Origin of the sequence: Nocardiopsis sp. NPDC006198 (genome assembly GCF_040613895.1) — a bacterium.
In the GTDB taxonomy this organism is placed as follows: Bacteria; Actinomycetota; Actinomycetes; order Streptosporangiales; family Streptosporangiaceae; genus Nocardiopsis; species Nocardiopsis tropica.
On record NZ_JBEXSY010000016.1, the window covers coordinates 56,314 to 113,984 of the forward strand.

General features: G+C 74.2%; 47 protein-coding genes (2 of these 47 only partly in view). 31 read left to right on the forward strand and 16 right to left on the reverse strand.

Annotation, left to right across the window (positions count from 1 at the left end; genetic code table 11):
* Window positions 1–415 carry the final stretch of a hypothetical protein gene (locus ABZ234_RS13675; RefSeq protein ID WP_355012226.1) on the forward strand. Its footprint begins 662 nt before the window's first position, so 415 of the gene's 1,077 nt are visible here — the last part of the coding sequence; its start codon lies off the left edge, out of view; its stop codon occupies window positions 413–415.
* 126 nt (window positions 416–541) lie between these two features.
* Here ABZ234_RS13675 and ABZ234_RS13680 read toward each other — a convergent pair whose 3' ends face one another.
* Window positions 542–1,840 (reverse strand): D-arabinono-1,4-lactone oxidase, encoded by a 1,299-nt coding sequence (locus ABZ234_RS13680; protein ID WP_355012227.1) that lies wholly within the window; start codon window positions 1,838–1,840, stop codon window positions 542–544.
* 148 nt (window positions 1,841–1,988) lie between these two features.
* On the opposite strand from ABZ234_RS13680, the gene ABZ234_RS13685 reads away from it, so the two are divergent.
* Both ABZ234_RS13685 and ABZ234_RS13690 read left to right on the forward strand, forming a co-directional pair.
* The gene (locus tag ABZ234_RS13685) at window positions 1,989–3,002 is read left to right on the forward strand and encodes a ferrochelatase (RefSeq protein WP_267949125.1); all 1,014 of its coding nucleotides are present in this window, start codon (window positions 1,989–1,991) and stop codon (window positions 3,000–3,002) included.
* 339 nt (window positions 3,003–3,341) lie between these two features.
* A complete protein-coding gene (locus ABZ234_RS13690) occupies window positions 3,342–5,378 on the forward strand; it encodes a S9 family peptidase (RefSeq protein ID WP_355012228.1) in 2,037 nt (678 codons plus the stop codon).
* 84 nt (window positions 5,379–5,462) lie between these two features.
* On the opposite strand, the gene ABZ234_RS13695 is transcribed toward ABZ234_RS13690, so the two are convergent.
* On the reverse strand, window positions 5,463–5,645 hold the full coding sequence (locus ABZ234_RS13695; RefSeq protein WP_267949127.1) for a DUF397 domain-containing protein: 183 nt from the start codon (window positions 5,643–5,645) through the stop codon (window positions 5,463–5,465).
* 585 nt (window positions 5,646–6,230) lie between these two features.
* Here ABZ234_RS13695 and ABZ234_RS13700 point away from each other — a divergent pair.
* Window positions 6,231–7,043 (forward strand): inositol monophosphatase family protein, encoded by an 813-nt coding sequence (locus ABZ234_RS13700; protein ID WP_344184995.1) that lies wholly within the window; start codon window positions 6,231–6,233, stop codon window positions 7,041–7,043.
* Between the two features lie 75 nt (window positions 7,044–7,118).
* Here ABZ234_RS13700 and ABZ234_RS13705 read toward each other — a convergent pair whose 3' ends face one another.
* Complete coding sequence (locus tag ABZ234_RS13705; RefSeq protein ID WP_267949129.1) at window positions 7,119–7,283, reverse strand: hypothetical protein; 165 nt, start codon at window positions 7,281–7,283, stop codon at window positions 7,119–7,121.
* A gap of 687 nt (window positions 7,284–7,970) precedes the next feature.
* On the opposite strand from ABZ234_RS13705, the gene ABZ234_RS13710 reads away from it, so the two are divergent.
* The 3 genes from ABZ234_RS13710 to ABZ234_RS13720 all read left to right on the forward strand — a co-directional run bounded on the left by ABZ234_RS13710 (window position 7,971) and on the right by ABZ234_RS13720 (window position 10,723).
* Complete coding sequence (locus tag ABZ234_RS13710) at window positions 7,971–8,624, forward strand: response regulator transcription factor (RefSeq protein ID WP_267949130.1); 654 nt, start codon at window positions 7,971–7,973, stop codon at window positions 8,622–8,624.
* A complete protein-coding gene (locus ABZ234_RS13715; protein ID WP_344184994.1) occupies window positions 8,621–9,871 on the forward strand; it encodes an ATP-binding protein in 1,251 nt (416 codons plus the stop codon). The genes ABZ234_RS13710 and ABZ234_RS13715 overlap by 4 nt, the downstream gene beginning before the upstream one ends.
* A gap of 555 nt (window positions 9,872–10,426) precedes the next feature.
* Entirely contained in the window at window positions 10,427–10,723 is a 297-nt protein-coding gene (locus tag ABZ234_RS13720) for a DUF4193 domain-containing protein (RefSeq protein WP_087100666.1), read from the forward strand.
* Between the two features lie 234 nt (window positions 10,724–10,957).
* Here the strand turns inward: ABZ234_RS13720 and ABZ234_RS13725 are convergent, their stop codons facing one another.
* Window positions 10,958–11,236, reverse strand: a complete 279-nt coding sequence (locus tag ABZ234_RS13725) for a DUF4235 domain-containing protein (protein ID WP_355012229.1) — start codon at window positions 11,234–11,236, stop codon at window positions 10,958–10,960.
* Between the two features lie 188 nt (window positions 11,237–11,424).
* On the opposite strand from ABZ234_RS13725, the gene valS reads away from it, so the two are divergent.
* From valS to ABZ234_RS13750, 5 genes are all read left to right on the forward strand, one after another.
* Window positions 11,425–14,001 carry a valine--tRNA ligase gene (valS, locus tag ABZ234_RS13730; RefSeq protein ID WP_344184992.1) on the forward strand — a complete coding sequence of 859 codons (2,577 nt, stop codon included), beginning with the start codon at window positions 11,425–11,427 and terminating at the stop codon, window positions 13,999–14,001.
* A 167-nt stretch (window positions 14,002–14,168) separates the two neighbouring features.
* Window positions 14,169–14,645, forward strand: a complete 477-nt coding sequence (dut, locus tag ABZ234_RS13735; protein WP_267949134.1) for a dUTP diphosphatase — start codon at window positions 14,169–14,171, stop codon at window positions 14,643–14,645.
* A gap of 57 nt (window positions 14,646–14,702) precedes the next feature.
* Entirely contained in the window at window positions 14,703–15,560 is an 858-nt protein-coding gene (locus ABZ234_RS13740; protein ID WP_355012230.1) for a DUF3710 domain-containing protein, read from the forward strand.
* Window positions 15,561–15,614: 54 nt separating this feature from the next.
* Entirely contained in the window at window positions 15,615–16,355 is a 741-nt protein-coding gene (locus tag ABZ234_RS13745) for a PIG-L deacetylase family protein (protein WP_355012231.1), read from the forward strand.
* 403 nt (window positions 16,356–16,758) lie between these two features.
* Window positions 16,759–17,553 (forward strand): alpha/beta hydrolase, encoded by a 795-nt coding sequence (locus ABZ234_RS13750; RefSeq protein ID WP_355012232.1) that lies wholly within the window; start codon window positions 16,759–16,761, stop codon window positions 17,551–17,553.
* 144 nt (window positions 17,554–17,697) lie between these two features.
* Here the strand turns inward: ABZ234_RS13750 and ABZ234_RS13755 are convergent, their stop codons facing one another.
* A complete protein-coding gene (locus ABZ234_RS13755) occupies window positions 17,698–18,801 on the reverse strand; it encodes a serpin family protein (RefSeq protein WP_355012233.1) in 1,104 nt (367 codons plus the stop codon).
* Between the two features lie 332 nt (window positions 18,802–19,133).
* Here ABZ234_RS13755 and ABZ234_RS13760 point away from each other — a divergent pair, with 332 nt between their 5' ends.
* Window positions 19,134–19,973 carry a DUF3159 domain-containing protein gene (locus ABZ234_RS13760; protein WP_352985115.1) on the forward strand — a complete coding sequence of 280 codons (840 nt, stop codon included), beginning with the start codon at window positions 19,134–19,136 and terminating at the stop codon, window positions 19,971–19,973.
* A gap of 144 nt (window positions 19,974–20,117) precedes the next feature.
* On the opposite strand, the gene ABZ234_RS13765 is transcribed toward ABZ234_RS13760, so the two are convergent.
* Window positions 20,118–20,810 carry a TrkA family potassium uptake protein gene (locus ABZ234_RS13765; RefSeq protein WP_355012234.1) on the reverse strand — a complete coding sequence of 231 codons (693 nt, stop codon included), beginning with the start codon at window positions 20,808–20,810 and terminating at the stop codon, window positions 20,118–20,120.
* Window positions 20,803–21,498, reverse strand: coding sequence for a TrkA family potassium uptake protein (locus ABZ234_RS13770; RefSeq protein WP_355012235.1), 696 nt, complete (start codon window positions 21,496–21,498; stop codon window positions 20,803–20,805). Before ABZ234_RS13770 ends, ABZ234_RS13765 begins: the two co-directional genes overlap by 8 nt.
* A gap of 225 nt (window positions 21,499–21,723) precedes the next feature.
* Here ABZ234_RS13770 and ABZ234_RS13775 point away from each other — a divergent pair, with 225 nt between their 5' ends.
* Both ABZ234_RS13775 and ABZ234_RS13780 read left to right on the forward strand, forming a co-directional pair.
* A complete protein-coding gene (locus tag ABZ234_RS13775; RefSeq protein WP_267949142.1) occupies window positions 21,724–23,016 on the forward strand; it encodes a class I SAM-dependent RNA methyltransferase in 1,293 nt (430 codons plus the stop codon).
* Between the two features lie 122 nt (window positions 23,017–23,138).
* Window positions 23,139–23,519, forward strand: a complete 381-nt coding sequence (locus ABZ234_RS13780; RefSeq protein ID WP_267949143.1) for a DUF427 domain-containing protein — start codon at window positions 23,139–23,141, stop codon at window positions 23,517–23,519.
* Window positions 23,520–23,811: 292 nt separating this feature from the next.
* Here ABZ234_RS13780 and ABZ234_RS13785 read toward each other — a convergent pair whose 3' ends face one another.
* From ABZ234_RS13785 to ABZ234_RS13810, 6 genes are all read right to left on the reverse strand, one after another.
* The gene (locus ABZ234_RS13785; protein WP_355012236.1) at window positions 23,812–24,750 is read right to left on the reverse strand and encodes an EamA family transporter; all 939 of its coding nucleotides are present in this window, start codon (window positions 24,748–24,750) and stop codon (window positions 23,812–23,814) included.
* Window positions 24,751–25,092: 342 nt separating this feature from the next.
* Window positions 25,093–26,244 (reverse strand): hypothetical protein, encoded by a 1,152-nt coding sequence (locus ABZ234_RS13790; protein ID WP_355012237.1) that lies wholly within the window; start codon window positions 26,242–26,244, stop codon window positions 25,093–25,095.
* A gap of 200 nt (window positions 26,245–26,444) precedes the next feature.
* Window positions 26,445–28,073 (reverse strand): hypothetical protein, encoded by a 1,629-nt coding sequence (locus ABZ234_RS13795; RefSeq protein WP_355012238.1) that lies wholly within the window; start codon window positions 28,071–28,073, stop codon window positions 26,445–26,447.
* Entirely contained in the window at window positions 28,070–29,044 is a 975-nt protein-coding gene (locus tag ABZ234_RS13800; RefSeq protein WP_355012239.1) for an ATP-binding cassette domain-containing protein, read from the reverse strand. The genes ABZ234_RS13795 and ABZ234_RS13800 overlap by 4 nt, the downstream gene beginning before the upstream one ends.
* A complete protein-coding gene (locus ABZ234_RS13805) occupies window positions 29,041–29,841 on the reverse strand; it encodes a zf-HC2 domain-containing protein (protein WP_355012240.1) in 801 nt (266 codons plus the stop codon). The genes ABZ234_RS13800 and ABZ234_RS13805 overlap by 4 nt, the downstream gene beginning before the upstream one ends.
* A complete protein-coding gene (locus tag ABZ234_RS13810; RefSeq protein WP_267949149.1) occupies window positions 29,838–30,425 on the reverse strand; it encodes an RNA polymerase sigma factor in 588 nt (195 codons plus the stop codon). The genes ABZ234_RS13805 and ABZ234_RS13810 overlap by 4 nt, the downstream gene beginning before the upstream one ends.
* A gap of 125 nt (window positions 30,426–30,550) precedes the next feature.
* Here ABZ234_RS13810 and ABZ234_RS13815 point away from each other — a divergent pair, with 125 nt between their 5' ends.
* The 8 genes from ABZ234_RS13815 (at window position 30,551) to ABZ234_RS13850 (ending at window position 45,146) form a co-directional block, all read left to right on the forward strand.
* The gene (locus ABZ234_RS13815; RefSeq protein ID WP_355012241.1) at window positions 30,551–31,486 is read left to right on the forward strand and encodes an LLM class F420-dependent oxidoreductase; all 936 of its coding nucleotides are present in this window, start codon (window positions 30,551–30,553) and stop codon (window positions 31,484–31,486) included.
* 396 nt (window positions 31,487–31,882) lie between these two features.
* Entirely contained in the window at window positions 31,883–34,606 is a 2,724-nt protein-coding gene (acnA, locus tag ABZ234_RS13820) for an aconitate hydratase AcnA (protein WP_352985123.1), read from the forward strand.
* A 323-nt stretch (window positions 34,607–34,929) separates the two neighbouring features.
* The gene (locus ABZ234_RS13825) at window positions 34,930–35,355 is read left to right on the forward strand and encodes an SRPBCC family protein (protein ID WP_355012242.1); all 426 of its coding nucleotides are present in this window, start codon (window positions 34,930–34,932) and stop codon (window positions 35,353–35,355) included.
* 145 nt (window positions 35,356–35,500) lie between these two features.
* A complete protein-coding gene (locus ABZ234_RS13830) occupies window positions 35,501–37,492 on the forward strand; it encodes a hypothetical protein (RefSeq protein ID WP_355012243.1) in 1,992 nt (663 codons plus the stop codon).
* A gap of 35 nt (window positions 37,493–37,527) precedes the next feature.
* Window positions 37,528–39,546 carry a hypothetical protein gene (locus tag ABZ234_RS13835; RefSeq protein WP_355012244.1) on the forward strand — a complete coding sequence of 673 codons (2,019 nt, stop codon included), beginning with the start codon at window positions 37,528–37,530 and terminating at the stop codon, window positions 39,544–39,546.
* Window positions 39,536–40,894, forward strand: coding sequence for a hypothetical protein (locus ABZ234_RS13840; protein ID WP_355012245.1), 1,359 nt, complete (start codon window positions 39,536–39,538; stop codon window positions 40,892–40,894). Before ABZ234_RS13835 ends, ABZ234_RS13840 begins: the two co-directional genes overlap by 11 nt.
* A gap of 171 nt (window positions 40,895–41,065) precedes the next feature.
* Window positions 41,066–43,384: a serine/threonine-protein kinase gene (locus tag ABZ234_RS13845; protein WP_355012246.1), complete on the forward strand. Its 2,319-nt coding sequence runs from the start codon at window positions 41,066–41,068 to the stop codon at window positions 43,382–43,384.
* A gap of 40 nt (window positions 43,385–43,424) precedes the next feature.
* Window positions 43,425–45,146 carry a serine/threonine-protein kinase gene (locus tag ABZ234_RS13850; protein WP_355012247.1) on the forward strand — a complete coding sequence of 574 codons (1,722 nt, stop codon included), beginning with the start codon at window positions 43,425–43,427 and terminating at the stop codon, window positions 45,144–45,146.
* 144 nt (window positions 45,147–45,290) lie between these two features.
* On the opposite strand, the gene ABZ234_RS13855 is transcribed toward ABZ234_RS13850, so the two are convergent.
* Window positions 45,291–45,956: a TetR/AcrR family transcriptional regulator gene (locus ABZ234_RS13855; RefSeq protein WP_355012248.1), complete on the reverse strand. Its 666-nt coding sequence runs from the start codon at window positions 45,954–45,956 to the stop codon at window positions 45,291–45,293.
* Window positions 45,957–46,114: 158 nt separating this feature from the next.
* Between ABZ234_RS13855 and ABZ234_RS13860 the strand changes: the two genes are divergently transcribed.
* Window positions 46,115–46,987 carry an alpha/beta hydrolase gene (locus ABZ234_RS13860; RefSeq protein WP_355012249.1) on the forward strand — a complete coding sequence of 291 codons (873 nt, stop codon included), beginning with the start codon at window positions 46,115–46,117 and terminating at the stop codon, window positions 46,985–46,987.
* A 28-nt stretch (window positions 46,988–47,015) separates the two neighbouring features.
* Here the strand turns inward: ABZ234_RS13860 and ABZ234_RS13865 are convergent, their stop codons facing one another.
* Window positions 47,016–47,621: a phosphoribulokinase gene (locus ABZ234_RS13865; RefSeq protein WP_355012250.1), complete on the reverse strand. Its 606-nt coding sequence runs from the start codon at window positions 47,619–47,621 to the stop codon at window positions 47,016–47,018.
* Between the two features lie 112 nt (window positions 47,622–47,733).
* Here ABZ234_RS13865 and ABZ234_RS13870 point away from each other — a divergent pair, with 112 nt between their 5' ends.
* The 7 genes from ABZ234_RS13870 to ABZ234_RS13900 all read left to right on the forward strand — a co-directional run bounded on the left by ABZ234_RS13870 (window position 47,734) and on the right by ABZ234_RS13900 (window position 57,450).
* A complete protein-coding gene (locus ABZ234_RS13870) occupies window positions 47,734–48,909 on the forward strand; it encodes an ROK family transcriptional regulator (RefSeq protein ID WP_355012251.1) in 1,176 nt (391 codons plus the stop codon).
* Window positions 48,910–49,307: 398 nt separating this feature from the next.
* Window positions 49,308–50,447 (forward strand): substrate-binding domain-containing protein, encoded by a 1,140-nt coding sequence (locus ABZ234_RS13875; RefSeq protein ID WP_267949162.1) that lies wholly within the window; start codon window positions 49,308–49,310, stop codon window positions 50,445–50,447.
* Window positions 50,448–50,532: 85 nt separating this feature from the next.
* Window positions 50,533–51,333 carry an ATP-binding cassette domain-containing protein gene (locus tag ABZ234_RS13880; protein ID WP_267949163.1) on the forward strand — a complete coding sequence of 267 codons (801 nt, stop codon included), beginning with the start codon at window positions 50,533–50,535 and terminating at the stop codon, window positions 51,331–51,333.
* A complete protein-coding gene (locus ABZ234_RS13885) occupies window positions 51,330–52,610 on the forward strand; it encodes a sugar ABC transporter permease (protein WP_267949164.1) in 1,281 nt (426 codons plus the stop codon). The genes ABZ234_RS13880 and ABZ234_RS13885 overlap by 4 nt, the downstream gene beginning before the upstream one ends.
* Window positions 52,611–52,927: 317 nt before the next feature.
* On the forward strand, window positions 52,928–53,644 hold the full coding sequence (locus ABZ234_RS13890; RefSeq protein ID WP_355012263.1) for a sulfite exporter TauE/SafE family protein: 717 nt from the start codon (window positions 52,928–52,930) through the stop codon (window positions 53,642–53,644).
* 361 nt (window positions 53,645–54,005) lie between these two features.
* Window positions 54,006–55,934: a 1-deoxy-D-xylulose-5-phosphate synthase gene (dxs, locus tag ABZ234_RS13895; protein ID WP_267949165.1), complete on the forward strand. Its 1,929-nt coding sequence runs from the start codon at window positions 54,006–54,008 to the stop codon at window positions 55,932–55,934.
* Window positions 55,935–56,052: 118 nt separating this feature from the next.
* On the forward strand, window positions 56,053–57,450 hold the full coding sequence (locus ABZ234_RS13900) for an FAD-dependent oxidoreductase (RefSeq protein ID WP_355012252.1): 1,398 nt from the start codon (window positions 56,053–56,055) through the stop codon (window positions 57,448–57,450).
* On the opposite strand, the gene ABZ234_RS13905 is transcribed toward ABZ234_RS13900, so the two are convergent.
* On the reverse strand, window positions 57,451–57,671 hold the end of the coding sequence (locus tag ABZ234_RS13905; protein ID WP_355012253.1) for a neutral zinc metallopeptidase. Its footprint extends 1,267 nt past the window's final position; 221 of the gene's 1,488 nt are visible here — the last part of the coding sequence; its start codon lies off the right edge, out of view; it ends in the stop codon at window positions 57,451–57,453.

The window sequence follows — 57,671 nt, forward strand, 5'->3', positions numbered from 1 at the left end:
GTTCACGGGACGGTCGCTGACCGCCTGGACGCAAGGCGGCGAGGAGCCCACCTCGCCCACCCTGTTCGGCGGTTCCAGCTCGGGCGCCCCGGCGCAGGAGGACGACCCCGCGACCGGGGAGACCACCGAGGACGAGCCCTGGACCACCGACCGGGAGCCGGGGACGGGGACGACCGGGACGACGCCCGAGCCGGACGCCCCCGCGACCGAGGAGCCCGAGGACGGCACCGGTGGCGGCGGGACGGGCGGCGACGGCGGCACCGGTGGGACCATCGAGCCCACGGACCCGCCTGTCGAGGAGCAGGAACCCCAGGACCCGGGTACGCAGCAGCCCGGCCCCGGGACCGGCGACGGCGGGGGACAGGGGGGCGGGGCCCCCGCCCCGGCGCCCGCCCCCGCGCCCCCCGCGGGCTGACGGGCCCCGGCACAGGACGACGGCGGCGGCGGGACCCCGCACGGGGCCCCGCCGCCCGTGTGCGGCGACGCGTGCCCCGGGCGGGAGGGGGCCGGGCCCCCGGGCCCGCACCGCGTCCCCGGCGCCTCAGCCGAGGACCCGCTCCAGGTAGTCGTTGCCGAACCGGCGCCCCGGGTCCACGCGGTCGCGCACCGCCAGGGCCTCGCCCAGGCGCGGGTAGACCTTCTCCAGGTAGGACCGGTCGCGCGTGTGCATCTTGCCCCAGTGCGGGCGCCCGCCCACCGACGTGAACACGGCCTCCATGTCGGCGAAGTACGCCTCGTGGGGGGTGCCCTTGTACACGTGCACCGCGACGTACGCCGTGTCGCGCCCGTAGGCGGTCGACAGCCACACGTCGTCGGCCGGCGCGAACCGCACCTCCACCGGGAAGCTCACCCGGTGGTCGCCCCGGTCCACGATCCTGCGGGCCTCGCGCAGCACGTCCACCAGGTGCTCGGCGGGGATCGCGTACTCCATCTCGACGAACCGCACGTCGCGCACGGACGCGAACACCTTGTGCGACGTGTCGGTGTACCTGCGGGCCGACAGCGCCCGCGAGCTGATCCGGTTCACGGCGGGCACGAGCCGGGGGTGGCGCCGGCACACGCGGTTGACCCTCTCGAAGACCGTGTTGGACAGGAAGTCGTCGTCCAGCCACGTCCGGAAGCCGGACAGCGGCCGGGTCGGCCCGGCCGCGGTGTTGTTGCGCTTGGTGTTGGTGTTGCCGGTGTGCGGGAACCAGAAGAACTCGAAGTGCTCGTTGCCCGCACGCAGCTCGGGAAGCCTCTCCAGCACCTCGTCCAACGGCATCGGCTCCTCCCTCGCGTACAGCAGGAAGGCCGGGCGCACCGCCATCGTCAGCGCGGTGACCACGCCGAACGCGCCCAGCCCCACCCGGGCGGAGTGGAACAGCCCGGGGTCGCGGTCCGGGGAGCACTCGACCACGGAGCCGTCGGCGAGCACCATCTCCAGCCCGACCACCTGGGAGGCCAGGCCGCCCGAGTCCCGGCCGGTCCCGTGGGTGCCGGTCTGCACCGCTCCGGCCATGGTCTGCACGGCGATGTCGCCCATGTTGGCCAGGGCGACGCCGTGCTCGGCCAGCACGTCGTTGAAGTCGCACAGGGGAAGGCCCGCCTCGACCGTGGCGGTGCCCGCCTCCGGGTCGACCGAGCGCACCGCGGCCAACGAGGTGGGGGAGAGGAGGAGGCCGTCGGTGACCGCCACGTCGGTGAAGGAGTGGCCCGAACCGACCATGCGGACCCTCAGGCCCTCGTCGGCGGCCGAGAGGACCGCGGCGGCCACCGCCGCGGTATCCCCGGGAGCCGCCGTGCGCCTCGGGCGCGCCTGGTAGGTGTCCGCCCATGTGTGCCACGACACATCTGTCATGCGGCGACATTACCCACCGGTCACGTCTGCCGCCAGGGGGGTCCTCCGCCGGGTGCTCCACCCGCCGGGGGAGGGGAGGCCAAGACCACAGGGCGCTGATCCGGGGGGTCGCGCGAGGAGGTCCCGGAGAGCTGGTTTCATAAGGTCCATGAGGCCTTACGACGCGTTTCTGCTGATCTCCTTCGGTGGCCCGGAGGGCGAGGACGAGGTCATCCCCTTCCTGGAGAACGTCACCCGCGGACGCAACATCCCCCGCGAGCGGCTGGCCGAGGTCGGAGAGCACTACTTCCTGTTCGGGGGCGTGAGCCCGATCAACCAGCAGTGCCGGGACCTGATCGCCGCGATCACCGACGACTTCTCCGCCAACGGGATCGACCTGCCCGTCTACTGGGGCAACCGGTTCTGGGCGCCGATGCTCACCGACACCCTCGCCGCGATGCGCGACGACGGCGTGCGCCGGGTGCTGGCCCTGCCCACCTCCGCGTACTGCAACTGGTCGAGCCGCACGGCCTACGAGGAGGACATCGCCCGCGCCCGCGCCGCACTGGGGGAGGACGCCCCCGAGGTCGACCTGATCCGTCCCTTCTACGACCACCCCGGGTTCGTCGAGCCGCTGGTGGAGCACACCCTCGCGTCCCTGGACGCCCTCCCCGAGGACCAGCGCCGGGGCGCCCGCCTGCTCTTCTCCGCGCACTCCATCCCCATGGCGATGGCGCAGGAGAGCGGAGGTCCGGGGCAGGGGTTCGGCCCCGCGGGCGCCTACGGGGCGCAGCTCGCCGAGGTGGCCCGCCTGGTGGTGGACCGCCTCGACCGCGAGTACCCGTTCGAGGTCGTCTACCAGAGCCGCAGCGGCCCTCCGAGCCAGCCCTGGCTGGAGCCGGACGTCAACGACCGCATGGAGGAGCTCGCCGCCGAGGGCGTGCCCGCCGTGGTCGTCGTCCCGCACGGGTTCGTCTCCGACCACATGGAGGTCAAGTTCGACCTCGACGTCGAGGCGCGCGAGACCGCGCAGAAGCTGGGCATCGGCTACGAGCGCGCGCTCAGCCCGGGCACGCACCCCGCGTTCGTCTCCATGGTGACCGACCTGGTCCGCGAGTACACCGGCGGGAAGGAACCCCGGAAGCTGGGCGCCCTCCCGCGCTGCGCCGGCTGCGACTGCTGAACCGCTCCGCGCCGGGACGGGGCGGAGCGCCGGGCCTCCGCCCCCGGACGGCCCGCGGGGCCGGGGCCCCGGCCCGCCCCGCGACGGACCTCCCGGGCGTCGGCCGCGGGTCCCGGACGCGGCCGGGCGGTCCCCTCGCGGACCCGCCCCCGACGCGGTCCGGAGCGGGGTCCGCCGCGCGGTCGCGCCGGACGGGGGAGCGCGGCCGGGGGCGCGCCGGTAGGTTGGGTAAACGCTGCTGACACCGCCCCTCTCCCGAGTCGACGGCGCCAGTGGCCGCCCAGGACCCGCCCGATAGGGTCTCACCGGATCACGAGTCGACGTTCAGGAGTATGTGTCTTGGTTCGTTCCTGGTATGAGCTGCCGGAGTACGTCCGACTTCGCCGCGTCAACGGCCTGCGCCTCTCGCCGGACGGAACCCGTCTGGTCGCACCCGTCAGCGGCATCGCCCCCGACGCCAAGTCCTTCCGCAGCGCCCTGTGGGAGATCGACGTCAACCCCGAGGCCGAGGGCGGGAGCGCTCCCCGACGCCTCACCCGCTCCGCCGAGGGCGAGAGCGGCGTCGGCTTCCTGCCCGACGGCTCGGTGCTCTTCACCACCGGCAGACCCGACCCCGAGGCCGGGCCCGGGGACAAGGCGGCCTCCGCCCTGTGGCTCCTGCCCGCCGGGGGCGGCGAGGCCCGCCAGGTCGCCTCCCGGCCCGGCGGCGTCGGCTCCTTCACCGTCGCCCGCGACTCCGGCCTGGTCGCCTTCACCTCCGACGTCCTCCCGCGCAGCGAGGACGAGGAGGGGGACAGGGAGGCCCGCAAGGCCCGCGAGGAGGCCGGCGTCAGCGCCATCCTGCACGAGGCGCTCCCCGTCCGCCACTGGGACAGCGACGTCGGCCCCGACCACCCCCGCTACTTCGTCGCCGAGCCGCCGGCCGACGACGACGCCCGGCTCGGCGAGCCCCGCGACCTCACCCCGGACGCGGGTATGGCGCTCCTGGGCGCGGGCGGCTCCCTCACGCCCGACGGCGCGGTCCTCGTCACCGAGTGGCGGGTCCCCGCCGCCGGGGGCGCCCACCGCACCGAGGTCGTCGCCGTCGACACCGCCACCGGCGAGCGGCGCACGATCGCCACCGACCCCGAGTTCGACTTCGGCCGCCCGCAGGTCTCCCCGGACGGGCGCAGCGTCCTCCTCGTCCGCAGCCACGAGGGCGAGTACGACGGCGAGCCGCGCGACGAGACCGCGTGGCTGGTCGACCTGGCGACCGGCGAGGGCCGCGACCTGCTCCCCGGACACGAGATGTGGCCGCGCGAGCTCGCCTGGTCCGCCGACTCCGGCGCCGTGTTCGTCGTCGCCGACGAGAACGGCCGCCGCCCGGTCTTCCGCGTCGACACGGCCACCGGCGCGCTCACCCGGATCACCGGCGACCACGGCGCCTACAGCGGCCTCAACCCCTCCCCCGACGGCCGGTACGTGTACGCGCTGCGCGACGCCTGGGACGCCCCGCCGGCCCCCGTGCGCCTGTCCTCGGACACCGGGGACGGGGAGCCCGCGTACCTGCGCACGCCCGGCTCCGCGCTGACGATGCCCGGCACCCTGACCGAGGTCGAGGCCACGGCGGACGACGGCACCCGGATCCGGTCCTGGCTCGTCCTGCCGGAGGAGGCGTCCGCGGAGTCGCCCGCACCGCTCATGCTGTGGGTGCACGGCGGCCCGTACATGAGCTTCAACGGCTGGTCCTGGCGCTGGAACCCGTGGCTGTTCGCCGCCCGCGGCTACGCGGTCCTGCTGCCCGACCCGGCGCTGTCCACCGGCTACGGGCAGCACATGCTCCGCCGGGCCTGGGGCAAGTGGGGACCGCGCACGTACGCCGACGTCATGTCCGCCACGGACGCCGCGGTGGCCCGCGACGACATCGACGCCGAGCGCACCGCCATGATGGGCGGCTCCTTCGGCGGCTACATGGCCAACTGGATCGCCGGGCACACCGACAGGTTCAAGGCGATCGTCTCGCACGCCTCCCTCTGGGGCCTGGACGGCTTCAACGGCACCACCGACTACCCGCCGGTGTGGGAGCGGGAGTTCGGCACCCCGCTGGCGCGGCCGGAGCGCTACACCCTGAACTCGCCGCACCTGCACGCGGCGGACATCCGCACGCCGATGCTCGTCATCCACGGCGACAAGGACTACCGGGTGCCCATCTCCGAGGGGCTGCGCCTGTGGCGCGACCTGCTGCTGCACGAGGTGGACGCCAAGTTCCTGTACTTCCCGGACGAGAACCACTGGATCCTCACGCCGGGGAACGCCCAGATCTGGTACAAGACCGTCTTCGCCTTCCTCGACCACCACGTCCACGGCAAGGAGTGGGCCAGGCCCGACCTGCTGTAGGCGGGTCCTCCCCGCCCCTGCCGGTCCTCCTCCCACCGCACCGCTCCGCCCCCGGGAACCCTCCGGGGGCGGAGCGGGAGGCCGTCAGACGACCGTCGCGAGGAGCGCGGCCCACTCGCGGTTGGGGAACTCCAGGTACCCCCTGTCCCGGTTCCGTGTGTCGCGTACGGCCGCGGTCGCGCCCTCGGACACCTCGACGCAGTTCGTGGCGCCCTGGCTGTGACCGGCCTTGTGCCATGTCCGCGGGGTCTGCTGCTGGTGATGCATGAGGCTGCCTCTTTCTCCTCGGAGTGTCCAGAGGTCCGGAGGAAGGGCGCCCGCGGACTTCCGGAGGGTCGGTCCACGCCGCCGGACGGGTCCGGAGCGGTTCCGGACGCCCGCCGTGCGGCGAGGGGGCGCGGACCGGGCCCGCGCCGGCTTCGTCGCCGTGCGTCCGTGACCGTTCACGGCCCGCTCGCGGTGCGCCCGGGAGGGCGGTGCCGGGGCCGGGCACCGGGTGGGTTCCTCCCGCGTTCGCTCTCACGCCTCCCCGGAACGGACAGTGCCCGATCCGGGCGGGGTGATGCGCTCCGAGGACGGAACGCGGCCGGGCGCGCCGCACGGTACGCGGTACCGGGCGCTCCGCGCCGGCCGCCGGCCCCGGGGAAGGGCCGTCCCCCCGGGGCCCCGCCGCAGCGGTCCCGCCGATCCGAGCCGCCGCCCCGGCCGACGGGCATAGGGTGCGGTTGCGGGGCCTTCAGGGGCGTCGGTAGCGCTCCCGGCCCCGCGCACCAGCATGCGTACCGGGCACCCGGCGGCCCCGCGTCCGGGCGGGGCCGGCACGGGGCCATGCCACGACGGGGAGAACCACCAGTGAGTACCACCCACGCCGCACCCGACCGCGAGAGCCTGCGCGACCTCGCCGTGAGAGTGGCGGCGGAGGCGGGCGACCTCGCCGCCGGGGGCCAGGCGGGCATCACCGTGCTCGACACCAAGTCCAGCCCCACCGACGTCGTCACCAGGATGGACCGCGCCACCGAGGACCTCATCCGGGCGCGCCTGCTCGCCGCCCGCCCGGACGACGCCGTCCTGGGGGAGGAGGGCGGCGGCGAGGAGGGCACCAGCGGGGTGCGCTGGATCGTCGACCCCATCGACGGCACCGTCAACTACCTGTACGGAAGCCCCGACTGGGGCGTGGCCGTGGCCGCCGAGGTCGACGGCGTGGTGGTCGCCTCCGCGGTCAACGTGCCCGCGCGGGGGGAGATGTTCGAGGCGGTCCTGGGCGGCGGCTCCCGCCGCAACGGCGAGCCCCTCCAGGCCCCGCCCGCGGTCCCCCTGGAGCTCGCGCTGGTCGCCACCGGTTTCGGCTACTTCGCCGAGCGGCGTATCCAGCAGGCAAAGGTCCTCCTGGAGGTCGTCCCGCACATCCGCGACATCCGGCGCGGAGGCTCGGCCGCTGTGGACCTGACCGGCCTCGCCACCGGTCGCTGCAACGCCTACTACGAGCGAGGGCTCCACGCCTGGGACTGGTCCGCGCCGGGCCTGGTGGCCAGCGAGGCGGGGATCCGCGTGGGCGGCCCGGGGGGCGGGCCGCCCGGCAACGACCTCGTCATCGCCGGGCGCCCGGAGCTCTACGACGCCCTCGACGCGCTCCTGGCGCCGCTGGGCGCCGACACCGACGGCTGACCCCGGGCACGCGAAGGGCGCGGTGGGAGCTCCTCGTCCCACCGCGCCGCGACGCCGTCATCCGCCCCGGGCGTCCTAGGCGCGGGTGTCGAGGCCGTTGCGGGCCGCGATGCGGTGCAGGTCCTCCAGTTCCGACGCATGCGTGTCGGCGAGGAAGTCGTCTCCGGCGGCCTGCGCGGCCTTGAAGGAACTGTTGGTCTCGTTGATGCGAACCGTGATCTCCGCGAGGAACTCGCCCATTGCACCTCTTCCAGGGGTAGGCACCGGGGCACGCTGGTGCGCCGGTGCGGATCCGTTCGCGCACGCCGGGGGGCGTCCGCACGATCGAAGTGGTCACGACCCTGTGACACGCGTACGCGTCGCGGTCCGGCCCTCGGGCCGGTGTCCGCGCGCATCCCTTACGTGTACCGCACTGCGATCCAGGTCAAACCCCCGCCCCCCGCACGTGATCCTTCCGTGACCCGTCCCCGGGCGGGGGCGTGCTGCCGGGACGGGTGGGGGCCCGGCCGAGGGGGACGCGGAGCCGGCACTGCCCCGCGTCCGCCCGGCCCCCGGTCAAGTCCGGATCAAGGGTGTCCCACGACACATTTCCCTCCGGGGTCTTGTGCTTACTCGTTCCTTATTCTTCATCTGACACATTCGAGATGTGCGGGGTTGGGTCGCTGCCGACGGTTGGGGGATTCGTCGGCGGCGGCTCCCCGTGCGCCAAGGGGAGTTGTGAAGCTCCCGGCCCAGCGCCCGTGGTCACACGGGGGTGAGGTGGGCGGCCGGTTCGCGAAACCGCCGCGACGGGTTTACCGTCTCCTTACCCCGGCTGTGAAAGAACGGATGACGCGGCCGGGACCAAGAACGCCGCTGCCGGTGTGTTGGGGGATGCGCCGGCAGCGGCCCCTTTTCTTCCAGGTACCAACGCTTCAGAGGAACAACGTGCGCGTACTCGTGGTCGAAGACGAACGAGTCCTGGCCGACGCCGTCGCGGTCGGGCTGCGCCGCGAGGCCATGGCCGTCGACGTGGTCTACGACGGCGACACCGCCCTGGAGCACACGGCCGTCAACGACTACGACGTGGTCGTCCTGGACCGGGACCTCCCGGGCACCCACGGGGACGACGTCGCCCGCACCCTGGTCAACGAGAGCTACAACGGCCGCATCCTGATGCTCACCGCCTCCGGCGGCGTCCAGGACAAGGTCGAGGGCCTCACCATCGGGGCCGACGACTACCTGGCCAAGCCCTTCGCCTTCGCGGAGCTCATCGCCCGCGTGCGCGCGCTCAGCCGCCGCTCCGCGCCGCCGCTCCCGCCGGTCCTGGAGCGCCACGGCATCACCCTCGACCCGGCCAACCACCGCGTGTACCGCGACGACCGGGAGATCCCCCTCACGCCCAAGGAGTTCGCCGTCCTCCAGGTGCTCATGCGCGCCCAGGGGACCGTGGTCAGCGCCGAGGGGCTGCTGGAGAAGGCCTGGGACGAGAACGCCGACCCCTTCACGAACGTCGTCCGCGTCACCGTCATGACGCTGCGCAAGAAGCTCGGCGACCCGCCCGTCATCCAGACAGTGCCCGGTGCGGGGTACCGGTTGTGAGACCGGGGGAGCGTCCCGAGCCCGGGCAGGTGGAACCCACCGGCCCCGGCGACACCGGGACGTGGCGCCGACTGCACTCCACCTCTCCCCGGGGCGGGGCCGCTGAGCGCTCCACGGCCTCCGAGCGGGTCCACCACTTCACCGACAACATCAGCCTGCGCGCGCGGCTCACCCTCATCTACGGGATGCTGTTCTTCGCCGCGGGCTCCGTGCTCGTCCTGGTCAACTACCTGGTCGTGGCGGTCCTGCTCAACGCGCTCCTGGCGGAGGAGTCCGCCTCGGAGCTGCTCGCCCACAGCTACCTCATCGAGGAGGTCCTCACCCACGTCACGCGGTTCTCACTGCTGGCGCTGTTCCTGGTGGGGCTCCTCGCGGTGGCCCTGGGGTACGCGGTGGCGGGGCGGGCCCTGTCGCCGCTGCAGAAGATCACCCGCATCGCGCGCCGGCTGTCGGAGCGGTCCCTGCACGAGCGGATCGCCCTGTCCGGCCCCGACGACGAGATCCGCGAGCTGGCGGACACCTTCGACGGGATGCTGGAGCGCCTGGACCGGGCCTTCGACGGGCAGCGGCGCTTCGTCGCCAACGCCTCCCACGAGCTGCGCACGCCCCTGGCGATCAACCGCACCCTCCTGGAGGTGGCGCTCAGCGCGCCGGACGTCTCGTCCGACCTGAAGAGCGTGGGGCAGACCCTCCTGGAGACCAACGCCCGCCACGAACGGCTCATCGACGGCCTGCTCTTCCTCGCCAAGAGCGACAGGGAGCTGGAGGTCCGGGCCAGGGTCGACCTCGGAGAGGTCGCCGGGACGGTGCTGAGCCAGCTCGACGGCGACCTGTCCGGTTCCGGCCTGTCACTGCGCCAGGACCTGCGTCCCGCCCCGGTGGTGGGCGACCCCGTCCTGCTGGAGCGGCTCGTCGGCAACCTGGTGGAGAACGCCCTCAAGTACAACGTCCCCGAGGGCGAGATCACCGTCCGCAGCGGCATGTACGAGGGGATGCCCGCCGTCCAGGTGGAGAACTCCGGCAAGGTGATCCCCGCCTACGAGATCGAGGGGCTGTTCGAGCCGTTCCGCCGGGGCTCCGGCGACCGGGTCGGCTCCAGCCGCAGCGCCGGGCTGGGCCTGTCCATCGTCCGCTCCGTGGTGCGCGCCCACGAGGGGGTGGTGACCGCCTGGCCCCGGGCGGGCGGCGGCCTGGTCGTCACCGTGTGCCTCCCCGTGTCCTCCGGGGACCCGGGCGACCGGCGCTGACCCGGGCCCGCGGTCGGCCGAACCCCCGTGGCCCGGCTCCTCCGGGCCCGCCACGGACGCCGTGCGCCGGCGCGGAGAGGTCCCCGGCGGGGCCGGGGGCCGGGACCGAGCTGCGTTCGGCCGGACTTCGTGGTATCTATACGTGTCCGAAGACACGCCCACCCGTGTCACGAGCGTCGCGCTCGGGTGGGTATGCTTCCCCGGGCGTGGACACGGAGGGAATCCCTCCTGACGTGGGCATGTCTTGGCTTTCGCCCGCCCCTGGGGGAGTGTTTTGCGCTTTGTCCGGAATGGGCGGAAGCGGATTTTCCTGGTCTACGAGGCGCTCGACGTTGGGTAGTACACAGGGAGCCGATCCTTGGCGCAGCCGCCACACATGGCCGCCATCGGTCACGATCCCGTGAAATTACTGCTCACCTGTGGACAGTGGCCCGGGAGGGGACACGGTTCACCGACATCGGGAAAACTCATCGGCAGATCCGGGCACAACGAAGGTCTCTCAAGCGTTACACCCGCGCGACGAGGCACTGAACGAGGGGGATGGAGTTAGCAGAGATGGCCACCGACTACGACAGCCCGCGCAAGACTGACGAGGACATCAACGAGGACAGCCTCCAGGAGCTGCAGGCGCGGCGCGTGGACAAGGGCACCGGCACGATCGACGTCGACCCCGACGAGGTCGCGGAGGGCATGGAACTGCCCGGTGCCGACCTGTCGGGCGAGGAACTCGCGGTGCGCGTGCTCCCGCGCCAGGCCGACGAGTTCACCTGCTCGCGCTGCTTCCTTGTGCACCACCGCAGCCAGCTCGCCGAACAGCGCGCCGGTCAGCTGGTCTGCAAGGAGTGCACCTGAGCGGACGGGACGGACGCTGAACCGCCCCGCTCCGTGCGACCTCCGGTCCGTCGGGAGCGGACCCCGCCGCGACTCGACGCGTCCCTGACCGGGGGCGCGTCGCGCGTACCGCCCGGACGTTCCCCGCCCGTCCGGACGCGAGGGGCCGGGGGGACGACGGCGGACGGCCGACCACACACCTGGGTGGTGCGGTCGGCCGCCCGCCGCCGTCACGGGGCGCCGGGCGCCCGGGCCTCAGGGCTCCAGCTCCTTGGGGCCGGCGCCGACCAGCTTCGCCCTGGCGGCCCGTACGGCCAGCACCCGGGCCACCTCCACGCCCACGCCGGCCATCACGGCCCAGCTGAGGGCACGGCCGAGGCTGACGTCGGGGGACTCCAGGTCCGTGGGCGGTTCCTCGCCGGTCACGCGGGTCCAGGCGAAGTTCAGGGCCTTGCGCATCACGAACTCCGCCGCGATCCCGGCCGCGAACCCGGCGAGAGCGGGACCGACGTCACCGCCGTCCTTCTTAGCCATGTGAATCGTCCACCGTTTCCGTTGGGTGTACGAGGGGGTGCGACGGGCGCACCGCCCTCCTGTGCGTACGGGGAGATCCTTTCATGCCGACCTCCTGCGGACAGGATACCCCGGGGGGGTGTTTTTGCCCCTCTGTGACGCCCGGAAACCCGGAGCGATCACGGTCGGCGGAGCACTACCATTGCCCCATGACCAACCGCTCTCATTCCTTCCGCATGCCCGACAAGCCTTCGCTGGACGGTATCGAGGCGAAGTGGGTCGACGTATGGGATGAGTCCGGCGTCTACCACTTCGACCGCACCCGCAGCCGCGAGGACGTCTACTCCATCGACACCCCGCCGCCCACGGTCTCGGGGTCGCTGCACATCGGCCACGTGTTCTCTTACACGCACACCGACACCGTCGCGCGCTTCCAGCGGATGAACGGCAAGGCCGTCTTCTACCCGATGGGCTGGGACGACAACGGCCTGCCCACCGAGCGCCGCGTCCAGAACTACTACGGAGTCCGCTGCGACCCGTCGGTCCCCTACGACCCGGAGTTCGAGCCGCCGGCCAAGCCCGACCCCAAGCGGCAGATCCCCGTCTCCCGGCGCAACTTCATCGAGCTGTGCGACACGCTCACCGCCGAGGACGAGAAGGTCTTCGAGTCCATCTGGCGCCGGCTCGGGCTGAGCGTCGACTGGCGCCACACCTACGCCACCATCGACGACAACTCGCGCGCCGCCGCCCAGCGCGCCTTCCTGCGCAACCTGGCCCGGGGCGAGGCCTACATGTCCGAGGCGCCCACCCTGTGGGACGTCACCTTCCGGACCGCCGTCGCCCAGGCCGAGCTGGAGGACCGCGAGCGCCCCAGCGCCTACCACGAGGTCGCCTTCCACAGGCCCGACGGCACAGCGGTCCACATCGAGACCACCCGCCCCGAGCTCCTGGCCGCCTGCGTCGCCCTGGTCGCCCACCCCGACGACGAGCGCTACCAGGACCTGTTCGGCACCACCGTGCGCACGCCGGTCTTCGGCGTGGAGGTCCCGGTCCGGGCGCACCGCCTCGCCGACCCCGAGAAGGGGTCCGGCATCGCGATGATCTGCACCTTCGGCGACACCACCGACGTCACCTGGTGGCGCGAGCTCCAGCTGGAGACCCGCCCCGTCATCGGCTGGGACGGCCGCTTCATCGCCGACCCGCCCCGGGGACTGGAGTCCGGCGCCGCCCGCGAGGCCTACGACGCGCTCGTCGGCGCCACCGTCCACACGGCCCGCGAGCGCACCGTCGAGATGCTCCGCGCGAGCGGCGACCTGATCGGCGAGCCCAAGCCCATCACCCACCCGGTGAAGTTCTACGAGAAGGGCGACAAGCCCCTCGAGATCGTCACCACCCGCCAGTGGTACATCCGCAACGGCGGCCGGGACGAGGACCTGCGCGAGCAGCTGATCGCGCGCGGGCGCGAACTCACCTGGCACCCCGAGCACATGCGCGCCCGCTACGAGAACTGGGTCGGCGGCCTCAACGGCGACTGGCTGGTCAGCCGCCAGCGCTTCTTCGGCGTCCCCTTCCCCGTCTGGTATCCGCTGGACGCCGACGGCAACCCGCGCTACGACGAGCCGATCCTCCCCTCGGAGGACCAGCTCCCGGTCGACCCCAGCTCCGAGGTCCCCGCGGGCTACACCGAGGACCGGCGCGGCCTTCCCGGCGGCTTCATGGGCGACCCCGACGTCATGGACACCTGGGCCACCTCCTCGCTGTCCCCCCAGATCGCCTCCGGGTGGGAACGCGACCAGGACCTGTTCGAGCGCGTCTTCCCGATGGACTACCGCCCGCAGGGCCAGGACATCATCCGCACCTGGCTGTTCGCCACGGTGGTCCGCGCCAACTTCGAGAACGGCACCCTGCCCTGGAGCACCGCCGGCATCTCCGGCTGGATCCTGGACCCGGACCGCAAGAAGATGTCCAAGTCCAAGGGCAACGTCGTCACCCCGCTGGCGCTGCTGGAGAAGTACAGCTCCGACGCGGTCCGGTACTGGGCGGCGAGCGGCCGCCTGGGCACCGACACCGCCATGGACGAGGGCCAGATGAAGGTCGGCCGACGGCTGTCCATCAAGATCCTCAACGCCAGCAAGTTCGTCATGTCCGTCGCGGGCGAGGGCGCCACGGCCGACCCCGACCAGGTCACCGAGCCGCTGGACCGCGCGATGCTGGCCGCGCTCGCCGACGTCGTGGAGGACGCCACCGCCGCGTTCGCCGCCTACGACCACACACGGGCCCTGGAGCGCACCGAGCGCTTCTTCTGGGACTTCTGCGACGACTACCTGGAGCTCGTCAAGACCCGCGCCTACGACACCTCGTCCGCCGAGGGGGCCTCCGCGCGCGCCGCGCTCCTCGTCGCGCTGGGCGCCCTGCACAAGCTGTTCGCGCCCTTCGTCCCCTTCGTCGCCGAAGAGGTCTGGAGCTGGTGGCAGGAGGGATCGGTGCACTCCCAGACGTGGCCGGACGCCGCCTCCTACCGCGCCGCGGCCGCCGACGGCGACCCGGTGGTCCTCGCCGCCACGGCCGAGGTCCTGCGCGCCATCCGCAAGGCCAAGTCCGAGGCCAAGCTGTCGATGCGCGCCGAGGTCGAGCACGTGCGGGTCTCCGGCAAGCGGGTCGGGGCCGCTCGCGCGGCCACCGGTGACATCGCCGCCGCGGGCCGCGCGGCCGGGATCGACTTCCAGGACACCGACGACACCGACCTCACCGTCGAGGTGACGCTCCCCGAGGCCGCCGGGGAGTAGGACCGCGGCCGCGGGGAGCGTTCCCGGCGGCCGGGAGCACAGCCGCCAGGGCGCACGGGGCGGGACCGGGGATCCGGTCCCGCCCCGCCGTCGCGCCCGGATCCCCGGCGCGAACCGGCGGCGCCGGACACCGGGGCAGAGCCCGGAGGGCGATAGGCTCGACCGATGTGAGTACCACAGCCCCGGAAGGCGGCCGGATCCCGATCACGGTCCACCGCCTGGACCCCGGCCTCCCCCTGCCCGCGTACGCGCATCCCGGCGACGGAGGGGCCGACCTGCACACCGCGGTCGACCTCGTCCTCGCCCCCGGCGAACGCGCGACCGTTCCCACCGGCCTGGCGATCGCCCTCCCGGACGGGTACGCGGCCTTCGTGCACCCGCGCTCCGGTCTCGCTGCGCGCAGCGGCGTCACCATGGTCAACGCGCCGGGCACCATCGACGCCGGATACCGCGGTGAGATCAAGGTGATCCTGCTCAACACGGACAGGGAGACCCCCGTGAAGCTGACCCGGGGCGACCGGATCGCGCAGCTGGTCGTCCAGCGGGTGGAGCACGCGGTGTTCGTCGAGGCCGACTCCCTTCCGGAGTCGGACCGGGGGACGGGCGGTTTCGGTTCGACGGGGGGCCACGCCGCGCAGCGGTGACGGCTCCCACCAACCCCGGTGCGATCCCGGGACCAACGGAATCGGAGAGGTGAAGGCGTGTTTGGACGCCGCCGCAAGAAGCGGGACAATGAGACCGGCAGAACGGGATCGGAGGCCGGCCCCACCACGGGCGGGGCCGCCGGCGACGTCTCCTTCGGCAACGAGGTCGAGCCTGAGGCGTCCCGGGGCCAGCCCGTCAAGGACGCGGACCGCTACCGCACCACCGGTCCGTGGGACTCCACCGAGGACGCGCCCGAGGCCGGACGCATGGACCTGGGCAGCATCCGGCTGCCGATGGAGCAGGGCACCGAGATCCAGGTGAACGTCGCCCAGGACAGCGCGGGCAAGCAGAAGATCATCGGGGTGACCCTGGTACGCGGCAAGAGCGCGCTCCAGGTGCAGCCCTTCGCCGCCCCCAAGTCCTCCGGGCTGTGGGACGAGATGCGCGAGGAGCTGCGCGAGCAGGTCGTCAAGCAAGGCGGGAAGGTCGAGGACCACGAGGGCACCTTCGGCCCCGAGCTCAAGGCGCTCGTCCCCGTCAAGGGACGCACGACCGAGGACGGCAAGCAGCTCGCCCAGCGCGTGCGCTTCATCGGCGTGGACGGCCCGCGCTGGGTGCTGCGCGGCGTGATCCGCGGCGAGGGGGCCTCCAAGCCCGAGGTGATGGCGGAGATCGAACAGCTCTTCGCGGGCATCGTCGTGGTGCGCGGCGACCAGCCGGTGCCGCCGAACGAGCTGCTCCAGATCACCGTGCCCAAGCAGATCCAGGAGCAGATGGCGCAGGCGGCCAAGACGCGCGCCGCCCAGCAGACCGCCCAGCACGGCAACGCCGGGCGCTCGCCCAACGGCGCCGCGCCGAACGGTTCCGGGCCCGCCGCGTCCGGCGGCGCCCCGAGCGGTTCCGGCGACTCCTGAGCCCGGCCACGTGGAGAGGTGCCGGGGGCGCCGCCCTTCCGTAGTCTGTGCCCCATGACAGAGACGACGGAGAAGAGCGCTCCCCGGCCGCTCCCCGAGGACTGGGACCGGGTCCTCGCGGTGGTCGCCCACCCCGACGACCTGGAGTTCGGCAGTTCGTCCGCGCTCGCCCGCTGGACCGGCCAGGGCAAGGACGTCGTGGAGCTCCTGGTGACCAAGGGCGAGGCGGGCATCGACGGCCTCGCCCCCGAGGAGTGCGCGCCGGTGCGCATGGCGGAGCAGCGCGCCTCCGCCGCCGCGGTGGGGGCCGCCACGGTCGAGTTCCTGGACTTCCCCGACGGCACCCTGGAGTACGGGCTGCCCCTGAGGCGGGCCCTCGCGGCGGCGATCCGGCGCCACCGTCCGGAGGCGGTCGTCTCCATCAACTTCCGCGAGCAGTTCGCGGGAGGCGGGGGCTTCAACCACGCCGACCACCGGGTCCTCGGCCCGGCCCTGCTGGACGCGGTCCGCGACGCCGCCAACCGGTGGGTGTTCCCCGACCTGGCGCAGGAGGGTCTCACCCCCTGGTCGGGTGTGCGCTTCGTGGCCTTCGGCGCGTCGCCGCGGGCCGCGCACTACGTGGAGCTGAGCGAGGCCGACCTGACCGCCGGGGTGGCTTCCCTGGACGCGCACGCCGTCTACCTGGCCGCCCTCGACGGGTTCGACCAGAGGTCGTTCCTGCCCGAGGCCGCCGCCCGGGCCGGGGCGTGGGCGGGGGTGCCGCTGGCCACGGCCTTCGAGGTGTTCGAGGTCTAGGCGTACCGACCGCGGAGGCCGGTGACACCCACCCCGGCCTGACGCAAGCGAAGAGGGCCTCCGGTACCGGTGCGGACGGCGGCGTCCGCCACCGGACCGGAAGGCCCCGACGCCCCGCACCGCCCACGCCGCCCCGCCCCCGCCCCCGCACCCGCCGGACGCCTCGCGTCGGCCCGCTGCACCGTCGGCCGGGGCCGCGGCCCCCGCGCCGCGCCGTCCGCGCCCCTGCGGCCGGTCCCGGTACGCGGACGCGCCCCGGGCGCCCGACCGGGGCCGACACGGCGCTCCCCGAACCGGCCCCGCCCGCGGCGCGGCGGAAGCCACCGGTAGAAAGGGTTGAGCGTGTCCGCCGGACACGCACCGCCCGGCCTCCCGGGCGCCGGACGGAAACGAGGGACCGGACATGACCGAGGACGCACGGGGCGGGCGTCGGCGGCGACGCCGCCGGTGGGGGGTGGCCGCGGGGCTCATGGTCGTGCTCCTGGCCGCCTGTGCCGCCTTCCTGGGGTGGGCCCTCACCCCGTACCGGGCCGATCCCGTGCCGCTGGCCGAGGCGGTCGAGAACCCCGCCGTGCAGGTGCGCAACACCGGGGACGCGGTGGTCGTCGCGCCGGCCCGGGACGGCACGGGCACCGGCGTCGTGTTCTACCCCGGCGCCAGGGTCGAGGCGGAGGCCTACGTCGCCTCGTGGGCCCCGGTGGTCGCCGACACGGGCGCCACCGTCGTCATCCCCCGGATGCGCCTCAACATGGCCGTGTTCGACGTGAACCGGGCCGACTCCGCGGTGTCGGCCGTCCCGGACGTGGACACCTGGTACGTGGGCGGCCACTCCCTGGGCGGGGCGATGGCCGCGTCCTACGCGGGCGGCGACCCCGCGCCCGGGGTGGAGGGGCTGATCCTGTGGGCGTCCTACGCCACCGAGTCGGCGGGGCTGGCCGACCGCGACGACCTGAGGGTCCTGGCCGTCGCGGGCGGAAGGGACGCCCTCACGAGCCCGGAGGAGTTCGAGGAGAACGTCCGCCACCTGCCCGGTTCCGCGGAAACGGTGTCGGTGGAGGGGATGAACCACGCCCAGTTCGGCTCCTACGGCCCCCAGGACGGGGACGGCGAGGCCGCGCTGTCGGACGGGCGGGCACGCGCGGAGCTGGCCGGGGTCACCGGCGCGTTCCTGGCGCCCGACGCGGCCCCGGAGGCCTGACACGGGGCCGCCCGGCCCCTGCCCGGCCCCCGCCCGGCCCCCGCACGGCGGGCGCCGCGGGCCGGTGCTCCACGCCGTGTCCCGCCGACGGGCCCCGGGGAGGGCAGGCGCGGTCCTCCCCGGGGCCGGTCCGCCGAGCGGACCTCAGGAGCCGGGACCCGGGTCCACCGGGTCCGCGATCCGTCCCAGGAACAGGATCGACCCGCCCCGGCGCAGCACGAACACGAACGGCCGGTCGACGGTGAACCTGACCGGCCGCAGGGGAGCGGCCGCCGCGCGGAGCATCATCACGGCGGTGGCCGCGGCGCCCTCGGCGCCCTTCTCGTCCACCTTCAGCACCGACTGGTGGAGGATCTCGTCCACCCGGAGCGGCTCCTCGCTGATCCCGTCGAAACGCGCCTCGTCCGTGACCATGTGACGCACCCCCACGGACGCGAGGGGCTCCAACAGGGAGGTGTCGGTCTCCACGGTGAACCGGGGCAGGGCGAGGTCGACCTGCTGGGACGAGCGGACCCGGTAGAGCTCCGACAGGGCGGACGCCGTCAGCGGGGGAGGGGACCCGGCGTCCCCGTCGTGGAGCAGCACGTCCAGGGTGAGGCCGTGGCCGCCCTCCAGGCCGACCATGCTCCACCCCTGCGCCCGAGCGTGGGGCAGTCGCGCCGACCGGTGCATGGTGGGGACCTTCCGCCTCCCGCCCGGTGCGTGGAACGGCCGGTCCCGGGTCAGGCCCGCCTCGAACGGGTCGGACCAGACGACCTTCACCCACAGGGCGTTGACCAGCAGCAGGCGGACGTCGGGGGAGATGCTGCCCGCCGGGAGGAGCTCGTCGATCAGCCCCCGGGTCACGTCGGACACCTTGCCGTTGACCCTGGCGCGCACGCCCTCGGAGTCGTTCTCGAAGTCGGCGCCCTCCACCTCCGCGCCGGGACGCGCGCGCACGCGTGCGGCGAACTCCGCCCGCACCGGGAGGTCGGCGGGCACGTACAGCCCGTTCAGCGCGGCCAGGTCCGGCCCGTCGCCGGAGGCCACCGCGGCGTCCAGGGCGTCCAGCAGGCCCTCGGTGTCGTCGCCGAGGAGGGCCGCCAGCTCTGCCAGGGTGCGGTCGGCGGCCCCGCTCGCGAGCAGCGCCAGCACGGTCCCCACCGAGTGCGGTGACCATACGTGCGAGGCGCCGGGGCGGACCAGCGCGCGGTCCAGGGCGACGGCGAACTCCAGGTGGTCCGGCCGGGGGGGCGTGCTCTGCTGCATGGTGCTCCTCGCGTAGGCGCTCCGGCTGTTCTGGCCGCCAGCGTACGGAGTCGCGCCGACGCCCGCCAGGACCCGCGTTCCCGGCGGCCCAACGCCGGGCCCCGTTCCGCGGTCGCCGGGGGCCGGTCCGCGACGGGGCCGTGGTGAGAAGCCGTACGCGACAAGACCGGGTCAAGCATGACAAAGCCGGGCGGGACGGAGGGAGGGAGTACGGTGAGCGCCCCCTCGGTCCGTGACGGGTCTAATAGTGTGGGGCATCATGGCCTGTGCGCCCGCGCGGGAGAGGCCCGGCGGGGCGACGGCCACCGAGGACCGACCGGACCGGGAGCAGGATGACTGAGCAGCAGAGGGCAGCCGGGGAGGCCGCCCCGGCGGCCGGGGCGGACGACACGGCGAAGGCGGCGCCGGACGGCGCCCCGGCGGGCGCTTCGGCGCCGGGCGCGGCCGAGGGGCCCGCGCCGGCGGGAGCCCCCGCCGTCACCGAGGACACGGTCGAGGCGCTCGTCCGCTCCCAGCTGTCCAAGGCCCTGGGCGGCAAGCGCGGCATGGTCGAGGCGGCGATGCCCACGCTGGCCTTCACCCTGTCCTACGTCATCGCCTCGGACCTGAGGCTGTCGATCGGCCTCGGGGTGGTCGCGGCGCTGGTCCTGGGCGCGGTCAGGCTCGTGCAGCGCTCCTCGGTCCAGTACGTGGTCACCAGCCTGTTCGGCATCGGCATCGCCGCGGTCTTCGCGATGCGCAGCGGCAACGCCGCGGACGCCTTCCTGCCCGGGATCATCTACAACGCCGTCTACGCGGTGGTCCTCAGCCTGTCGGTCCTGGTCCGCTGGCCCGCCATCGGGCTGATGATCGGCCCGTTCATCGGGCACAAGGAGGATTTCACCTCCTGGCGCTCCAACCCGGCGGTGGTCCGGCTGGCCTCCCGCCTCACCTGGCTGCTGGTGCTGCCCTGCGTGGTCCGCGTGGTCGTGCAGTATCCGCTCTGGATGGCCGACACCAACGGCTGGGCCGACACGTTCGGGCTCCTGGGCCTCTCCAAGATCGCCATGGGCTGGCCGCTCCAGGTCGCCGCGTTCGCGGGCATGGTGTGGGTCCTGGCGCGCGGCCGGACGCCGCTGGAGGAGACGGGGGCGGCGGGCGCCGGGGACGGCGCCCGCGGGGACCGCGCCTAGCGCACCCGCACACGGCTCGAGGGCCGGGCCCGGTCCGGTACCGGGCTCGGGCCCTCGTGGCCCGGTCTCCCGGTGACCGGTCCGACGTCCGGGGACCGGTCCGGCGCGGGGGCCGCGCTCCCCGCAGCCCCCTGAGGGCCGGGGTCAGGCGTCCGCGGCGTCGTCCACGGGGCCGAGCAGGACCTCCAACGGTCCCAGCGCCTCGGGGTCGGCCAGGAACACCACCGTGTCGCCCACCGACAGGTTCCGACCGGGGTCGGGCGGGCGCACCCCGCCGGGGCCGAGCACGGCGACCAGCGCCACGCCCTCCGGCAGCGCCGCGCTCAGCTCGGACTCCGCGGTCCCCGCGAACGGGCTGGCGGCGTGCAGCACCGACTCGGCGATCTCCGCCCCCGGCAGCGGGGGCAGCGTCCCCTCCTCGTCCGGGTCGTCCTCGGGGGCTCCCTCGACCAGGTCGGCGATCAGCCTCGGCGGCGAGACCGCCAGGTCCACGCCCCACGTCTCGTTGAACAGCCACTCGTTGTCGGGCTCGTTGATCCTGGCGATCACCCGGCCCACGCCGAACTCGGTCTTGGCCAGCAGGGACACCACCAGGTTGACCTTGTCGTCGCTGCTGGCGGCGACGACCACGTCGAAGTCGCCCAGGCGGGCGTCCTCCAGGGTCGCCAGCTCGCACGCGTCGGCCAGCAGCCACTCCACCTCGGGCAGGTCGTCCACCCCGATGGCCCGGGTGTCCCGGTCGATCAGCAGCACGTCGTGGCCGCTGCCCGCCAACTCCTTGGCGATGGAGCGCCCCACACTCCCCGCTCCCGCGATGGCGATCCGCATCTCACCCACGTCCCGTCTCGTCGCCCGGCACCCGCGGCGACCCGTCCGGCCGCTCGGGGAGGGAGTCCGGTTCGCGGCCGTGCCCGACCACGTGCAGGACGTCGTCCTCCTCCAGGCGCACGTCGGACCCGGCGAGGACGATCCGTCCCCGCCGTACCAGGTACACCACCCGCAGCGGGGCGGCCTCCTCGAGTTCGCCGACGCGGGCGCCCGCCCACCCCTTCGGCAGCGGCGCCTCGTTCATCGCCAGCGTCCCGGACGCGTCCTGCCACTCCGGGCCCGCGGTGAGCCGGTCGTCGCCCGGCACCATCCGGCGCAGGAAGGCGTCGGCCGTCCACCGCACCGTCGCGACGGTGGGGATGCCCAGGCGCTGGTAGACCTCCGCGCGGCGCGGGTCGTAGATCCGCGCCACCACGTTCTCGACCCCGAACGCCTCGCGCGCCACCCGGGCGGCGATGATGTTGGAGTTGTCGCCGTTGCTGACCGCGGCGAACGCGCCCGCGCGGTCGATCCCGGCGGACATCAGGACCTCGCGGTCGTGCCCCGCGCCGCGGACCGCGTGCTTGGAGACGGAGCCGCGCAGCCGCCGGAAAGCCTCGGGGTCCTGGTCGATCACCGCCACGGTGTGGCCCAGGTCCACCAGCGTGTGCGCCAGCGTGGATCCCACGCGACCGCACCCCATGATCACGATGTGCACCTCGCCCGCACTCCCGTCGAGACAGCCGCACGCTGTGGTCCCGCGTGCCCTCACAGTCACACCATGGCACACATCGGTCCGGCGCGCGCGACGGCCCCCGGCCCTCGCGTACACGGCTGAACAGCGCGGGCGGTACCCGGGGGCGGGTAGATTGGGGACGCTTGGTGGCTGTGCGCGCAGGGTCACCCGGAACGTGACCCGACCCGACCACCCAAGGACGAAGCGATGACCCGTGTGGGCAATGAGTTCGAGCTGACAGTAGACGACGTGGCGCACGGGGGCTGGTGTGTGGGCCGCCACAACGACCAGGTCGTCTTCGTCCGCCACGCCCTCCCGGGCGAGCGGGTCCGCGTCCGCGTCACCGAGGAGACCACGCGGTTCCTGCGCGGCGAGGCCGTCGACGTCCTGTCCGCCTCCCCGGACCGGGTCGAGGCCCCCTGCGAGTTCTCCGGCCCCGGCAAGTGCGGGGGCTGCGACTGGCAGCACGCCTCCCTGGAGGCCCAGCGCCGGCTCAAGGGCGAGGTCGTCGCCGAGCAGCTGCGCCACATCGCCGGCATCGAGCGCGCCGTCGTCGTCGAGGAGCTTCCCGGCACCCCCGACGGCCTGGGCTGGCGCACGCGGGTCCGCTTCTCCGTGGACACCGACGGCCACGCGGGGCTGCGGCGCCACCGCTCCCACGACATCGAGCCGGTCGACCGCTGCCTGATCGCCCACCCCGGTGTGGCCGAACTGGGCGTCACCGACGTGACGTGGGAGGACACCAAGGACGTGGAGGCCGTCGCCTCCTCGACCTGCGCCGACCGCGCCGTCGTCATCACCCCCACCAAGGCCAGGCTGAGTGCGCTTCCCGACCTCAAGGCGTCCAGCGCTGTGCTGCGCCGCTTCAAGGGCGGGCGCGTGCAGCAGGTGAAGGGCCGCCGCGGGGTGCGCGAGACCGTCAACGGCCGCGAGTTCCGTGTCAGCGCGGGCGGCTTCTGGCAGGTCCACCCGGCGGCGGGCGTGACCCTCACCGACGCGGTGCTGGCGGCGCTGGAGCCCAAGCCCGGCGAGACCGCCATGGACCTGTACTGCGGCGCCGGACTGTTCACCGGCGCCCTGGGCGACGCCGTGGGTCCGGAGGGCCGTGTCATGGGCGTGGAGAGCGGCGCCGAGGCCGTCCGCGACGCCCGCTACAACCTCAAGGACCTGGAGCAGGTCCGCGTCGAGCAGAACGACGTGGCCGCCCAGCTGCGCGAGTGGGCCGACGTGCGGGCCGACGTCGTCGCCCTGGACCCGCCCCGCGCGGGCGCCGGGACCAAGGTCGTCCGCTCCATCGCCGGGACGCGTCCGCGCAGGATCGCCTACGTCTCCTGCGACCCCGCCACGCTCGCCCGCGACATCGCGGAGTTCGCGCGTTCCGGGTACAACCTGGTGGACCTGAGGGCGTTCGACGCCTTCCCGATGACGCACCACGTGGAGTGCCTGGCGGTGCTGGAGCCCGTGAACCCGGCCCGCCGCCACCGCGAGGACCAGGGCTAGAGGCCCCGGGGCCGGGACCGCGTTCCCGGCCCCGTCGAACCCTCCGCGTCCCCGGGCCCGTTCCGGCGCCGGCCGCCGTACAGTGGCCGGGTACACGGGAGACCGAAGGGAACGCACAGGCCATGGCACACGACACGAGGATCCCCGGGCCCGACCACCCCATCACCGTCGAACCCACCACCGGGCGGGTCGTGGTGCGCGTCGGCGGGCTGGTCGTCGCCGACACCACCGCCGCTCTGACCCTGCTCGAGGCGGACTACCGGCCCGTCCAGTACGTCCCGCTCGCCGACGTCGACCGCTCCCTCCTGCGGCGCACGCAGACCTCCACCTACTGCCCCTTCAAGGGGACCGCCGCCTACTACACGCTCGCGGTGCCGGGCGGCGAGGAGCTCACCGACGCCGTGTGGACCTACGAGGAGCCGTACCAGATCGTCGCCGAGATCGGCTCGTACCTCGCCTTCTACCCCGGCCGGATCGAGATCGAGGTCGACGCCCCGGGCTGAGGCCCACGCGTCGGGGCCCGGGGCGCACTACCCCGGGCGCTGCTGCGTCCGCGCCCCTCCCCGTTCCGCGGGGGCGTACCGCGGTGCGATCCCGGACGCGGAGCGGGTGCCGGGCCTGTCTGCGCTCTCCGGTCTGCGGTTCGCAGGGCGGGAGGCGGCACCGGCCTCCGCCCCCCGTCATCGGGGACCACCGTGGTCCGAGCCCCTTCTCCGACGGTCCAGCCGCCGGGCCGGGGGAGGCGGCGGTCCGACGGTCCAGCCGCCGGGCCGGGGGAGGCGGCGGTCCGGCGGCTCAGCCGCGGCGGCGGGCGGGCGCGCGCAGGACGGCCAGGCCGAGGGCGAGCACGGCGAGCCCTGCCCAGGACACCGCGGACAGCCGCTCACCGACCACGGCCACTCCCAGCAGGGCGGCCACGGCGGGCTCCGCGAGGGTCAGCGTGGTCGCCACGGAGGCGGAGGTGTGCCGCAGGCCGTGCCCGAACAGGCGGTAGGCCAGGAACACGGTGAACACCGCCAGGTACAGGGCGACCAGTGCGCCGTCCACCGTGGCCAGCCAGGCCGCTCCGGTGGCCGCCACCACGGGCAGGACGGCGATCCCGCCGCCCGCGAACATGGTGCCCATCACGGCGGGGGAGGGATGGCCCCGCCGGATCAGGCGTTCGGCGACGAGCGCGTAGGCGGAGTAGGAGAACCCGGCGGCCAGCGCCAGGAGCACCCCGGTCGGGCGTACCGGTGTCCCGCCCGCGCCGAGCTCCGAGCCCAGCACGAGGACCGCGCAGCCCAGGACCGCGGAGGCGGTCGCGACCGTCCATCGCGCGGTGGGCCGGGCCTGCCCGGTGAGCCAGGCCAGCAGGCCGGAGAAGACCGGTGCGCTGCCGAGGGTGATCACCGTGGCGACCGCGACCCCCGCGTGCGCCACGGCCGGGTAGAAGGACAGCGGGTACCCGGCGACGGCGAGGGCCCCGAGGGCGAGGGCCCAGCGGGTGGGCCGGTCGCTCCGGGCCAGGAGGGCGGTGGAGCCCCTCCCGGTGAGGAACAGGAGCAGGCCGCCCAGGACCAGGCCGGCCGCGCCGATCGCGGCGGCGGGAGCCTCGGCCGGGGCGAAGGAGGCGGCGGTTCCGGTGGTGCCCCACAGGACCGCCGCGGCGAGGATCGGCAGGGGCCCCTGGAGCGGGGGCGCGGTGGGGGTGCGGGTCGGTGCGCCGGACCGGGAAAGGGAGTGTTCTGGCACGGTGGTTCCTTCGTCGTCGTGTGTTTCGGCGGCGGCGAAACGGGCGCACGACGGGGGGCGACCCGGGTGCGGTCACCGGGGGTCGCCGTTCAAGCTCTCCGACGGGGTCAGGAAAGGGTGTGCGTGCGCCCGCTCAGGCGCACAGCGGCGGAAGCACGACGTGCCAGTAGTGGTTCTTCACACGGCCATGCTAGGACGTCCCCCGCCCCGGGCCGCGGGCGGGGTGCCCGCCCGCGGCCCGGACCGTGTCCCCGCCAGGCGGGGTCCGGGCGGTGCGCCGCGTGCCGTTCCGTGTCCCGCCGGGCGGGACCGCGGACCGACTGACGCGGCCACGGAACGTCCTCAGCGCTGCGCCGCCCCGTCTCCCGTGTCGTCCCCGGGGCCGTCACCGTGCTTGCCGCGGCGGGCGAGGTACAGGGCCGCGCCGCCCCCGCCCAGGGCGAGGACCCCGGCGGTCACCAGGCCGGCCAGGGTGCCGCCGGTCAGGGGTAGGTCCGCGGGACCGTCGGCGGCGCCGACGGGGTCCGGGCTCTCCCGGGCCGCGGGCGGCTCCCCGCCGGTGTCCCTGCTCCCGTCCGCGGGGGCGTCCCCGTCGGCCCGGGCGCCGCCGTCCGGGGCGCCCCCGTCCGCGTCCGTCCCGTCCCCGCTGTCCGGGTCGTCGGAGGGTTCCCCGGCCTCCGGGGAGGCGGGGTCCTCCCGGACGGCGGCGGTGTCGTCCCCGCCGGGTCCGTCCCCGCCGTCGGCGTCCTCCCCGCCGTCGGCCCCGGGGGCCCCTCCGTCGCCGAGGCAGTCCACGGCGACGGCGCCGAGCTCCAGGGCGAACAGCTCGGCCCCGCCCGCGGAGGCCGTGACGGAGGTGGACACCTCGCCGCGCCCGGCGGAGGGGTCCTCCGGCACGCGGGTCAGGACGGTGACGTCGGCCGTCGTGTCGAGGCCGGGGATGTCCACGGTGGCGTTCACCTCGGGGGCGTCGGCCGTGATCGGCGTCCCGAAGACGGAGATGACGCGGTCGTCCTCCGCGAAGCTCCCGATCGTGTTCTCCCAGGCGAGGTCGCCCGAGAAGTCGCACCTGACGGAGTTGTGCAGCGAGGTCAGGCTGACGGCGGGTTCGTCATGGCCCGGAAGGTCCAGCGTGAAACCGCCGCCGAGGGCGGAGACCGCCTCGGCGCGGCCGTCCCCGGCGGCGGTGGTGTTGACGCGGGACTCGACCGGCCCGCCGGTCCCCACGAGCGCGCCGACGCCGCCGCGGTCGGCGGAGAAGTCGGCGGACGGGTAGTCGCCCCCCACGTCCGATCCGACGTAGACCCTGCCCCAGGACCCCTCCGTCACGGAGCCGCCCCCGTGGTGGGACAGGCTGACGAGGGTGCTGCCGGCCGTCGCCGGGAAGTGCTCGTCGGCGTGGGCGGGCGCGGTCGCGCCGAGGGCCAGGGCGGCCGCGCCGGCGACGGCGGCGGCGGGGCGCACGATACGCGTGAGAGTACGGGGAACAGACAAGGAACGCCCCTTGCTCGCGGGAGGGATCAACTCCAGAAGGGATGGAAGTCCATAAAAGCTGACAATGATCAACAATTCGGACATTTGCGAGTGTAGTTGACCCCGACCACCGGGGAAGGGACGGCGCGGTTTTGTGGCGCGGTTAATAACCCCTGGTCGGATCGGGTTCGATGGCAGCGTGTGCCGCCGTCGGGCGCCGGTCAGGCGCACACGGGCCCGGGGGTCGGATTCGCGTGGTAGGCCATGTCCGTCCCGGAGAACAGCCTGTCCCAGTCGCGCTGCGCCGGGCTCTCGTTCGGGGACCCGCGCAGCGGGATGCCCAGGAGGCCGGCCAGCTCCTCCGTGCGTCCGCGGGGCGAGGAGAGCTCCTCCCAGTGGTCCCGGAGGACCTCGGACACCCGCTCCTCGGGCAGTTCCAGGAGGACGTGCAGCACTTCGAGGTCCTGCTGGGAGGGGGAGTACTCCCCCAGGAACATCCCGCTCCTGCTCCGCCGGTCGTCGTCTCCGGACTTCGGGTCCAGCCCCGCCATCCACGCGGCCAGGAGCAGGCGCGACTGCCCGTCGGCCCGGCACAGCGACTCCCAGAGGGGAGTGAGGCCGAAGACGGCGCGGGCGGTCCCGTCCAGGATGTCCAGGCGCCACCACGGCCCGTCGGTGAAGCGCACGTCGTAGACCACGACCCTGGACGGCGGGAGGCCGGCCGGGTCGCGGTCGAAGCGCGTGCTGTCCTGCCACACCACGGGCATGTCGTCGGCCGCGGATTCCGGCAGGGCCGCCAGCACAGGTCCGAGGACCGCGTGCCATTGCTCCACCCACGGCTCGTAGCCGGGCATGGGGCAGTAGGTGACCCCCTCCCGCGTCCGGCAGGAGACGGTGTCGGCGCCGTACAGGAGGCGGTCCGACACGGGGACCCCCCAGGTGTAGGCGGTGGCCCCGTGGGCTGCGGTGCCGCCGGCGCCGGCCAGGAGCACGAGGGCCGTGCCCAGGGCCGCCGCCCGGGACGCCCTCCGCCCCGTCGCGGCCAGGGCCAGCGCCACCAGTCCCAGGACTGCCAGCCCCAGGTAGGCCGCGTACAGCTGGACCAGGACGGGGACACCGGGGGAGTGCACCGGGAACGGGTCGACGGCCATGAGGGCCAGCGACTGCACCCGGGTGACGACCCTGTCCACGCTCTGGGCCGTGTCGAAGGCCGTGATCGTGTACAGGCCGTAGGTGGGCACGACCAGTGCGATCAGCAGGAGCGGGGTGTACGACCGGGTCCAGGCGACGAGCGCCATCGCCCCCGCCGGGCCGACCAGCACCACGACGAACGGCGTCAGGTGGGACAGCGGGTGCACCAGGCCAGGCACCGGTCCCGCGTACTGCCACGCGTCCAGCGCCAGGAGCGCCGCCACGCACGTCCAGCCGACCAGCGCGGCGCCCGCGCCCACCGCCAGGAAGCGGCCCGTCCGCCCCAGCGGGCCGACGGGGCTCCGTCCGTAGCGGACCTCGCGGATGGCGGGGAAGGTCACAGCGGCGAACAGGCCCAGGGCCACGATCAGCGCCGACGTCACAGCGCTCTCGTACAGGTCGGACCTGGTGTGCACGAGGGGCTGGTTCGCGGTCGAGAGGGTCATGAGCACCGCAAGGGCCCCAGCGACGAGGAGGAACGGGCTGACGAGCAGCCGCAGCGCCGTGAACCACGACAGCCGCCCGAAGGTGAGGGCGCGCCCGGTGAGGGGCCCGGCGCCCCGGGACCCCGCGGCCGCGGTCCGGGGCCTCCCGGGCCCCGCGCCGGGGGGACCGCCGCCGGGCCCCTCACCGCCGCGGCCGGTGACGGCTCCGCTCATCGTGCGCACTGCTCCAGCCCGAGGTCCCGGTCCACGCCGGTCAGCAGCAGGTAGGCGTCCTCCAGGGTGGGCTCGACCGGGACGAGCCCGCCGTCGCCGGACCCCCCGGGCGCACCCGCGGGTGAAGGGCCGCGACCGGATCCCGCCACGGTGAGCACCCGGTACCGGCCGTCGGCCAGGCGCCAGGCCGTGTGCCCCTCGCCCGGGTGCCCGGACCTCTCCCAGACGTGGCCGCGGGCGCGGTCCACCAGCTGCCCCGGGGTGCCGTCGAAGATGATCCTCCCCCCGTCCAGGCAGAGCACGCGCTGGCACAGGGCCGCCACGTCCTCGATCTGGTGGGTGGACAGCACCACGGTGCTGTGCACCGCGAGCTCCGACACCAGGCCGCGGAACCGGATGCGCTGCTCCGGGTCCAGGCCGATGGTCGGTTCGTCCAGCAGGAGGAGCTCCGGGTCGCCGAGCAGGGCCGCGGCCAGGCCGAGCCGCTGGCGCATCCCGCCCGAGAGGCGCCGGACGCGGCTGTGGCGGCGGTCGTAGAGGCCGACCCGCCGCAGGCCGCGCCGCACCTCCTCGTGGCGTGCCCGGCGCCCGCCGAGCTCCTTGAGCACCGCCATGTAGTCCAGCAGCCCGAACGCGGTGAAGTAGGGGTAGAACTCGGGGTTCTGCGGCAGGTAGCCGAGGCGGCGCCGGATCTCGGTGCGCTCGGCGGCCCGCTCGGGGTTGCGCCCGAGCACGCTGACCTCGCCCCGGGTGGCCTCCAGGTCCGTGGCCAGGCACCGCAGCAGTGTGGTCTTGCCCGCCCCGTTGCGGCCGAGCAGGCCGGTCACCCCGGGGCCCAGGTCCAGGTCCACGCCGTCCAGGGCGGTGCGGGCGCCGTACCGGCGGACCAGGCCCCGGAGCCGGACGGAGGGCGCACCGGAGGGGGAGGGCGCGGCGCCCCCCGTCCCGGTCCCCGCGGTCTCCGTGCTCATGCCGTCCTCACACGCACCAGGATCGCACCCAGCAGGGCCGCCAGCGCCGTCGCCCACCACGCCTGGGCCTGGGGGGCGAGCAGCTGGAGCGGCGTCGCGTGCTCGGACACGACCATGGAGGCCAGCGCGATCAGCCACGCCAGCCCGACGACCGCGCTGGCGGCGCTCAGGTGCAGCCAGTGGCTGAGCACGAGGGATCCCGCGACGAGCGTCAGGGACGGCAGGAGCCAGAACGCCGCGGTCCACGGGGTGGAGGCCGAGGGCAGCATCAGCGCGACCGCGGCGCACAGGGCCAGGGAGGGCACGAGCACCGCGCAGGTGCGCAGGAACAGGAGCCGCTGGCCCGCCATCGGGGTGACGGAGGTCAGCGCGTGGGCCGGGTCCACCCCGCGCCCGTACGCCAGGGCGACGCCCACCAGGGGCACGATCGGGGCGGTGAAGGTGAAGACCAGCGAACCGCGCGGAAGGTGGTGCGCGGCGAAGAGGGCGGCGACCAGGACCACGACCGACGCCAGGAGCCAGGCCCGGTACAGGCCGGGCGTCGCGGCCAGCAGCTTGGCGGTGCCCTCCCGCAGCCCCAGGGAGGCCAGCAGCGTCTCGACCACGCCGCGCCGGGGGCGGTCCACGACGTCGCGCAGCCCCGCCCAGCTCTCGGCGAGCCAGTCCTCGTCGCCGGGGAGCAGGTCCCGGCAGGGCGCGCAGTGCATGATGTGGGCCTCCACGGACATGGCCGTGACGTCGTCGGCCCGGTGGCTCGCGTACTCGTGTGCTTGGGCAGGGGTCAGGTGCCAGCTCATGTCAGTGCCTCCCGTAGGCGCGCCTTGGCGCGCATGACCCGTGTCTTGACGGTTCCCTCGGGGATCTGGAGGATCTGCGCGGCCTCACGGACGGTGAGCCCGTCGAGCACGGTGGCCTGGATGGCCGAGCGCAGCTCGGGGGAGAGGGAGTGCAGGGCGGCGCCCAGCGGACCGTGCTCGATGTTGAGCAGCACGGTGTCCTCGGCGGAGGCGTCGCCGATGGTCTCGTAGGGCTCGGTGTCGCTGTCCGAGATCCAGCGGTTGGCCCGTTTGCGCAGCTGGGAGATGAGCTGTCGGATCGCGATGGTCCACAGCCAGGCCCCGGCGTCGGTGTCGCCGGGACGGGGCGTGAACGAGCCCGCGTTCCTCCACACGGCGAGGAAGGTCTCCTGGAGCGCGGCGTCGAGCTGGTCGGTGTCGGAGCAGCGGTAGCGCAGACGTGCGCGGAGCCAGGGCGCGTGTCTGCGGTGCAGGATCTCCAGGGCCTCGGTCTCGCCGACGGCGATGGCCGCCAGGAGCACCGGGTCGGTGCTCTCCGGGCCGTAGGAGGGGGCGCGGCGGCGCGCGCGGCGGAGCAGCTTCACATCGAGGGCTATCGCGTCGGGTGGGCGGATCGGTTCGGCGGTGCGGGGCGGGCCCGGGGCGCCTTTTCGACGGTACCCGCGCGGCGGCTTCGGTCTGGTCCCCGCAGTGGGAGAAAATGGGGCGTATGCGCCTGAGGATCTTCCTTGAGCCCCAACAGGGGGCCACCTACGAGGATCAGCTCGCCGTCGCCAAGGCAGCCGAGGACCTTGGCTTCGACGCTCTGTTCCGTTCCGATCACTATCTGCACATGGGTGACCACGTCAGCGGCCTCCCCGGGCCCACCGACGCCTGGATCACCCTGGCGGGACTGGCCCGCGACACCTCCCGCATCCGCCTGGGCACCCTCATGACCGCGGCGACCTTCCGCTACCCCGGCCCCCTCGCCATCACCGTCGCCCAGGTCGACCGCATGAGCGGCGGCCGCGTGGAGTTCGGCTTCGGCGCGGGCTGGTTCGAGGAGGAGCACGCGGTGTACGGGATCCCCTTCCCCGCCTCCGGCCGCGAGCGCTTCGACCGCTACGAGGAGCAGCTGGACATCATCACCGGCCTGTGGTCGACGCCTGCGGGCGAGTCCTTCCGCTACGAGGGCAAGCACTACCGGCTGGCGGAGGGGCCCGCCCTGCCCAAGCCGCAGCAGGGGCCGCGGCCCCCGGTGCTGATCGGCGGGACCGGACCCAAGCGCACGCCGCGCCTGGCGGCCAAGCACGCCGACGAGTACAACGTGCCGTTCTCGTCGCTGGAGGACACCTCCGCGGCCTTCGAGCGGACCCGTGCGGCGGTGCGCGCCTCCGGGAGGACCGCCCCGATGGTGTACTCGGCCGCGCAGGTGCTGTGCGCGGGCCGCGACGAGGCGGAGGTCGCGCGCCGCGCCGAGCGGATCGGCCGCGAGGTCCCCGAACTCCGGGAGAACGGCCTGGCGGGCTCGCCCGACGAGTTGGTCGATCGGATCGGCCGCTTCGGCGAGGCCGGCGCCGAGCGGATGTACCTCCAGGTGCTCGACATGGCCGACCTGGACCACCTGGAGCTGGTCGCGTCGCAGGTGGTGCCGCAACTGGACTGAGAGGATGGGGCTTGCCGGGGGGTGGCCGCCCGCCCCGGGCCCGCACCCGATAACTTGATATCGAGATACAAGTTGGATACCTTGACATCAAGATAACAGCGGGGGTCCCCCCGACCCGCACCAGGTTTCGGACGCGAGCGCCGGCGTGTGATGTAGACCGCTCGGCGGCGTCCGGTCCAGAACATCGTGGGCGCCCGTGGCCAGTGGGCCGCCTGACCGGTGGCGAGTGGTGTCGTCACAGGTCACAGCGGTCATGATGGAGGTCGGGGACAACGGAGGTCACCCCCGCGGTCCTCCGCTCCCGGCCATCCGGCCAGGGCGGCCTCAACAGGTCCCGCACCCGTCTGATGAGGCAGGATGCTGGGGACAAAGTGGCGAGATCAGGAGGCAGACACCGTGTCCACGAACAGCTTCGGCGCCCGTGACACGTTGCGCGTTGGCGACGAGTCGTACGAGATCTTCCGTCTGGAGGCCGTGGAGGGCTCCAAGCGGCTTCCCTACAGCCTGAAGGTGCTGCTGGAGAACCTCCTGCGCACCGAGGACGGTGCCAACGTCACCGCCGAGCACATCCGGGCCCTCGGCGGCTGGGACGCCAAGGCGCAGCCCAGCCAGGAGATCCAGTTCACCCCCGCGCGGGTGATCATGCAGGACTTCACCGGCGTCCCCTGCGTCGTCGACCTCGCCACCATGCGCGAGGCCGTCCGCGACCTGGGCGGCGACCCGGACAAGATCAACCCGCTCGCTCCCGCCGAGCTCGTGATCGACCACTCCGTCGTCGTCGACCTCTTCGGCCGCCCCGACGCCTTCGAGCGCAACGTCGAGATCGAGTACGAGCGCAACTACGAGCGCTACAAGTTCCTGCGCTGGGGCCAGACCGCCTTCGACGAGTTCAAGGTCGTCCCGCCCGGCACCGGCATCGTGCACCAGGCCAACATCGAGCACCTGGCCCGCGTCACGATGAGCCGGAACGGCCAGGCCTACCCCGACACCTGCGTGGGCACGGACTCCCACACCACCATGCAGAACGGCCTGGGCATCCTGGGCTGGGGCGTGGGCGGCATCGAGGCCGAGGCCGCCATGCTCGGCCAGCCGATCTCCATGCTCATCCCGCGCGTGGTCGGCTTCAAGCTCACGGGCCAGCTCAAGCCCGGCACCACCGCCACCGACCTCGTGCTCACCATCACCGAGCAGCTGCGCCGGCACGGCGTGGTCGGCAAGTTCGTCGAGTTCTACGGCGACGGCGTCGCGTCGGTGCCGCTGGCCAACCGCGCCACCATCGGCAACATGAGCCCGGAGTTCGGCTCCACCGCCGCGATCTTCCCGGTCGACGACGAGACCATCCGCTACATGCGCCTGACCGGCCGCTCCGAGCAGCAGGTCGCCCTGACCGAGGCCTACGCCAAGGCCAACGGCTTCTGGCACGACCCGTCCGTCGAGCCCGAGTTCTCCGAGTACCTGGAGCTCGACCTCGGCGACGTCGTCCCGTCCATCGCCGGCCCCAAGCGCCCGCAGGACCGCATCGCGCTGTCCGAGGCCAAGAACACCTGGCGCCACGACATCCGCGACTACGTCCAGGACGACGCCGACGAGGCGGGCGAGGAGTCCTTCCCGGCCTCCGACGCCCCGGCCCAGACCGCCAACGGCGCCCGCCCGCACAAGTCCGTCAAGGTCACCATGGCCGACGGCACCGAGACCGAGATCGACCACGGCGCCGTCGTGATCGCCGCGATCACCTCGTGCACCAACACCTCCAACCCCTCGGTCATGCTGGGCGCCGCCCTGCTGGCCAAGAAGGCGGTGGAGAAGGGCCTGTCCCGCAAGCCGTGGGTGAAGACCTCCATGGCCCCGGGCTCCAAGGTCGTCACCGACTACTACGAGCGCTCCGGCCTGACCCCGTACCTGGACAAGCTGGGCTTCAACCTGGTCGGCTACGGCTGCACCACCTGCATCGGCAACTCCGGCCCGCTGCCGGAGGAGATCTCCCAGGCGGTCCAGGACAACGACCTCGCGGTCTCCGCGGTCCTGTCGGGCAACCGCAACTTCGAGGGCCGGATCAACCCGGACGTCAAGATGAACTACCTGGCGTCGCCGCCGCTGGTGGTCGCCTACGCCCTGGCCGGTTCGCTCGACGTGGACATCACCACCGAGCCCCTGGGCATCGGCAAGGACGGCGAGCCGGTCTACCTGGCCGACGTGTGGCCGACCGCCGAGGAGATCCAGGAGGTCATGGACTCCGCGATCGCCTCCGACATGTACGAGTCCGCGTACTCGGACGTGTTCGCGGGCGACGACCGCTGGCGCTCGCTGCCCACGCCGACCGGCAACACCTTCGAGTGGGAGGCCGAGTCGACGTACGTGCGCAAGCCCCCGTACTTCGACGGCATGGACACCACCCCGTCCCCGGTCACCGACATCTCCGGCGCCCGCGTGCTGGCCAAGCTGGGGGACTCGGTCACCACCGACCACATCTCCCCGGCCGGCGCCATCAAGCCGGGCACCCCGGCGGCCGAGTACCTGAAGTCCAACGGTGTGGAGCGCCGCGACTTCAACTCCTACGGCTCCCGCCGCGGCAACCACGAGGTGATGATCCGCGGCACGTTCGCCAACATCCGCCTGCGCAACCAGATCGCGCCGGGCACGGAGGGCGGCTACACCCGCGACTTCACCCAGCCCGACGGCCCGGTGTCGTTCATCTACGACGCCGCGCAGAACTACGCGGCGCAGGGCACCCCGCTGGTCGTCCTGGGCGGCAAGGAGTACGGCTCCGGCTCGTCCCGCGACTGGGCGGCCAAGGGCACCAGCCTGCTGGGCGTCCGCGCGGTCATCACCGAGTCCTACGAGCGCATCCACCGCTCCAACCTGATCGGCATGGGCGTCCTGCCCCTCCAGTTCCCGGAGGGGCAGTCCGCGGACTCCCTCGGCCTGACCGGTGAGGAGACCTTCTCGGTCACCGGCGTGACCGAGCTGAACGAGGGACGCGTGCCGAGCACGGTCAGGGTCAGCACCGACACCGGGGTGGAGTTCGACGCCGTCCTGCGGATCGACACCCCCGGCGAGGCCGACTACTACCGCAACGGCGGCATCCTGCAGTACGTGCTCCGCCAGCTGATCGCCAAGTAGGGACCGGCGCACAGGGCTCCGCCGGCGCCCACCAGGCGCGCAGCGCGGTTCCACGGGGCCGCCACCGTCCGACCGACGGTGGCGGCCCCGTCCGCGTGCGGCGGGACCCCGACCCGGAGTGCGGTGACCCGTTTCACGACTTTTCCCGGAGGTCGGCCCTCTCCACGTTCTCCCAGGTCACAGCGGTTCCCACGGTTCCCCCGGGGGGTTTCGGGTGCGTGGTCCGGCGGCCCCGCGGGGGCGGATCCCCTGATTGCGACGCCGGGAGCCGGGTAGCGGCCCCGGTGAGGACGAAACGCAATCTATTGCGAAGGAGTCGATCAATGTCGGACATCGTGGAGACGGTAGAGGTCGACGTCCCGGTGACTGCGGCCTACGCCCAGTGGACGAGGTTCGAGGAGTTCCCCTCCTTCATGGAGGGCGTGACCCAGGTCGTGCGCACCGGTGACACCACCATGCGCTGGACCATCGAGATCGCCGGCCAGCGGCGCGAGTTCGACGCCGTGGTCACCGAGCAGATCCCGGGGGAGCGGATCGCCTGGAAGACCGTCGACGGCGTGACCCACGCGGGCGTGGTGACCTTCCACCACCTCTCGGACACGAGCACCCGGATCACCCTCCAGCTGAAGACCGTCCCGGAGGGCGCCGTGGAGCAGCTCGGTGACAAGCTGGGGCTCGTCAAGGCCCGTGCCAAGGGTGACATGAAGCGCTTCAAGGCCTTCGTGGAGCCCACCCGGTCCAAGGCCTGACCGCAGGCCCCGGGCTCCGGCCCGGGAAGCGGGACGTCCGAGGCCCCCGCACCGCCCGCGAGCGGTACGGGGGCCTCGGACGCGTCCCCGCCCCGGCTCCGTTCCGGAGAGGGGGCTGACCGAAACCTCCAGGTATGCTCCCCGCATGCCCGCCCTCCCCCGGCTCCTCCTCGTCCCGGCCGTGCTCGCCGCCCTCGCCGCGACGGGCGCCCCCGCCCACGCCGCGCCGGAGCCCGCGCCGTACGAGACCCACGTCACCCCCGCCGAGCACTACGCCGCCCTGATGGCGGACATGCCCGAGGGGGCGGCGGTGGTCGTGGACGACGCGCTGGCGGGCGAGTACGACCCCGCCGAGCTGGAGGCCGGGCTCCACCGCTCCTTCGGCGCGGTGGGCGTGCCGTACCACGTCGTCGCGAGCCCGTTCCCGGAGTCCCTGGCGTCCCTGTGGGCCCCGGACATGCTGGCGGCCCTGCACGACCGGGTCGGCGCCGACGGGATCTACGTCCACCTGCGCCCCGACAGCGGGATCGCCGGGGTGCGGGCCTACGGCGCGGACCTCCCGGTGGACCTGGCGGAGCAGGTGACCCGCGGGGAACTGGAGTACGGGGCCCCGCTCGGGGAGGTGGCGGCCGCCTTCGCCGAGGCGCTCACCGCCTCCGAGGACGACCTCCTGCGCAGGAGCGACGCGGTGGTCGCCGCCCGGGAGGCGGGTGAGGACACGCCCTCGGGCTGGGAGGAGTTCGTGGAGGACCTCGACCCGTCCCGGTCGGTCGGTCCGGAGAACCTGGGCCTGATCGTCGGCGCCCCCGTCGGGGCGCTGGTCACAGTGGGCGCGGTGTGGGCGGTCGTGCGGGTGCGGCGGGGCGCGGGCGTGCGGTCGACGGTGCTGTCGGCCGCCGTCGCGACGCTCGTGCCGTCCGCCGCGGCGGTGGCCTGGTCCCTGGCGCACCTGACCGGGGCGCCCCCGGGCCCCCAGGAGCTGCCCGACCCCCTGGAGGAGGTCCGCGCCGAGCCGCCGTACGTGGCCTCCACGGCGCGGGTCGAGCGCGTGGTCGGGCAGATGGGGGAGGAGCGCCTCTACGTCGACCCGCTCACGCCCCTCCCGCGCGAGGGCCTGGCGGAGGTCGCGGCGCGGCTGGAGGAGGCGCCCACGCCCGTGCGCGCGGTCGTGCTGCCGATGGCCGGGAGCGACGAGTCCGCCGGCGACCCGCACGTGTTCCTGCACGCCTGGCACCACGTGCTGGGCGAGGACGGCGTCTACGCCGTGGTCACCCACGACCTCGAGGCGGTGTCCGTGGACCTGCTGGCCTTCGGCGTGCCCGTCGACGGGCACGCCCTCTTCGAGGAGGTCCGTGGCGAGGAGGCCGCCGACCCGGCCGCGGCCCTGGACACGGTCCTGCGGGAGGTCGGGCGCCACCCCGCCGACGCCGACGCGGCGCCCGCCCCTCCCACGATCGACTCCACCCCCCTGGAACCCCGTCTTCCGCGCTTCACCGAGAGCTTCCTCCTCGCCCTCCTGCTCGTGGGACCGGTGGTCGGCGCGCTCGTCGCGGGAGCCGTCTGGGGAGCGGTCGCACTGGGGAGGCGTCCCGGAGCCTCCGCGGGGGGCAGGGTCGGCGCCGCGACCCTGCGTCCGCTCGCGGAGCGGGAGGCGGCGGCCCTGGCCGGGGAGCTCTCCGAGGGCCGCACACTGCCGGACGGGCTGATGCCCCAGGCCGAGGCGGCGCTCATGGTGATGGAGGGGTCCCCGGACGCCCTCGACCTCGTCGGTGTGCTCGTCCTGGTGCGCCGTGCCCGCGCCGCCCTGGCCGACCCCGGAGCCCCCGTCCACGGGGCCCCGTGCCGGAACAACCCCCTGCACGGCCCGGGCACCGCAAGCGCCCCCGCCCCGCCGGGCCGCAAGCGGCGGGAGCGCGGGGCGCGGGCCGAGCGGACGTCGCTCTGCGAGGGGTGCGCCGCCCTCCCCGACGACCGCCGGGTGCTCCGGCGGCTGGAACTGCGGGGCCCGGACGGGGTGTGGCGCTCGTACCTGGACCAGGGCGAACGGGCGTGGATCCGCCACCGGTTCGGCGCGCACGGCCCCGCCCGCATGGTCGAGGTCCTCCTGAGCGAGGTGGAGGGGGGCCGGGCGGGGTAGGGGGATGACCGAAACTCCCCGATATGATCACCCCCATGCCCGGTCCCTCCCGCCCCCGCATCCGGTTCCCGGCCGCCCTGGCCGTCCTCCCGGCCCTGCTGGTGCTCCCTTTCACGGCGTCCCCCGCCGCGGCCGAACCCGCGCCCCCGGACGCGCCGTCCGTGTACGAGACGCGCGTGACCCCCGCCGAGTACTACGCGGACCTGATGGCCGACGAGCCCGAGGGCGCCGCCGTCGTGGTGGACGAGGCCGTGTCCGGGCTCCACGACCCGGAGGAGCTCGAGGCCGACCTGCGCGAGGCCTTCGACACGCTGGGCGAGCCCTACCACGTCGTCGTCAGCCCCTTCCCCGGTCCCGGGACGGAGTGGGGAGGCGCGATGCCGCCCGCCCTGCACGACCGGCTCGGCTCCGACGGGGTCTACGTCCACCTGCGCCCCGACTCCACCCTGTTCGACGTGGCCGCGTACGGCGTCGCCCTGCCCGTGGACGAGGCGCGCAGCGCCCTGCTGTCCGACCCGGACTTCGACTACGGCGCCCCCGTCGACCAGGTCGCCGAGGGGTTCGTCCGGGCCCTGACCGACCCCGCGGCCGGAGGCGCCGCGGACCGGTACGGGCCGCCCTCGGCGGGGGACCGGTTCGCCGAGGGGTGGCGGGGCTTCCTCGACGACCTCGACCCCACCAGCCACAACGGTCCCGGGAACACGGGCTTCCTCGCGGGGACGCTCGGCGGCTTCGTGCTCGGCGCGGGCGGCTACCTCGTCTGGCGCCGCCTGCGCCGGGGCGCGCTCGGCGCAGGCGGCGTCGCGGTCGTCACCGGCACCGCCGCGGCGACCGTCGTCCTGGCCGGGGCGGTGTCCCTCGCCCCGCTCGCCCACGTCGTCAGCGTCCCGGAGGGCGGCGCCGAGGTCCTCTCCCCCCGGGAGGAGGCGTTCTCCTCCCCGCCCTACGTGGTGTCCACGGCCAGGGTGGAGCAGATCGCCCGGGAACTGGAGGAGAACACCGCGCCCCTCTACGTCGACCCCCGCACCCCGCTCCCCCTGGACGGCCTGGCGGCGACGGCCGAGCGCCTCGCCGACGCCCCCGTCCCGGTGCGCGCGCTGGTCCTGCCCATGGACTCCGCCGACGAGTTCAGCGGCGACCCCGAGGTCCTGGCCCACGCCCTGGCCTCCGTCAGCGGCGAGGACGCCGTCTACCTCGTCGCCGGCCACCGGTACGCGGAGGAGGGGGTCCGCGTCTCCGCCTCCCCCGTCGGCCTCGGGACCGTGGACTCCTACGAACTGTGGAGCGCCACCTCCGAGATCGAGGAGCCGAGCCCGGCCCTGGCGCTGGACGCCGCACTCGACGCGCTGGAGGGCGTCGAGGCGGGCGAGGGCGCGTACGTCGGGACGCCGTACTTCATGGACTCCGGCATCGAGCCCCCCGGGCCGCGCGTGCCGCGCTACTTCGACGGGGGCTTCCCCGTGGGGGTGGTGCTCCTCGGCCCGCTGGCCTTCCTGGCCCTGGTCGGCGCGGTGGCCCTCACACGGCTGCTCGTCCGCCGGCCCCTCCGGGACCACGCGACCGGTCCGCGGGCCCTGCGCCGGATGGCGCTGCGGGAGAGCGGAGCGCTCCGCAAGGTGTTGGACTCGGACCGGGCCGGCGAGATCCCCCGCGAGCTGATGCCGCAGGCGGAGGCGGTGCTCATCGCCATGGAGCACGACCCGGACGACCTCGACCACGTCGGCGCCGTCGTCGTCTCGCGACGGGTCATGGCCGCCCTGGAGGACCCCGGGGGAGACGTCGGCCGCGCCCCGTGCAGGGTCAACCCGCTGCACGGGCCCTCCACCTCCTCCCAGCGGTCGCGCGTGGCGGAGGGGAGCGTGCCCATGTGCGAGTCCTGCGCGCGGGCGGACGAGGCGGTGCGCGCCGCCAGGGTCCTGCACGTCCGGGACCGCCTGGGCGGGAGACTGTCCTACCTGTCGTTGGACGACCGCGCGTGGGTCCGGCACCACTTCGGGGCCGAGCGCCCCGCACGCATGGCCGAGAGACTCCTGGAGGAGATCGATGCCCGCTGAGTTCCCGACCGCGCGGCACGCGGCACGGCTCCTGGCCGCCCTGGCCTGCGCGGGGCTGGTCACGGCCCCCCTGTCCGGGGCCCTCGCCCAGAACGGGAGCGACGCCCCGGCGGACGGGGCCCCCGCCGAGAACCCCTCCCAGGAGATCGCCGACGCCCTGGACGAGTTCCCCGTGTACGTCGACCCGGTCTACGCCAACGCCATCCCCGAGGCCGAGCAGGAGCGGATCGCCGGGCTCATCGCGGAGTCCGACCTGGACCTGTACGTGATCGCGGTCCCCCTGGTGGAGGCCGACCCCTGGAACGGCGACGTGGAGACCCTGGTCTCGGTGGTCCACGACCGCAGGGGCGCGCCGGCGGGCTCCTACCTCGCCGTGGACGACGACGTCTTCGGCACGGACTTCGGCGGCGGCACCACCGCCCACTACGCCGCGCTCACCGCCTCCTACGCCACCGACTTCGACGGAACCGCGCTCGCCCAGCTGGACGTGGCGGTGGAGACCGCACTGTCGGGCGACGCGGAGGGCGCCTACGACAGGGCCGTGGCCGGCTACGAGGAACGCAGCGGGACGGACCGGGGGTCGGGCCCCGCCTTCTCCGGAGGGGGCGGGTCGTCCGGCTCCGCGGGCGGCTGGCTGGTGGCGGGCACCCTGCTCCTCGGCGGGGTCCTGATCGCGGTGATCGCCTACCCCCTGTACCGCCGCACGTCCCAGGGCCTGGGGAGGCGGCGCTCCCGCGCGATCGCCCAGCACGCCGCGTTCGCCAACGCCGAGCGCGCGCAGCTGGAGGCCCTGGTGGAGCAGGGCGGGCAGGACCTCATCGAGGTCGGCGAGCGCCTGAGCCGCCTGGAGTCGGGCAGCGCCCCGGGGGAGAGGGCGCAGCAGCACCTGCGCGCCGCCCTGGACGCCCGCTCCGCCGCGGCCACGGTCCACGACAGGATGTCGGACGGCAACGCCGCCCTGCCCGACGCCGTGGGCGTGCTCGTCCTCCTGGACATGGCGGAGGACGCCATCGACAACGCGGCCAGGGGATCGCGGGCGTCCGCCGTCCGGCGCCGCCACTGCTACGCCAACCCCCTGCACGGGACCGTCACCAAGGTGACCGCCTGGCGCGAGTTCGGCGGGACCCGCACCATCCGCGTCCCCCTGTGCGAGGAGTGCGCCAAGGCCGTCCGCGGACGCGTGCGCCCCGTCGTCCTGCCGGCCGAGCACGAGGGCCGGACGGTCCCGTACTACGAGGTGCCCGCGAGCGACAGCGTGTGGGCGGCCACCGGGTACGGAACCCTCACCGACGACCTGGTCGAACGCATCCAGAGGGGCGACCACACGCGCAACGTCAGGTCCCGCTGACCCCGTCCGCCCCACCGCGGGCCGGCTGTCCGGGCGCTCCCGCCGCCCCGGGCCGACGCCCCGGAACAGGGCGGCGACCGGATTCGGGACAGCCGGAACCTGGCTATAGTTCCCACGGGCCCGTCTCGGGCCATCCAGGGGGAAGCACGACGACGAATCGAGGGCTGGACGGTGGACGACCTCCAGAACCAGGCCGGGGGCGCCGGGGCGGGAAGGTCATCGGGCCGGACCGTCGGCCACTACCGCCTCGTGCGCTCGTTGGGGCGCGGGGGCTTCGGCGAGGTGTTCCTGGGGGAGGCCCCGGACGGGAGCCGTGCGGCCGTCAAGGTGCTGCACACCACGTGGGCGGGCGACCCGGAGATGCGGCGCCGCTTCACCACCGAGGTGGAGCAGGCCCGCAGGGTGAGCGGTTTCTGCATCGCGGCGATCCTGGACGCCGATCCGGAGGCGGCGGAGCCGTGGATCGCGACCGAGTTCATCGACGGCCCCACCCTCCAGGCCGCCGTCGCCCACGACGGCCCCCGCACCGGGGTGGAACTGCACCGGCTGGCGATCTCCACCGCGACCGCGCTGGCGGCCATCCACGCGGCCGGTGTCGTGCACCGCGACCTGAAGCCGGACAACATCATGCTGGCCGCGGACGGCCCCCGGGTGATCGACTTCGGCATCGCCCGCGCCGTCGAGACCACCTCCGTGACCGCCAGCGGCGTGGTCGGGACGATCGGCTACATGGCGCCCGAGCAGCTGGAGGGGGCCCGGCTCACCTCGGCCGTGGACATCTTCTCGTGGGGGTCGGTGATGGTCTACGCCGCGACGGGCAAGGAGGCCTTCCACGGGCCCACCCAGGCCTCGCGCATCGCCCGCATCCTGGGCGGGGAGCCCGACCTGGGGCCCCTGGGCGAACCGCTGGCCGGAATCGTCCGCTCCTGCCTGGACAAGGACCCCGACCGGCGCCCCGACGCCGCGACCCTCCTCAACCGGCTGATCTCCGCCCCGGCGAACGGCGGGCCCGCGCCCGGTACCGGGACCCACGGGGCGTTCCCCGCCGCCGGGCGCCCGGAGGCCGCGCCCGACGGCGGCACCCGCGTCGGCGTGGAGCGCACCAGGATCGCCGGCGACGCGCCCCCGCAGGTCGACCCCACCAGGGTGGCCCCGCAGGCCCCCGTGGACCCCACCCGGGCCTACACCCGGTCGGCGCCGGACGCGGCGCGTGCGCACGCCGCCGGCCACGCGCCGCCCGCACCGGGGCACGCCTCCGGCGCCCGCGGGGGCCCGCCGCCCTACACGGCGCCGGGCACGCCCACGCCGCCGCCGTACCCCCCGCCGTTCCACCCGGGACCGCGGACCGGTGCGCCCGGCCTCCCCGCCCCCTCGACGTACCGTGAGGGCGGGGTGCCGCCTTACCACTTCCACGGCGTCCGCTTCACCGACCCCCGCGACCTCGCGGAGGCCATGCAGCAGAACTGGGGCTCCGCCGTCCAGGTCTTCCAGGACCCCGCCCAGCGCGCCGCGCTGGGCGCCTGGCTCGTCGACGACCTCGGCGACACCGTCCTGGACCGGTCCCTCTTCCGCGGCCACGTCAACAACGACGCCAACCTGGCGCTCGCCTCGTTCATCGCGCAGCTGCGCCCCGACCTGCCGCCGGTCTTCCGGGGCCGGGGCGCCACCGTGGCCGAGCTCGGGGAGCTGTTCACCGACCCGCGCCCGCTCCTCACCGGCGCGCCCCTGGCCAACGAGATGGTGCTTCTGGCCAGGCCCGGTGTGCTCAGGATCCTGGGCGCCCACCACGGGGACGACTCCGGGGAGCTGACGAGGCTGGCGGACCGGCTCGACGAGGCCGAACGCGCCGGCAACGCCTTCCACGACCAGCTCACCTCCGAGCTCGAGGGGTGGCGCACGGCGCGCGTGAGCGTCAGCGCCGCCCTGATCCTCGCGTTCCTGCTGCACCCGGACCGGCTGGTGCCGCCCGGCGACGGCGGCGACAGGGGCGTGGGCGAGTGGATCGACATCCTCTGGGGCCGCGTCCGGAACGCCCCCGCGCCGGCCGACGCCGGGTGCGCGGCCGTGGTCTACGGCGCGCTGCCCACCCTGCGGGCGCTCGCCGAGCAGCGCAGGCACTGGGAGGACCGCCACGGCACGGTCGGCGCCCGGCACGAGGCGCTGCGGCGCAAGGTCGACATCCAGGAGAAGCTGGTCCTCGCGCTGAGGGTCTGCCGGGTCGCGGTGCTCGGCCTCCCGGCCGGGATCGTCATGGGGCTCGCGTCGGCGGACGGTACCCTGACCGGCCTGCTGGTGGTCGTCGGGGTCATGGGCGTGGCCGGAGTGGTCGGCGCGGGGACCGCCGTCCGCGTCGTCTCGGGCGGTCCCGCCCGGCGCCACCAGCGCTACCAGGAACTGAACGGGGTGGCGGCACAGCTGCCCCAGCTGACCACGGGGGTCACCCGCATCAACGGCGATCTGCGGAAGGCGCGTGCGATCTGCGGGGTCTGACCCGATCCGCCCAGGCGGACACAACAGGAGAGGGAGAACCGTGGACGACCCTGGTCGTACCGCAGGGGACTACCGCCTCGTGCGCTCGTTGGGGCGCGGGGGCTTCGGCGAGGTGTTCCTGGGGGAGGCGCCGGACGGGAGCCGTGCGGCCGTCAAGGTGCTGCACGCCACGTGGGCGGGGGATCCGGAGATGCGGCGCCGCTTCACCGCCGAGGTGGAGCAGGCCCGCAGGGTGGACGGTTTCTGCATCGCGGCGATCCTGGACGCCGATCCGGAGGCGGCGGAGCCGTGGATCGCGACCGAGTTCATCGACGGCCCCACCCTCCAGGCCGCGGTGAAGGGGGACGGGCCGCGCGCCGGCGTCGAGCTCCAGCGCCTCGCCGTCGGCACGGCCACCGCCCTCGCCGCTATCCACGCGGCCGGTGTCGTGCACCGCGACCTGAAGCCGGACAACATCATGCTGGCCGCGGACGGCCCGCGGGTGATCGACTTCGGCATCGCCCGCGCCCTGGAGACCACCTCCGTGACCGCCAGCGGGATCATCGGCACGGTGGGCTACATGGCGCCCGAGCAGCTGGAGGGGGAGCGCCTCACCTCGGCGGTCGACGTCTTCTCGTGGGGGTCGGTGATGGTCTACGCCGCGACGGGCAAGGAGGCCTTCCCCGGGCCGACCCAGGCCGCCCGCATCGCGCGCGTCCTCTCCGGGGAACCCGACCTCGACGGTGTGCCCGAGCCGCTCCGGGAGACCCTCCGTACCTGTCTGCTCAGGAGACCGGAGCACAGGCCCGACGCCAAGGTCCTGCTCCACCACCTCATCACGGGCGATCCCCTGGCCGCACTCCCCGCGCCCCGGGCAGCGTCCGTCGAACCGGTCGGCGACGCCGTGCCCTCCGGGCCCGCGACCGAGGAGATGCTGTCGCGGTTCCGCGGCATCGAGGACCTGCGCAAGCTCTTCGACGACCCCGGGCCCCTGCTCGCGGGTGATGCGGCGGCCGCCGAGTTCCGGCCGCTGGCCCGGCCCGCGGAGCTGCGGAGGATGGCGGAAATCGCCGGGGACGGAGCGCTGTTCGCCCTCGCCCGGGACCTGGAGGAGGGCGAGCGCGTGGGGAACGGGTTCGTCCGCGAGCTGACCGGGAGCCTCGGCGGGTGGGAGGGCGGCCACCACCGTGTGGACCCGGCCCTGATCCTGACCTTCCTGCTCAACCCCGGGCTGGCGGTCCCGCCGGACCCCGGCGGTCTGCCGGGGGTCGGTGAGTGGACGCGGATCCTGTGGACCCGGGTGGAGTACGCCTCGGGCCCTCCGCGGGCCGGGCACGCGGCAGCGGTCTACGCGGTGGTCCCCACGGTGCTCAGGGTCGCCCACCGGCAGCGGCAGTGGCGGGAGCACACCGCGGCGGTGCGGGGCGAGGCCGACGGCCTGCGCGCGACGGTGCGCAGACAGGAGGCCTACGCGTTCGGCAAGGGCGTGCTGGGCGTCCTCGGGGCGGTGCTGGTCCTCGCGGCCTTCGCCCTCGTGGCCTGGGGGGAGGGCGTGGATCCGGGTCTCCTGTTCGTGGCGGCCACCGCCTGCGGGGCGGGCTGGCTGCTGCTGTCACGCCTCGACTCCCGCGCGCACGGGGGGAGGGAGGAGCGCAGGGAGAGGCTGCGCCGTCTCGAGAACCTGCCGCTCCCCGCACTGGGGGCCGGGCTGCGGGCGATGGAGGAGGACCTGCGAAGGGCCAGGGAGATCTGCGCGCCCCGGCCGGGGGCGCCCGGCCGGTGAGTCCGGCGCCCGCCGGAGCGGCGCCGCTCCGGCGCGCTGCGCGCGGCGGCCTCGGCGGAGGCCGGGGCGCTCACGGTCGTCGACCGCCCGGCGCCTCCAGGGGGCTGCGTGCCGCCCGGGGGCGCGGGGCAGGGCCGACGGGGGTCACCCGGCCGCGGCGGACGGTCGCCCGGTCCAGGGCCTGGGGGAGTCCGGCGGGGTCAGGGCGTCCAGCCGGGCGGTGACGGCGGTGCGCGCCATCGCGTAGGGCGCGTCCCTGTCGTCCTCCAGCAGGGAGACCGCGTTGGCGGTGTCCAGGAACGCGCGCAGCTCGAAGGCGAGCAGCGCGGGATCGGCCCCGGGGACGAGCTCGCCCAGCTGGCGGGCGTCCTCGGCGGTCCGGGTGAGCAGGTCGCGCCACTCGCGGTGGGTCTCCACGAGGGCGTCGCGGACCCGGCCCGGGCGGGACTCGAACTCGGCGGTGACGGTGTAGAAGAAGCACCCGCCGGAGAAGACCCGGTCCCGGGAGTAGGCGAGCCAGTCCTCGCACAGCCGCCACAGGCGTTCGACGCCCGGCCGGGTGCGCAGCGCCTCGCGCACGACGTGGCGGACGAAGACCGCCCTGCCGGCCTCGACGGCGGCGAGCTGGAGCTCCTCCTTGGACCCGAAGTGCGCGAACACCCCGCTCTTGCTGATCCGCAGCTCCTTGGACAGCCGGCCCAGGGAGAGCCCCTCCAGGCCTTCCACCGAGGCGATGTCCACCGCGCGGTCCAGGACCGCCCGCCGGGTCTGGTCGCCCCGCTGCAGGCGGCCGTCGGTCCGGGTCGTCATGCTCCTCCTCGGCTGGACTCGTCCCACGGGGGAGGTGAACGGTCGGTCGGGTACAAGGCGATCCTACTTGCCCCTTGACGGAAGCGACGTGCAAAACAAATAATACGATCGTTCGTAAAGTTTTCTGGATGCGGGCGTCCCGCGGAAAAGAGTCCACCGTGAACACAGCCCGTCTCGCGGGCGCGGCCGTCAACGCCGTCGCCCTCCCCGCCCCCGGCCTCGCGGGGGCCCTGGCGCGACGCCTGTGGGCCGACCCCCGCGGCCCGCGCCCGGTCGCCGCGGAGGACCTCGAGCTCCACGGGAGCGCCCGGACGGAGTCCTTCGACGTCGGGAGGTGGAAGGTCGTCGCCTACGCCTGGGGCGACGGCGCCCGTCCCGTCCTGCTCGTCCACGGCTGGCGCTCCCGCGCCGCCCGCCTCGCGCCGGTGATCCGGCGCCTGCTCGAACTCGGCTACAGCCCCGTCTCGTGGGACGCGCCCGGCCACGGCTCCACGGGAGGCCCGGTGGGCACCGTCCTGGACGCCCGGGAGGTCATGCGCCTCCTCCAGGACCGGCACGGACACTTCGCGGCCGTGATCGGCCACTCCCTGGGCGCGCTCTTTGCCGTCCACGCCCTGCGGGAGGGCCTGCGGGCCGACCGGGCGGTCCTGGTCTCGGGGGTGTCGGACTTCGGGTTCCTCGTCAGCTCCTTCTCGGGCGCCCTCGGACTGCGGCCCCGGGCCGTGGAGGCGCTGCGCAGGGCCGTCGAGCGCCACTACTTCGACGGGGACCCGACCGTGTGGACCCGCTTCTCGGCCACGCACGCGCCGGAGTCGTTCGACCGGCCCGTGCTGCTCCTGCACGGCGAGGACGACGCCTACGTCCCGATCGGGGAGTCCCTGCGCACCGCCGCCGCGCTCGGGGACCGGGCCCGGCTGGTGCGGACCCGCGGAACGGGCCACAGCGGCATCCTCGCCGACGAGGCCGTCCTCGGCCTGGTCGCCGGGTTCGTCGGAGGCGCCGCCGACCCCGCCCCCGCCCAGGGGGGCTGAGACGGGGCGCCGGCCGTCCCGCGCACGGTCACCGGGCGGGGTTGTCGACCACCAGGTCGGCGCGCTCCCGGGGGCGGTTCTCCGCGTAGAAGGACTCCTCCTGCTCAGCCCACACGCGCCTGTAGGGCGCGTACACCGAAGCGTCACCGCGGGCGTCCAGCCGCCGGGCGCGCTCGTCGCCGGGTGCGGCCACCCAGACCAGCAGGTCCAGGAGGCCGCGTCCGGCGGCGGCGCCCGAACCGGCCCCCTCGACCACCAGGACCCCGCCCGCGGCGACGTCCCCGGGCAGCGGCGTCCACCCCCGCGCGAAGCCTCCCCGCTCCCAGTCGTAGCGACGCCAGGCCGCCCGCTCCCCCCGGGACAGCGGTTCGAGGACCCACTCCCGCAACAGCGCGGGCGCCTCGGCCAGCCCCTCCCACCCCGGGTAGAGGTCCTCCATGGACAGCACGGCCGCCGGCCGGCCCCGGCGCGCGAGCGCCGCGCGCAGCCGTGCGGCCACCGTGCTCTTGCCCGAGCCGGAGCGGCCCTCGACCGCGACGACCCGCGGCCCGCCCGGGGGGCCTCCGGAGGGGACCGCCTCTGCGAGCGCCTCCTCCCAGCCGTCGGCGGCGGTGCTGATGCGTGGTGCGTTCACGTTCGGACCCTAACCGGCGCGGGAGCCGAGTTCCGGCTTGCGTTCAATGCTTGTAGCATTCCTCGCAGCAGCGCCGAAGCGCTGGGGAGTGCCGACCGCAAAGGGGCCACTGGTGACCGACGCCGCAGCGACGCCGGGATCTCAGTCCTCCCTGCGCCGGGCCAACGAGCGCCGGGTCGTGGACGTGCTGCGGCGCGACGGCACGCGCACCCAGGCCGAGCTGGCCCGGACCACCGGGCTGTCGGCCGCGAGCGTGTCCAACATCGTGCGCGGCCTGCGCGCCGCCGGGACCGTGTCGGTGCGCGACACCTCCTCCAACGGCCGGCGCGCGCGTGCCGTCACGCTCCTGCGCCCGCCCGGCACCGTCGTCGCCGTCGACTTCACCGCCGACAGCGTCCGCGTCGCGGTCGGCGACAGCGAGGGCAACATGCTGGCCCGCGAGGAGATCGACTACGACGTGGGGTCCGACGCCGACCGGGCGGTGCGCCGCGCGGCCTGGCTGGCCGAGACCACCCTCCAGCGCGCCAGGATCGACCTGGGCACGGTCTCGTCCGTGGTCGCCTCGGTGCCGGGGCCCATCGACCCGGGCACCGGCGCGGTGGGGCACATCTCCTGCGTGCCCCGGTGGGCGGGGTTCCACCCCGCCAGGGCGCTGACCGAGCGGCTGGGCCTGGAGGTCCTGGCCGAGAACGACGCCAACCTCTCCGTCCTGGCCGAGCAGCACCGCGGGGCGGGCACGGGGGCCGAACACGTCATCCACCTGGTCATCGGCGACGGTGTGGGGGCGGGCATCATGATGTCCGGCCGGCTCTTCCGCGGCGCGGGCGGAACGGCGGGGGAGATCGGGCACATCGCGCTGGACCCGCGCGGCCAGGTCTGCCGGTGCGGCAACCGGGGCTGCCTGGAGACCTTCGTCGGCGCGAACTACCTGCTGGACATGCTGCCGCAGAACACCGACGTCGCCCGGGGGCCGGGGCCGGCACGGGTGGGCGACCTGGTCGGGGCGGCCGCGGAGGGCGACCCCGGGAGCCGCCGGATCATCGCTGAGGCGGGCACCGCGCTGGGCCAGGGGATCGCGATCATGGCCAACCTGTTCAACCCGGACCGCGTGATCGTCGGCGGCGACCTGGCGGAGGCCGGGGAGCTGCTGCTGGACCCGATGCGGCGGGCGATGGAGCTGGGATCGCTGGGCAGCGCGCTGGAGCGTCTCTCGCTGGTGCGCGGCGAACTGGGGCGGGACGCCGCCCTGTACGGGGCGCTGCGCATGGCCTCGCAGCACTCGAACTGATCCCCCCGCCCCTCCCCGCCGGGCCGCGGGCGTCTGCCGCCCGCGGGCGCCGGGCGGCGGTCCGCGCGCGTGCGCTCCTGCGGACTCCGACGGGGCGGCGCGGGTGCCGGCGCAGACCGACCCGGAGGCCGACCGGGGGTGAAGGGCCGGTGAACCGCGAGGTCACCGCCTGCGCCGGGCCGGTCACGGGTAAAACCTGAGACTTCCTCACATGGACGCCCACGCTCGGGTTCCCGCTCTGGCCTGGGTTTTTGATTCATTCAGCTCCTGAACTCAAGACCCGTGATGTTTCGGTTATGTGTTCAGGAGTTGACGCCAAGGTGGCGACGGGGTTTGACTGCACACCACCACTCGCGAGTTCTCCACCGTGAAACCCCCCGTCATGAGAGGCACCAGCGTTGAGTACACGACGCTTCGCACCGCACCGCAGGGCCACCGCAGGCCTGGCGGCCACCGCCGCACTCGCCCTCCTCGCCTCCGGCTGCGCCGGCCTCACCACCACCGGTGGCGAGGGCGAGCAGGAGACCCAGAGCGTGGAGGAGGGCTTCCACGTCGGACTCCTCCTCCCCGAGCTCCAGACCGCCCGCTACGAGGCCTTCGACAAGCCCTACTTCGAAGAGGCGCTCAACGAGCTCTGCCCGGAGTGCGAGCTCTCCTACGCCAACGCCGACCAGGACGTCGACGAGCAGCAGACCCAGGCCCAGGCCATGCTGACCGACGGGGTGGACGTCCTGGTCCTCGACGCCGTCGACTCCGCCGCGGCGGCCGGAACCGTCAACGAGGCCAGGTCCCAGGGCGTGCCGGTCGTGGCCTACGACCGCCTCGCCGAGGGCGGCGTCGACATGTACGTCTCCTTCGACAACTTCCGGGTCGGACAGGTCCAGGGCGAGGCCCTGCTCGCGGCCCTGGAGGAGGACGGCAACGAGGACGGCCAGATCGTCATGATCAACGGCTCGCCCACCGACCCCAACGCGGCGGACTTCAAGGCGGGCGCCCACGACGTCCTCGACGGCGCCGTCGAGATCGGCCAGGAGTTCGACACCCCGGACTGGTCGCCCGACCAGGCCAACAGCCAGATGGAGGGCGCGATCACCTCCCTGGGCGTCGACGAGATCGCCGGCGTCTACTCCGCCAACGACGGCATGGCCTCGGGCGTCATCTCGGCCCTGCGCAGTGCCGGGGTCGCGGTCGAGGACCTTCCGCCCGTCACCGGCCAGGACGCCGAGCTCGCCGGGATCCAGCGCGTCGTCGCCGGTGAGCAGCACATGACCGTCTACAAGGAGATCCGCCCCGAGGCCGAGGTCGCCGCCGCCATGGCGGTCGCCCTGGGCACGGGCGAGGACCTCCAGCTCGACGGCTACGAGATCACCGAGGTCGAGGACGCCAACGGGGAGGCCGTCACCGCGGTCCTGCTCGACGTCATCGTCGTGACCGAGGACAACGTCCTGGACACCGTCGTGGCCGACGAGGTCTACAGCGTCGAGGAGATCTGCACCGACGACTACGCCGACACCGACTTCTGCCAGGAAAACCTCTAGAAGCGGCGCGAAGTCCCCAGCGCTCGGGGGCGGGCGGCTGAGCCCGCACCGCCCCCGGCCGGGACGAGGAGAGAGAAACGAGCGCATGAGCACACCCGTCCTGGAACTGTCCGGGATCTCCAAGACCTTCGGCGCCGTCAGGGCCCTGAGCGAGGTCGACTTCCAGGTCCGCCCCGGCGAGGTCGTCGCCCTGCTCGGCGACAACGGCGCGGGAAAGTCCACACTGGTCAAGGTCATCGCCGGCGTCCACCCCGCGGACAGCGGCGGGAGCATCGCGTGGGACGGAAAGCCGGTCGGCATCTCCGCCCCCGCCGACGCCCAGCGGCTCGGGATCGCGACGATCTACCAGGACCTCGCCCTGTGCGACAACCTGGACATCGTCGGCAACCTGTTCCTGGGCAACGAGAAGCTGCACTTCCCCGGAACCCTCGACGAGGTCGAGATGGAGAGCCGGGCCAGGGAGCTCCTCGACTCCCTGTCGGTGAGCATCCCCGACCTGCGCGTCCCCGTGGCCTCCCTCTCCGGGGGCCAGCGCCAGATCATCGCCATCGCCCGCTCCCTGCTGGGGCAGCCGCGCGTGGTCATGCTCGACGAGCCGACCGCGGCCCTGGGAGTGGCCCAGACCGCCCAGGTCCTCGACCTGATCGAGCGCCTGCGGGACCAGGGGCTCGGCGTGGTCCTGATCAGCCACAACATGGCCGACGTCCGCGCGGTCGCCGACCGCGCCGTGGTGCTGCGGCTGGGCCGCAACGCGGGGGACTTCCCCATCGCGGAGACCAGCTACGAGGAGATCGTGGCCGCCATCACCGGGGCCGCCGACAACCCGGTCAGCCGCCGCTCCGACCGCACCGGCTCCTCGGCCCTGGCCACGGAGGACAACCGATGACACAGCAGACCCACCTCTCCCACGAGTCCGAGGACGGGACACCCGAAGCGGGCGAGGCCAGGCGCGACCCCCGCCTCCTCGCCACGGCGGCCTCTCCCCGGGGCTGGCTCCAGGCGCTCCGGCGCAACCTGAGGGGCGGGGAGCTCGGCCCCCTCCCCGTCGTGGTCGGACTGCTGCTGATCGGCATCGTCTTCCAGTCGATGAACGACCGGTTCCTGTCCCCGCAGAACCTGTCCAACCTGACCGTGCAGATCGCCGCCGTCGGCCTGATGACCACCGGCGTCATCATGGTGCTGCTCCTCGGCGAGATCGACCTGTCGATCGGCTCGGTCTCCGGTCTGTCCGCGGCGGTCCTGGCCGTCCTCGCGGTGAACACGGGCCTGCCCGAGTGGGCCGCCATCGCCGCGGCCGTCGGGGTCGGGCTCCTGATCGGCCTGCTCCACGGCGTCATCTTCGCCAAACTGGGGGTGCCGGCCTTCGTGGTCACCCTCGCGGGCCTCCTCGGCTGGCAGGGCGTGCACCTCTACCTGATGGGCGCCGACGGCACCATCAACACCAGTCCCAGCGGCGCCATCGCGATGCTCACGCAGACGTACTTCGTCCCCTTCATGGGATGGGCCATCGCCGGCATCGTCATCGTGCTCTACCTGATCGCCGTCTTCGCGGTCGAACGGCGCCGGCGCCTGGCGGGGCTGCCCTACAAGCCCCTGGAGGAGGTCCTCTTCCGCGCGGCCCTGCTCACGGTGCCGATCGTCGGCGGCGTCTGGGTGCTCAACCAGTACAAGGGCGTGCCCCTGGCGTTCCTCATCTTCGTGGGCTTCGTGGTCGTCCTCGACCTCGTGCTGCGCAAGACCCGCTACGGGCGGATGGTCTACGCCGTCGGCGGCAACTCCGAGGCCGCCCGCCGGGCGGGCATCAACGTCGACCTGATCCGCATCTCGGTGTTCGGCATCGCGTCGACCCTGGCCGCGCTCGGCGGCATCATGCTGGTCTCCCGCAACTTCGCCGCCAGCGTCTCCACCGGCAGCGGGGCGGAGCTGATGATGGCCATCGCCGCGGCCGTCATCGGCGGGACGAGCCTCTTCGGCGGCCGGGGCAACGCCTACTCCGCCCTCCTGGGCGGCCTGGTCCTGGGCGCGATCACCTCCGGCCTCCTGCTGCTCCAGATGGACACCTCGGTGCGCTTCATGATCACCGCGGCCGTCCTCCTGGTCGCGGTCATCCTCGACGCGGTCTCGCGGCGGGGCCGCAAGACCCACGCACGGGGCGGTGCCTAGGCGTACCGACCTGAGAGATCGGTGACGCGGGAGGCGGGGGCTGTGCTCCCCGCCTCCCGCCCGGCCCGGTCCGGCGCCCCGTGCGCCGGGCCGGGCCCCCGCCGTCCGCCGGGTCGCGGACGCGCACCCGGTTCGGTCATCCCATGCTCCTATCTCCTAATCCCGGTAGGGATGAGTGAGATGTAACGTCCCACGGCGTGCCCGCAGATATCTCCGCAGTCCCGCCCCCGTCCGCCCTCCCGACCCACCCGGCCGCCGCCCCGGCGCTCGCGGAGTACTTCTCACCGACCGGCCACGGCCTCCTCGGGGAGTCGGACCTGTGGGCGTTCGTCCTCGTGTGCGTCGTCGCGATCGTGCTCGGGGCGGCGGTCCAGAGCGCCGTCGGCCTCGGACTCGGCCTGGTCGCCGCGCCCGTCATCTCCTTCCTCGACCCCACGCTGATGCCGGGGAGCCTGCTGGTGACGGTCATCGTCCTGCCCGTCCTGACCCTCTTCCAGGAGTGGCGGCACGTGGACTGGCGGGGGCTCGCGTGGGGCCTTCCCGCGCGCGTGCCCGGGACCGTGCTGGGGGTGTGGGTGGTCGCCGTCCTGGAACCCCGCGCCCTCGCCGGCGCCGTCGGCGTCATGGTGCTCGTCGCCGTCGCCCTCTCGGTCCTGTCCCTGCGCGTGCGCATCACCCCGGGGTCGCTCGTGGCCGCGGGGGCCCTGTCCGGCTTCGCGGGCACCGCCACCTCGGTGGGCGGACCGCCGATGGCCCTGCTCTACCAGCACGAGGAGCCCTCGCGGGTGCGGGCGACCCTCGCCGCGTTCTTCCTGTTCGGCGGCGCGTTCTCCCTGGCGGCGCTCACCGCGGGCGGCCAGATGGACGTCCGCACCGCCGTGGTCGGTGCTGCCGCCGTCCCCTTCGTCGTCCTCGGGTTCCTGCTCGGCAACGTCCTGCGCCGCCGCTTCGACGCGGGGCGGCTGCGCGTGGCGATGCTGTGCGTGGTGGGCGCCTCCGCCGCCGGCCTGCTCGCGCAGGCCGTCCTCGGGTGACCCCGGACACGTCCGGGGCCGCCGGGAAACGCCAGGCGGACCCGGGGAGCCCCGGCCTCCCCGGAGCGCCCTCGGGCACCCCCGGCCCGGGCAACTGGGACAACTCCGTTCCCGAAACCGAGTAATGTACGCCAAAACCCGCGATACGCGGGGCGTTCCGCGCGGCTCCGACCGCCTGGCGGGGGGTCCGCCGCGCGCGGGCCGCCTCCGGGGTCGTAGCCGTCGCAGGGCTGGGTAGGACCCGTGGACGCACACCCATAAACTCGGGTATGTATACCTGCCGGTAGCCAAAACCGGCCCACGTCAGGGGCCCGGGCTGGCACACTCAACGGACACGCTGGACGAGGGGACTGACGAGACAGTGGCACTGTTCGAGTCGATACACAATCCGGAAGCTCTCAAGAAGCTTCCGGCCGACCAGCTCCCGACGCTGGCACAGGAGATCCGGGACTTCCTGGTCGACTCCTGCTCCCAGACCGGCGGGCACCTCGGTCCCAGCCTCGGGGTGGTCGAGCTGACCATCGCCCTGCACAGGGTCTTCGACTCGCCGAAGGACCCCATCCTGTTCGACACGGGCCACCAGGCCTACGCGCACAAGGTCCTCACCGGCAGGCACGACTTCTCCGACCTCAAGTCGGAGGGCGGGCTCTCCGGCTACCCCTCCCGTGCGGAGTCCGAGCACGACTTCGTCGAGAACTCGCACGCGTCCACCGCGCTCTCCTACGCCGACGGCATGGCCAAGGCCAACGAGGTGCGGGGCCGCAGGGACCGCACCGTGGTCGCGGTCATCGGCGACGGCGCCCTCACCGGCGGCATGGCCTGGGAGGCGCTCAACAACATCGCCGAGCGCAAGGACCGCCGCCTCGTCATCGTGGTCAACGACAACGGCCGCTCCTACTCGCCGACCAGGGGCGGGCTCGCCGACCACCTCGCCTCGCTGCGCATGGCCCCCGGCTACGAGCAGGCCCTGGACCTGGCCAAGACCACCCTCAACCGCACCCCGGTCGTGGGCCAGCCCATCTACGAGGCCCTGCACGGCCTCAAGAAGGGCATCAAGGACGCCATCCAGCCGCAGATGATGTTCGAGGACCTGGGGCTCAAGTACCTCGGCCCCATCGACGGCCACGACGAGCAGGGCCTGGAGAAGGCCCTGCGCCGCGCCCGCGACTTCGGCGGCCCGGTCATCGTGCACTGCATCACCCAGAAGGGCAAGGGCTACGCCCCGGCGGAGAACCACGACGAGGACCAGTTCCACGCCCCGGGCCCCTTCGACGTCGCCACCGGCCTGGCCAAGCCCGGGTCGAAGGCCGTCAAGTGGACCTCGGTCTTCGCCGACGCCATGGTGGAGATCGGCGCGGAGCGCGAGGACGTGGTGGCCATCACCGCCGCCATGCTCCACCCCACCGGCCTCAACAAGTTCGCGGACGCCTACCCGGACCGCATCTTCGACGTCGGCATCGCCGAGCAGCACGCCGCCACCGCGGCCACGGGCATGGCCATGAACGGCCTGCACCCGGTGGTCGCGGTCTACGCGACCTTCCTCAACCGCTGCTTCGACCAGGTGCTCATGGACGCCGCCCTGCACCGCCAGGGCGTCACCTTCTGCCTGGACCGCGCCGGGATCACCGGCAACGACGGCGCCAGCCACAACGGCATGTGGGACATGTCCATCCTCCAGGTGGTCCCCGGACTCCGCCTGGCCGCCCCCCGCGACGCCGAGCGCCTCCGCCTCCTGCTCAACGAGGCGGTCGCCGTCGACGACGCCCCCACCGTCGTGCGCTACCCCAAGGGCGCCGTGGCCGAGCAGGTGGACGCGGTCGGCCGGATCGGCTCCATGGACCTGCTCCGCCGCGCCGCCGACGACGGCCACGCCAAGGACCTGCTCATCGTCGGCGTGGGCACCATGGCCCAGGTCGCCTGCGAGGTCGCCGACCGGATGGCCGTCCAGGGCATCGGCGTCACCGTCGTCGACCCGCTGTGGGTCAAGCCGCTGGACGAGGCCCTGGTCGGCGAGGCCGCCGAGCACAGCGTCGTGGCCGTCATCGAGGACAACGGCCGCACGGGCGCCGTGGGCGACGCTGTGGCGCGCCTGCTGCGCGACCACGACGTGGACGTGCCGGTGCGCACGTTCGGCATCGCCCAGGAGTTCCTGGACCACGCCAAGCGCGACGACATCCTCCGGGCACAGGGGCTGACGCCCCAGGAGCTGTCCCGCAAGCTCACCGGGACGGTCTCCCGGTACACGGAGACGCGCAAGGGCGCCGAGGAGCTGGCCGACGAGAAGGCCTGACCCCCGGGCGCCGCGCGGACCGGCCCGGACGGGAACCCCGTCCGGGCCGGTCCGCGTCCGGGACACGGCGCACCGCGGCCGACCCCTCGATCCGTCCCCGGGCTGTCAGAATGGGACCATGACCTCTCAGCCCGTCCGGCGGGAAGCCGGGGCCGACGACGCGCTCCGTGTGGCCGTGATCGGCTCCGGCCCGGCCGGCGTCTACACCGCCGACGCCCTCACACGGCAGCGGCGCGTCCCCGTCCGGGTGGACGTGATGGACCGACTGCCCACCCCCTACGGCCTCGTGCGCTACGGGGTCGCGCCCGACCACACCAAGATCAAGGGTGTGGCCGGGGCCCTGCGGGGCGTGCTGGAGCACCCCGACGTGCGCTTCGTCGGCGGGGTCGAGTTCGGTTCCGACCTCACCCGCGCCGACCTGGCCCGCTCCTACCACGCGGTCGTCTACGCCACCGGAGCCCCGGTGGACCGCCGCATGGGCGTGCCGGGGGAGGACCTCCCCGGGAGCGTCGCCGCGACCGACTTCGTCAACTGGTACTGCGGCCATCCCGACAGCGAGCTCGCGGGGTTCGTGCTCGACGCCGAGGAGGCCGTCGTGGTGGGGGCGGGCAACGTCGCCCTGGACGTCGCCCGCATCCTGGCCAAGACCGCCGACGAACTTCGGCACACCGACATACCCGAGCCGGTCCTGGAGGTGCTCGCCGCCAGCAGGGTGCGCACCGTCCACATCCTGTCCCGGCGGGGGCCCCTCCAGGCCCGGTTCACCGCGCCCGAGCTGCGCGACCTGCTCGCCCTGCCCGGAGCCGACGTGGTCGTGCCCGCCGAGCAGGTGGACGTCGACCCCGCGGCGGTGGGCACGGGCACGCACGAGACGCGCATGGTGGCCCGCGCCGCGCGCACCAACATCAAGCTCCTCCGGGAGCACGCGGGGCGCGCCCCCGAGGGGCGTCCCCGCACCGTGCGCCTGCACTTCTGGGCCCGGCCGCAGGAGGTCCTCGGCGGGAGCCGCGCCACGGGGGTGCGGGTGGAGCACACGCGCCTGGACGACGGGGGACGCCTCGTCGGAACGGGGCGGACCACCGACCTGGACGCCGGGCTGGTGCTGCGCTCGGTCGGCTACGCGGGGGCCCCGCTGCCGGGCGTGCCGTTCGACGCCGAGGGGCGCACGGTCCCGCACGACGAGGGCCGAGTTCTGGACGAGGGGGGCCGGGTGGTCCGCGGGGACTACGTCGCCGGGTGGGTCAAGCGGGGCGCGACCGGGGTCATCGGCACCAACAAGTCCGACGCGGCGGCCACGGTCAGGTCCCTGCTGCGGGACGCCCCGGAGCTGCGCGCGGAGGTTCCGGACCCGGTGCCGCTGGAACAGGTCCTGGAGGAGCGGGGGATCGCGCACAGCTGGTACGACGACTGGCTGCGCATCGACGCGGCCGAGGCCCGCCAGGCGGCGGAGCTGGAGCGCGGGGAGCGGGTCAAGCTCCACGGCTGGGAGGCCTACCGGAAGGTCGTCGACGGCTGATCAGGTGACCTCGCCCGGTGCGGCGCCGTAGGTGTTGCAGGCGCTCACGGTCTCCTCGGACCAGCCCTGCTCCAGCCAGAACGCCCGGTTGCTCGCGCTGCCGTGGGTGTCGAGGTCCCCGCCCGAGTTGAAGTTGGCGTTGACCACCTCCAGGACGTCCCCGTCGCCGCCGGTGACACCGCGCAGCCCGATCCCGGCCATGCACTCGGCCTGGAGCTCGG

Coding starts and splice junctions, on each gene's coding strand:
- ABZ234_RS13745 (WP_355012231.1), top strand. CDS start 15,615: ATGACAGAGACGACGGAGAAGAGCGCTCCCCGGCCGCTCCCCGAGGAC.
- ABZ234_RS13705 (WP_267949129.1), bottom strand. CDS start 7,283: ATGGGCGAGTTCCTCGCGGAGATCACGGTTCGCATCAACGAGACCAAC.
- ABZ234_RS13685 (WP_267949125.1), top strand. CDS start 1,989: ATGAGGCCTTACGACGCGTTTCTGCTGATCTCCTTCGGTGGCCCGGAG.
- ABZ234_RS13885 (WP_267949164.1), top strand. CDS start 51,330: ATGACACAGCAGACCCACCTCTCCCACGAGTCCGAGGACGGGACACCC.
- ABZ234_RS13880 (WP_267949163.1), top strand. CDS start 50,533: ATGAGCACACCCGTCCTGGAACTGTCCGGGATCTCCAAGACCTTCGGC.
- ABZ234_RS13760 (WP_352985115.1), top strand. CDS start 19,134: ATGACTGAGCAGCAGAGGGCAGCCGGGGAGGCCGCCCCGGCGGCCGGG.
- ABZ234_RS13795 (WP_355012238.1), bottom strand. CDS start 28,073: ATGAGCGGAGCCGTCACCGGCCGCGGCGGTGAGGGGCCCGGCGGCGGT.
- ABZ234_RS13695 (WP_267949127.1), bottom strand. CDS start 5,645: ATGCATCACCAGCAGCAGACCCCGCGGACATGGCACAAGGCCGGTCAC.
- ABZ234_RS13720 (WP_087100666.1), top strand. CDS start 10,427: ATGGCCACCGACTACGACAGCCCGCGCAAGACTGACGAGGACATCAAC.
- ABZ234_RS13800 (WP_355012239.1), bottom strand. CDS start 29,044: ATGAGCACGGAGACCGCGGGGACCGGGACGGGGGGCGCCGCGCCCTCC.
- ABZ234_RS13680 (WP_355012227.1), bottom strand. CDS start 1,840: ATGACAGATGTGTCGTGGCACACATGGGCGGACACCTACCAGGCGCGC.
- ABZ234_RS13855 (WP_355012248.1), bottom strand. CDS start 45,956: ATGACGACCCGGACCGACGGCCGCCTGCAGCGGGGCGACCAGACCCGG.
- ABZ234_RS13835 (WP_355012244.1), top strand. CDS start 37,528: ATGCCCGGTCCCTCCCGCCCCCGCATCCGGTTCCCGGCCGCCCTGGCC.
- valS (WP_344184992.1), top strand. CDS start 11,425: ATGACCAACCGCTCTCATTCCTTCCGCATGCCCGACAAGCCTTCGCTG.
- ABZ234_RS13750 (WP_355012232.1), top strand. CDS start 16,759: ATGACCGAGGACGCACGGGGCGGGCGTCGGCGGCGACGCCGCCGGTGG.
- ABZ234_RS13780 (WP_267949143.1), top strand. CDS start 23,139: ATGGCACACGACACGAGGATCCCCGGGCCCGACCACCCCATCACCGTC.
- ABZ234_RS13725 (WP_355012229.1), bottom strand. CDS start 11,236: ATGGCTAAGAAGGACGGCGGTGACGTCGGTCCCGCTCTCGCCGGGTTC.
- ABZ234_RS13840 (WP_355012245.1), top strand. CDS start 39,536: ATGCCCGCTGAGTTCCCGACCGCGCGGCACGCGGCACGGCTCCTGGCC.
- ABZ234_RS13830 (WP_355012243.1), top strand. CDS start 35,501: ATGCCCGCCCTCCCCCGGCTCCTCCTCGTCCCGGCCGTGCTCGCCGCC.
- ABZ234_RS13815 (WP_355012241.1), top strand. CDS start 30,551: ATGCGCCTGAGGATCTTCCTTGAGCCCCAACAGGGGGCCACCTACGAG.
- ABZ234_RS13755 (WP_355012233.1), bottom strand. CDS start 18,801: ATGCAGCAGAGCACGCCCCCCCGGCCGGACCACCTGGAGTTCGCCGTC.
- ABZ234_RS13900 (WP_355012252.1), top strand. CDS start 56,053: ATGACCTCTCAGCCCGTCCGGCGGGAAGCCGGGGCCGACGACGCGCTC.
- ABZ234_RS13775 (WP_267949142.1), top strand. CDS start 21,724: ATGACCCGTGTGGGCAATGAGTTCGAGCTGACAGTAGACGACGTGGCG.
- ABZ234_RS13825 (WP_355012242.1), top strand. CDS start 34,930: ATGTCGGACATCGTGGAGACGGTAGAGGTCGACGTCCCGGTGACTGCG.
- ABZ234_RS13805 (WP_355012240.1), bottom strand. CDS start 29,841: ATGAGCTGGCACCTGACCCCTGCCCAAGCACACGAGTACGCGAGCCAC.